General features: G+C 62.3%; 48 protein-coding genes and 1 pseudogene (2 of these 49 running past the window's edge). 27 read left to right on the top strand and 22 right to left on the bottom strand.

Features of this window, described 5'->3' with window-relative positions; translation table 11 throughout:
- From QMK33_RS12455 to QMK33_RS12485, 7 genes are all read left to right on the top strand, one after another.
- Positions 1-482: the 3' portion of a methyl-accepting chemotaxis protein gene (locus QMK33_RS12455; protein ID WP_283564918.1), read on the top strand. The gene continues 3295 nt to the left of window position 1, outside the view; 482 of the gene's 3777 nt are visible here — the last part of the coding sequence; its start codon lies beyond the left edge, outside the window; its stop codon occupies positions 480-482.
- Positions 483-549: 67 nt separating this feature from the next.
- Positions 550-1149 (top strand): chemotaxis protein CheW, encoded by a 600-nt coding sequence (locus QMK33_RS12460; RefSeq protein WP_283564919.1) that lies wholly within the window; start codon positions 550-552, stop codon positions 1147-1149.
- Between the two features lie 82 nt (positions 1150-1231).
- Entirely contained in the window at positions 1232-1612 is a 381-nt protein-coding gene (locus QMK33_RS12465) for a response regulator (protein WP_283564920.1), read from the top strand.
- Between the two features lie 220 nt (positions 1613-1832).
- The gene (locus QMK33_RS12470) at positions 1833-3488 is read left to right on the top strand and encodes a chemotaxis protein CheA (protein ID WP_283564921.1); all 1656 of its coding nucleotides are present in this window, start codon (positions 1833-1835) and stop codon (positions 3486-3488) included.
- Between the two features lie 71 nt (positions 3489-3559).
- The gene (locus QMK33_RS12475) at positions 3560-4198 is read left to right on the top strand and encodes a chemotaxis protein CheC (protein WP_283564922.1); all 639 of its coding nucleotides are present in this window, start codon (positions 3560-3562) and stop codon (positions 4196-4198) included.
- Between the two features lie 107 nt (positions 4199-4305).
- Complete coding sequence (locus QMK33_RS12480) at positions 4306-5418, top strand: agmatinase family protein (RefSeq protein WP_283564923.1); 1113 nt, start codon at positions 4306-4308, stop codon at positions 5416-5418.
- Positions 5419-5475: 57 nt separating this feature from the next.
- Positions 5476-5814: a phage holin family protein gene (locus QMK33_RS12485; protein ID WP_283564924.1), complete on the top strand. Its 339-nt coding sequence runs from the start codon at positions 5476-5478 to the stop codon at positions 5812-5814.
- A 78-nt stretch (positions 5815-5892) separates the two neighbouring features.
- Here QMK33_RS12485 and QMK33_RS12490 read toward each other — a convergent pair whose 3' ends face one another.
- The 5 genes from QMK33_RS12490 to QMK33_RS12510 form a co-directional block, all read right to left on the bottom strand.
- Positions 5893-6846, bottom strand: coding sequence for a DUF4349 domain-containing protein (locus tag QMK33_RS12490; protein ID WP_283564925.1), 954 nt, complete (start codon positions 6844-6846; stop codon positions 5893-5895).
- Between the two features lie 268 nt (positions 6847-7114).
- The gene (locus tag QMK33_RS12495) at positions 7115-7861 is read right to left on the bottom strand and encodes a DUF4349 domain-containing protein (RefSeq protein ID WP_283564926.1); all 747 of its coding nucleotides are present in this window, start codon (positions 7859-7861) and stop codon (positions 7115-7117) included.
- 294 nt (positions 7862-8155) lie between these two features.
- Complete coding sequence (gene murA, locus QMK33_RS12500) at positions 8156-9463, bottom strand: UDP-N-acetylglucosamine 1-carboxyvinyltransferase (RefSeq protein WP_283564927.1); 1308 nt, start codon at positions 9461-9463, stop codon at positions 8156-8158.
- Positions 9464-9574: 111 nt separating this feature from the next.
- Positions 9575-10357, bottom strand: a complete 783-nt coding sequence (locus QMK33_RS12505; protein ID WP_283564928.1) for a DUF4290 domain-containing protein — start codon at positions 10355-10357, stop codon at positions 9575-9577.
- 124 nt (positions 10358-10481) lie between these two features.
- A complete protein-coding gene (locus QMK33_RS12510) occupies positions 10482-12728 on the bottom strand; it encodes an ATP-dependent helicase (RefSeq protein ID WP_283564929.1) in 2247 nt (748 codons plus the stop codon).
- A 219-nt stretch (positions 12729-12947) separates the two neighbouring features.
- On the opposite strand from QMK33_RS12510, the gene QMK33_RS12515 reads away from it, so the two are divergent.
- Entirely contained in the window at positions 12948-13520 is a 573-nt protein-coding gene (locus QMK33_RS12515) for a DUF3109 family protein (RefSeq protein ID WP_283564930.1), read from the top strand.
- A gap of 139 nt (positions 13521-13659) precedes the next feature.
- Here QMK33_RS12515 and aspA read toward each other — a convergent pair whose 3' ends face one another.
- The 3 genes from aspA to QMK33_RS12530 form a co-directional block, all read right to left on the bottom strand.
- Positions 13660-15069 (bottom strand): aspartate ammonia-lyase, encoded by a 1410-nt coding sequence (aspA, locus tag QMK33_RS12520; protein ID WP_283564931.1) that lies wholly within the window; start codon positions 15067-15069, stop codon positions 13660-13662.
- A 151-nt stretch (positions 15070-15220) separates the two neighbouring features.
- The gene (locus QMK33_RS12525) at positions 15221-17044 is read right to left on the bottom strand and encodes an alpha-amylase (protein WP_283564932.1); all 1824 of its coding nucleotides are present in this window, start codon (positions 17042-17044) and stop codon (positions 15221-15223) included.
- A 116-nt stretch (positions 17045-17160) separates the two neighbouring features.
- Positions 17161-18657 carry an alpha-amylase gene (locus QMK33_RS12530; protein ID WP_283564933.1) on the bottom strand — a complete coding sequence of 499 codons (1497 nt, stop codon included), beginning with the start codon at positions 18655-18657 and terminating at the stop codon, positions 17161-17163.
- A 405-nt stretch (positions 18658-19062) separates the two neighbouring features.
- Here QMK33_RS12530 and QMK33_RS12535 point away from each other — a divergent pair, with 405 nt between their 5' ends.
- Together QMK33_RS12535 and QMK33_RS12540 are read left to right on the top strand one after the other, a co-directional pair.
- Positions 19063-19785, top strand: coding sequence for a pirin family protein (locus QMK33_RS12535; protein ID WP_283564934.1), 723 nt, complete (start codon positions 19063-19065; stop codon positions 19783-19785).
- Complete coding sequence (locus tag QMK33_RS12540) at positions 19785-20486, top strand: GAF domain-containing protein (RefSeq protein ID WP_283564935.1); 702 nt, start codon at positions 19785-19787, stop codon at positions 20484-20486. The genes QMK33_RS12535 and QMK33_RS12540 overlap by 1 nt, the downstream gene beginning before the upstream one ends.
- Before the next feature lie 256 nt (positions 20487-20742).
- On the opposite strand, the gene QMK33_RS12545 is transcribed toward QMK33_RS12540, so the two are convergent.
- Positions 20743-21597 (bottom strand): alpha/beta hydrolase, encoded by an 855-nt coding sequence (locus QMK33_RS12545; RefSeq protein ID WP_283564936.1) that lies wholly within the window; start codon positions 21595-21597, stop codon positions 20743-20745.
- A gap of 6 nt (positions 21598-21603) precedes the next feature.
- Positions 21604-23469, bottom strand: coding sequence for a M2 family metallopeptidase (locus tag QMK33_RS12550; protein WP_283564937.1), 1866 nt, complete (start codon positions 23467-23469; stop codon positions 21604-21606).
- Between the two features lie 83 nt (positions 23470-23552).
- Between QMK33_RS12550 and QMK33_RS12555 the strand changes: the two genes are divergently transcribed.
- The 4 genes from QMK33_RS12555 to QMK33_RS12570 all read left to right on the top strand — a co-directional run bounded on the left by QMK33_RS12555 (position 23553) and on the right by QMK33_RS12570 (position 26204).
- Positions 23553-24518, top strand: coding sequence for an alpha/beta hydrolase (locus QMK33_RS12555; protein WP_283564938.1), 966 nt, complete (start codon positions 23553-23555; stop codon positions 24516-24518).
- 149 nt (positions 24519-24667) lie between these two features.
- Entirely contained in the window at positions 24668-25123 is a 456-nt protein-coding gene (locus tag QMK33_RS12560) for a peroxiredoxin (RefSeq protein WP_283564939.1), read from the top strand.
- A 42-nt stretch (positions 25124-25165) separates the two neighbouring features.
- Positions 25166-25474, top strand: a complete 309-nt coding sequence (locus QMK33_RS12565) for a SemiSWEET family sugar transporter (RefSeq protein WP_283564940.1) — start codon at positions 25166-25168, stop codon at positions 25472-25474.
- 115 nt (positions 25475-25589) lie between these two features.
- A complete protein-coding gene (locus tag QMK33_RS12570) occupies positions 25590-26204 on the top strand; it encodes a class I SAM-dependent methyltransferase (RefSeq protein ID WP_283564941.1) in 615 nt (204 codons plus the stop codon).
- 149 nt (positions 26205-26353) lie between these two features.
- Here the strand turns inward: QMK33_RS12570 and QMK33_RS12575 are convergent, their stop codons facing one another.
- The 5 genes from QMK33_RS12575 to QMK33_RS12595 all read right to left on the bottom strand — a co-directional run bounded on the left by QMK33_RS12575 (position 26354) and on the right by QMK33_RS12595 (position 34967).
- Positions 26354-27979, bottom strand: coding sequence for a MutS-related protein (locus tag QMK33_RS12575; RefSeq protein ID WP_283564942.1), 1626 nt, complete (start codon positions 27977-27979; stop codon positions 26354-26356).
- Positions 27980-28281: 302 nt separating this feature from the next.
- A complete protein-coding gene (locus QMK33_RS12580) occupies positions 28282-29865 on the bottom strand; it encodes an efflux transporter outer membrane subunit (protein ID WP_283564943.1) in 1584 nt (527 codons plus the stop codon).
- Between the two features lie 41 nt (positions 29866-29906).
- Positions 29907-33140 carry an efflux RND transporter permease subunit gene (locus QMK33_RS12585; protein WP_283564944.1) on the bottom strand — a complete coding sequence of 1078 codons (3234 nt, stop codon included), beginning with the start codon at positions 33138-33140 and terminating at the stop codon, positions 29907-29909.
- A gap of 184 nt (positions 33141-33324) precedes the next feature.
- The gene (locus QMK33_RS12590; RefSeq protein WP_283564945.1) at positions 33325-34500 is read right to left on the bottom strand and encodes an efflux RND transporter periplasmic adaptor subunit; all 1176 of its coding nucleotides are present in this window, start codon (positions 34498-34500) and stop codon (positions 33325-33327) included.
- 233 nt (positions 34501-34733) lie between these two features.
- Entirely contained in the window at positions 34734-34967 is a 234-nt protein-coding gene (locus tag QMK33_RS12595) for a hypothetical protein (RefSeq protein ID WP_283564946.1), read from the bottom strand.
- A gap of 146 nt (positions 34968-35113) precedes the next feature.
- Between QMK33_RS12595 and QMK33_RS12600 the strand changes: the two genes are divergently transcribed.
- Positions 35114-35560: a hypothetical protein gene (locus QMK33_RS12600; RefSeq protein WP_283564947.1), complete on the top strand. Its 447-nt coding sequence runs from the start codon at positions 35114-35116 to the stop codon at positions 35558-35560.
- A gap of 146 nt (positions 35561-35706) precedes the next feature.
- Positions 35707-36348 (top strand): carboxypeptidase-like regulatory domain-containing protein, encoded by a 642-nt coding sequence (locus QMK33_RS12605; protein WP_283564948.1) that lies wholly within the window; start codon positions 35707-35709, stop codon positions 36346-36348.
- 172 nt (positions 36349-36520) lie between these two features.
- Here QMK33_RS12605 and QMK33_RS12610 read toward each other — a convergent pair whose 3' ends face one another.
- Together QMK33_RS12610 and QMK33_RS12615 are read right to left on the bottom strand one after the other, a co-directional pair.
- Entirely contained in the window at positions 36521-36865 is a 345-nt protein-coding gene (locus QMK33_RS12610; protein WP_283564949.1) for a hypothetical protein, read from the bottom strand.
- 66 nt (positions 36866-36931) lie between these two features.
- Positions 36932-38416 (bottom strand): APC family permease, encoded by a 1485-nt coding sequence (locus QMK33_RS12615; protein WP_283564950.1) that lies wholly within the window; start codon positions 38414-38416, stop codon positions 36932-36934.
- A gap of 90 nt (positions 38417-38506) precedes the next feature.
- On the opposite strand from QMK33_RS12615, the gene QMK33_RS12620 reads away from it, so the two are divergent.
- From QMK33_RS12620 to QMK33_RS12640, 5 genes and pseudogenes are all read left to right on the top strand, one after another.
- Positions 38507-38965, top strand: a complete 459-nt coding sequence (locus QMK33_RS12620) for a hypothetical protein (RefSeq protein ID WP_283564951.1) — start codon at positions 38507-38509, stop codon at positions 38963-38965.
- 49 nt (positions 38966-39014) lie between these two features.
- The gene (locus QMK33_RS12625) at positions 39015-41810 is read left to right on the top strand and encodes a hypothetical protein (RefSeq protein ID WP_283564952.1); all 2796 of its coding nucleotides are present in this window, start codon (positions 39015-39017) and stop codon (positions 41808-41810) included.
- A gap of 99 nt (positions 41811-41909) precedes the next feature.
- Positions 41910-42874, top strand: a pseudogene (locus QMK33_RS12630) (AAA family ATPase); the annotation flags it as partial.
- 126 nt (positions 42875-43000) lie between these two features.
- Positions 43001-43345, top strand: a complete 345-nt coding sequence (locus QMK33_RS12635) for a type II toxin-antitoxin system RelE/ParE family toxin (RefSeq protein ID WP_283564954.1) — start codon at positions 43001-43003, stop codon at positions 43343-43345.
- Positions 43329-43631, top strand: a complete 303-nt coding sequence (locus QMK33_RS12640; RefSeq protein ID WP_283564955.1) for a helix-turn-helix domain-containing protein — start codon at positions 43329-43331, stop codon at positions 43629-43631. The genes QMK33_RS12635 and QMK33_RS12640 overlap by 17 nt, the downstream gene beginning before the upstream one ends.
- Before the next feature lie 210 nt (positions 43632-43841).
- Here QMK33_RS12640 and QMK33_RS12645 read toward each other — a convergent pair whose 3' ends face one another.
- Entirely contained in the window at positions 43842-45206 is a 1365-nt protein-coding gene (locus QMK33_RS12645; RefSeq protein WP_283564956.1) for a sensor histidine kinase, read from the bottom strand.
- Between the two features lie 179 nt (positions 45207-45385).
- Entirely contained in the window at positions 45386-46081 is a 696-nt protein-coding gene (locus QMK33_RS12650) for a response regulator transcription factor (RefSeq protein ID WP_283564957.1), read from the bottom strand.
- 460 nt (positions 46082-46541) lie between these two features.
- Here QMK33_RS12650 and QMK33_RS12655 point away from each other — a divergent pair, with 460 nt between their 5' ends.
- The 3 genes from QMK33_RS12655 to QMK33_RS12665 all read left to right on the top strand — a co-directional run bounded on the left by QMK33_RS12655 (position 46542) and on the right by QMK33_RS12665 (position 50091).
- A complete protein-coding gene (locus QMK33_RS12655; protein ID WP_283564958.1) occupies positions 46542-47969 on the top strand; it encodes a carbohydrate-binding protein in 1428 nt (475 codons plus the stop codon).
- Positions 47970-48076: 107 nt separating this feature from the next.
- Complete coding sequence (locus tag QMK33_RS12660) at positions 48077-48631, top strand: histidine phosphatase family protein (protein ID WP_283564959.1); 555 nt, start codon at positions 48077-48079, stop codon at positions 48629-48631.
- A 59-nt stretch (positions 48632-48690) separates the two neighbouring features.
- The gene (locus QMK33_RS12665; protein WP_283564960.1) at positions 48691-50091 is read left to right on the top strand and encodes a M20/M25/M40 family metallo-hydrolase; all 1401 of its coding nucleotides are present in this window, start codon (positions 48691-48693) and stop codon (positions 50089-50091) included.
- Between the two features lie 153 nt (positions 50092-50244).
- On the opposite strand, the gene QMK33_RS12670 is transcribed toward QMK33_RS12665, so the two are convergent.
- Positions 50245-51060, bottom strand: a complete 816-nt coding sequence (locus tag QMK33_RS12670; RefSeq protein ID WP_283564961.1) for an OmpA family protein — start codon at positions 51058-51060, stop codon at positions 50245-50247.
- A gap of 157 nt (positions 51061-51217) precedes the next feature.
- Between QMK33_RS12670 and QMK33_RS12675 the strand changes: the two genes are divergently transcribed.
- The 3 genes from QMK33_RS12675 (at position 51218) to QMK33_RS12685 (ending at position 54613) form a co-directional block, all read left to right on the top strand.
- Positions 51218-53065, top strand: a complete 1848-nt coding sequence (locus QMK33_RS12675; protein ID WP_283564962.1) for a S8 family serine peptidase — start codon at positions 51218-51220, stop codon at positions 53063-53065.
- Positions 53066-53204: 139 nt separating this feature from the next.
- Positions 53205-53912 (top strand): hypothetical protein, encoded by a 708-nt coding sequence (locus tag QMK33_RS12680; RefSeq protein WP_283564963.1) that lies wholly within the window; start codon positions 53205-53207, stop codon positions 53910-53912.
- Between the two features lie 86 nt (positions 53913-53998).
- Complete coding sequence (locus tag QMK33_RS12685) at positions 53999-54613, top strand: hypothetical protein (protein WP_283564964.1); 615 nt, start codon at positions 53999-54001, stop codon at positions 54611-54613.
- Positions 54614-54719: 106 nt separating this feature from the next.
- On the opposite strand, the gene QMK33_RS12690 is transcribed toward QMK33_RS12685, so the two are convergent.
- Positions 54720-55706, bottom strand: coding sequence for a hypothetical protein (locus tag QMK33_RS12690; RefSeq protein WP_283564965.1), 987 nt, complete (start codon positions 55704-55706; stop codon positions 54720-54722).
- Positions 55707-55987: 281 nt separating this feature from the next.
- On the bottom strand, positions 55988-56889 hold the 3' portion of the coding sequence (locus QMK33_RS12695; RefSeq protein WP_283564966.1) for a M23 family metallopeptidase. The gene runs 424 nt beyond the window's last position; the window shows 902 of its 1326 coding nt (coding positions 425-1326); its start codon lies off the right edge, out of view — the gene reads right to left on this strand; its stop codon occupies positions 55988-55990.

The following is a 56889-nucleotide window of genomic DNA, read 5'->3' on the forward strand; positions in this document are numbered from 1 at the left end:
GCACCCAGCAGGTAGCCGGCACGGCCCGCCAGCTCTCGTCGTCCATGCAGGAGCTGACTACCTCCTCGCAACGCCTCTCCGACATTGCCGACGACCTGCAGGACGGCCTCGAAACCTTCCAGCTCTTCGACTACGCCCCCGAGCCGGAGCCCGAACCCGAGCCCGAGCCCGTGCGCCGCCTGGTGCGCCGCCCGCTACCCAGGGCTGCCGCGCCAGTTGCTGCACCCGCCGCCCCGGCCCCCAAAGCTAGTCCGGCCATCCCAGCGCGCCGCATCACCAGCGTACCCGTTGCCGAAAGCACCGGGGCTGGCCACGCCAGCAATGGCCGCATTCGCCGCCCCGCCCCGGCCGCAACGGCCCCCGCCGCCGAGCCGGCTAAGCCCGCCGCGCGCCGCGCCAAGGCTAGCCTAGCCGCCAGCACGGCTCCGCAGCCGGAGGCGAGCAACGCCGCCAGCCGCCCGCGTCGGGCGAAAGCCAAATAAGGCCGCACTTTTAATTTTTTGCGCTCGTAAGTAGCGCTGCACCCGCTACCGCACTTAGGTAATTTCCATGGCTGATTCCGCCGCAAATCGTCCGGCTACCGCTTCGGGCCGCGCCGCGCCGGCCGCTCCCGAAGCGGTGGTGCAGCTCATTGTATTTCGCCTGGGCGATGAGGATTATGGTATCCGCATCGAGCAGGTGAAGGAGGTAACCATCACGCCCGAAGTGGTACGGATGCCCAAAACGCCGCCTTTTGTAAAGGGTATCACCAACTTACGCGGCGACATCATTGCCGTGGTGGACTTGGAAGAGCGGTTTGAGCTGCGGCCGGCCGGCCGGCCGGTGCCTGATTTTTCCTACACCCTGGCCGTGGAAGCCCCCGACTACACGCTGGGGCTACTGGTGCGTGAGGTGCCGCGCCCGGTCACTATTCCAGTTAGTGCCATCGAGCCGACCCCCGATTTTGTGCAGGACAGCGGCCAGCGTGAAAAATACCTGGAAGGTATTGCCCGGCTACCCGGCGACCAAAGCGTGATTATCGTGCTGGATATGCTTAAGCTGCTAACCCCCAGCGAGATAATGCGCCTGCCGGGGCAAGCCACCACCAAGGCTGCCCGCCCGCCTGCTACTGCCGCCGCTTCGGCCGATGCACCCTCCGGGGTACAATAGCCGTAGACGAGCTAGCCAGCGGCCCAACTAGTAGCCGCTGGCCTCTCCTTCCTACTTCTCACTCTCTCAGATTCAGTTTTACATGAATAAGCGCATTCTCATCGTCGATGACTCGTTCTACATGCGGACGATGCTCAAGAATATGCTCACCGACGCCGGCTACGATGTAGTGGGCGAAGCCGCCAATGGCCAGCAGGCCTTGGAAATGGCGGTAGCAACCACCCCCGACCTCATCACGCTCGACGTGATTTTGCCCGACAACACGGGCCTCGACGTGCTCAAGGGTATCCGCCAACAGCAGCCCGATGCCAAAGTGGTGATGTGCTCGGCCGTGGGCCAGGAAACCATTGTGAATGAGGCCATTGAGAACGGTGCTCTCGCCTACATCGTGAAGCCTTTCTCGGAAGAGCGGGTGCTCGAAATAGTGGGCAGCGCGCTGCAAGGCGATAGCTCAATTGCCTAAAAAAGCAGGCCAACCGGCTGGTTTTTTTCGGAAAGCCAGCCGGTTGGGCGGTTAGTCGTGGTTTCCCATTAGATAGTTTTACGCCTTTGTTTCTCCCTTATCTTCCTGCGCTGCCCGCTTTAACGGAATTATTAGGCAGCTTGGGCCAGCCGGCCCAGGTTGCTGGTGGGGAAACCAGTCTAGCAAAGATTTTGCGCAACGCTATGTTAGCCAATAAGTTATGACGGCGCGGGAGCAAGAGTACCGGGAGCTGTTTATGGCGGAGGCGCTGGAGTATTACGACGCTATGTCGCAGCACCTCAGCGAGTTGGAACGTAACCCGCAGGAGCCGGGGGCGCTCAATGAGCTGTTTCGGCTCATGCACAACCTCAAGGCCAATGCCCGCGCCATGGGTTTCATGGATATGGGTGAGGTGGCCCACAAGATGGAAACCCTCTTCGGACAGATTCGGGGTAATGAGCGCACCTTCAACGGGGCGCTGGTGCCACTCACTTTTCGGGCCGTAGACATGCTGGGCAGCATGATTCGGGCTGTGGGCGCGGGCCAGGAATCGGGCGATGCCACGCAATTACTTGAAAACCTGGAAAGCCTGATTCAGGGTGAGGAGGTTGTCGAAGTCCGCGAGCAGCTCAGCGAAGAAGAAGTTGATGCCGACGCGGCCCGTAAGCTGGAGTTGTCGGACCTCGTATACATTCCCGTCAAAAAGCTCGATAACCTGCTTAATCTAGTGGGCGAGCTGGTAATTGACCGCGACCGTATTTTGACGCTGGCCGCCGAGCTGGGCCACCCGGCCCTGCAAGCCACGGCACAACACCTGTTTCGCATTTCCGACGACTTGCAGTACTCCGTAATGGACGTGCGGCTGGTAGGGGCGGGGGTGCTGCTGAATAAGTTTCCGCGCGTGGTGCGCGACGTGGCCTCGACCGAGAACAAGCAGGTGGAGCTTTCGCTGGCCGGGCAGGACGTGCAAATTGACCGTAACGTGTTGCAGCTCATTACTGATGCGCTGCTGCACATTGTGCGCAATGCCGTGAGCCACGGCCTCGAAACCCCCGAAACCCGGCAGGCCGCCGGCAAGCCCGCGGTGGGCAAGCTGCGCATTTCGGCCCTCACCGAGCGCGACGATGTGCTCATTCAGGTGCAGGACGATGGCGGGGGCATCGACACCGAGGCAGTGCGCAAAAAAGCTATTCGCAACAAGCTGGTTACGGCCGAGGCTGCCGTTGCGCTTGATGAACAAGCCGTGTGGGCGCTGCTGTTTGAGCCCGGTTTTTCGATGGCGGATAAGATAACCGACATTTCGGGCCGGGGCGTGGGCCTCGACGTGGTAAAGCTGGCCATCGACTCGCTCGGCGGCCGCCTGCGCGTCAACTCGGAATTGGGGAAGGGTACCACGTTTACGTTGGTGCTGCCTACCTCGATTGCCGTGAAGGGCGCGTTGCTCATTGAGCTGGATGCCCGCGCCTACGCCGTGCCCCTGCTGCACACCGATACCGTGCTGGCCCTGCCCAACGACGAGATTTTTGCCGTGGGCGGCCTACTGATGACCCGCATTCAGGACGAAAACGTGCCGCTGGTACCGCTGCGCCAGCTGCTCTACTCAGAGGGGGACGAGCTGTTGCCCCGGGCCACGCGCGCCGACCTGCCCGCCGCTGTCGGCTTGCACCAGATACTGATAGTGAGCTACAACAACCGCCGGCTGGGTCTGCTCATCGACCGTTTTCTGCGCCAGCAAAACATTGTGGTGAAGTCACTTAGCAAGCCACTCGATACCATTGACCTCTTTGGGGGCGTTACGCTGCTGGGCAGTGGGCAGCTGTGCCTGGTGCTGGATGTGCCCGCCCTAACGCGCCTGTTTTTGGCTAAACGACCTTGAATCTAGCCACTTTCCGCTCTTTTCCGTATTAATTTGCCGGCCTCGCCGCCGCTGCTACGAACTAAGCTGTTATGAATGTATCAATGAATGAGTTAGAGCGCGATATTATCCGCGAAATTCTCAATATTGGCCTGGCCAGAGCGGCGGATAGCTTTGCCGTGATTGCGCAGGAGCGGGTGATGCTGGAAGTGCCCAACCTGGATTTGCTGCCCAGTAGCAATATTATTGAGCGGGTGCGCGACTACCAGACGCGCTACGTAGCTATTCAGAGCGATATCCGGGGCGATTTCAACGGCTCCACATTCATGTTCTTTTCGGGGCAGCACATTCAACGGCTCTCGCGGGTGTGCCTGCGCATGCAGGTGGGCGACTCCTTACAGCTTAATGAGTTGCAGGAGTCGCTGCTGCTCGAAATCAGCAATATCATTACCGGCGCTTTGGTAACCCAATTAGCCAACATCCTGAAAGCCAATATCTATGGCGCGCCCCCGTTGGCTCCGGCCGGCGACTTAGCCGAGGCTTTGCAAAGCCTCATGCCCGACCCGGAAACGCTGCAACCACTCATTTTCTCGGTTATCACGCAGTTTTCGGACAAGGAAAACTCGGTAGAGCTGCCCCTCATGCTGTTTTTTGACCGGGCTACGTTTGAAAAAATCCTGGAGATAATCCGTACGTACGATTTCTTGGGCAAAACGCAGTCGGCAGCTTAAGTAGCTGATTTTTAATAAAGTATATTGCAGATAGGTTGACTGCTCGCCAGTCATTATTTCTTTTTTTCACTCACCAGGTACTTGCGGCCTGGTGTTGTTTTTTTACCGTGTCCGAATCTACTCTCGCGCAGAAAATTGCCAATTTTGACCCCAACGCGCTCGGCGATACCGCCGGGGGCTTATTCGGGCTGCCCTTCACGCCCGACGAAGCCCAGGTAGTGGTGGTGCCCGTGCCGTGGGAGGTAACCGTGAGCTACCGCGCCGGCACAGCCCAGGGCCCCGCCGCCATCCGCGAGGCCTCGCTGCAAGTGGACCTCTACGACCCCGACCTGCCCGAAGCCTGGAAGCTGGGCTTGGCGATGGAAGAAGAAGACGAGGTTATTGCTCAGGCCAGCCGCGACCTGCGCCCTGTAGCCGCCAATTATATTGGCTGGCTCGAAGCAGGCCAGCCCGCCGAAAGCGCGGCTCAGCACGAAAACACGCCCACCCACATCAAAACAGAAGGCGATAAGCTTATTCAGTGGCTGAAAGCCAAAACCGGCGCGCTCCTCGATGCTGGCAAGGCCGTAGGCGTGCTCGGCGGCGACCACAGCACACCGCTGGGCTACCTGCACGCGCTGGCTGAGCGCCACCCCGACGGCTTCGGCATCCTGCAAATAGACGCCCACTGCGACCTACGCCCCGCTTATGAGGGCTTCCAGTACTCGCACGCCAGCATTATGTACAACGCGCTGGAACTGCCCCAGGTGAAGAAGCTGGTACAGGTGGGCATTCGCGATATGTGCCAGCAGGAGGCCGACCTCATCGAGCATTCGGTGGGCCGGGTGGCGCTGTTTGGCCAGCGGTTTATGAGCGAGGAGAAGTTCGTGAAGAAATCGTGGAAGAAGGTGTGCGGTAAAATCATCGCCCAGTTGCCCCAGAAAGTCTACATCAGCTTCGACATCGACGGCCTCGACCCTAAGCTGTGCCCCGGCACCGGCACGCCCGTGCCCGGCGGCCTGGAGTTTGAGGAAGCTACCTACCTGCTGCGCATGATTGTGCGTTCGGGCCGCACCATCATCGGCTTCGACCTCAACGAGGTAGCGCCCGGCGATACCGAGTGGAACGCCATTGTGGGCGCGCGCCTGCTGTACCAGCTCTGCAACTGGATGGCCGTTTCGCAGGGCCGCCTGGTAGCCAAGGGCCTGGGCTCGGCCGACGAAAAGAACAAGAAGAAATAGCTTGCAAAGCTCACGCAGTGTTACTTGCAAGTATCTAAAAATAAGTTAATTACCGATATGGGTAAGCTTCTCATTAAATTCATTCTGACGGCCGTGCTCACCTACGGCCTCGCCAACGTGCTGCCCAATGTGCGCCTCGACGGCGTAGGGAGTGCCGCCATCCTGGTCATCGTGATGGGCCTGCTCAACGCCACCGTGAAGCCGATACTGAAGATAATCGGCTTTCCTGTTACGGTGCTGACGCTGGGTATTTTCTTGCTGATTATCAACGTGATAATCGTTAAATTGGCTGATTTTCTGATGGCCAGCTTCTCGGTAACCGGCTTCATTAGCGCGCTGATTTTCAGCTTGGCGCTGTCGCTGGTGACCACCGTAGTCGATATGGTAATCGACTAGCGGTGCCTCGCCGCCAGCGGGTTTATCCCAACGCAAACTGCCCCGTTGAACACTTGCTGTTCGACGGGGCAGTTTGCGTTAGGCGGCTGCGGTAGGCGTGGGTGGGGCCGGCTGCCGCTTGGCTTGGCGCCGCCGCCACAGCCACCAGCCGGCCATGCCTACGCCCAGCACCAGCGGCCACAGGTTGAGCACGCCCAGCAGCAGCGAAATCAGCAGCTGCCAGCCATCATAAAATGCCTCCGCCGCGCGGCTGCCCAGCGATAAGATAGGGGCGTCGGGCATGGTCTGGGTTACGGGCTGGTAGAGCGTGAGCGTAATAGTGGCGTAGGCCACCTCGTCATTCAGGGTTTTGAGGCGGCTTTCGGTAGCTTCAATCGTCTCGCGTACTTCGCCCAGTTTCTCTTCAATGTCGAGGATGTCCTTGATTTTCTGCGCTCTGCCGAGCAGGGCCGTATACTGGCGCTCTACGGCCCGCTTGGCTTGCAGGCGGGCGGCCACGTCGGCGTGCTCGGCCGTTACGTCGTCGGTGCTCAACTTCTTTTCCTCCACGGTGCCCAGGCCCGCCAAGCCGCTCAACAGCGTTTGAAACTGCCGGGGCGGCACCCGAATGGTCGTTTCCTGACGCCATTCGCCATCGGCGTGGGTTTCGGAGGAAGCGCTTAGGTAGCCGCTGCTGCGCCGCACCAAGCTATCGAGGCGCGCGGTGGCGCGGGCCAGGCTAGTGGTTCTGAGCCGGATATCGGCGTGGTAGATGAGCAGGCGCGTGGGCGCGGGAGTGGCGCCCGAGGTAGCGGCGGGCGCCGCCAGGGGCGGCGGCGGGGCAGAATTGCCAGCCACTTCGATTGCCTTGGAAGCCCCAACCGCCTCCGATACTTCTTTATCAGCCACTGTCTGCTCACTCTCCTGCCCTTCAGGGAGCACGTCACTGTTGACGAGTTCCGTCGCGCTAGGCTCGCCGGTCTGCCGCTTTTGCCCGCAGCCAGTTTGGCTGAGCAACATCAGGCTGAGGAGTACTCCAAGTAAATAGTTCATAAGCAATTCAGCGAGTTGATGTAAAAAGGATTGCTGGCGTCAGCAGCCAGGTAAGGCAGTATGTGGGCCGCTTCAAGCTACCAGATGCCACGCTGGCAGATTATGCACACGCCGGCCGCAGTAGTCAGCCCACGTTGCGGCCCCGCAAGCGGTGAGGAAGGCTTTTAAGCCAAGATTATGTTGACTATCAATGAGCTGCAAGCAAGGAGGTGCTAATCTCACTTCACCTGTCTGCTTGCGCAAGTCCTGGCCTTGGAAAGCCGATAGCTCAGCCCTGAACCGGGTGGCGCAGCCGCCACCACCTTATTGCCCCGGCGCCCAGGCCGCCCAGCAGCAGCAGGGGCCACAGGTTGGTGAGCACTACCAGCACGCTCAGTAAAAAGGACCAGCCGTGGTAAAATGCCGCCAGAAATTGCGGCGCAAAAACGGGTGCTACCACGGACGGCGTAGTTTCGGGCAGCACCTGAAAGTAGCGGAGCGTGAGGGTAGCCCAGGTGCTGCGGGCGCTAAACTGTTGTAAGCGAGACTGGTCGGCCGCCAGGGTTAGCCGCAGCTGGCGGGCTTGCTCTTCGAGGCGGCGCACCTCGGCCGGGCTGGTGGTTTGGGCCAGGAGCTGCTGGTACTTGGCCTCGTTGGCCTGCTGGGTGGCTACGCTAGCGGCGGCTTGCAGCATATCGGCCGTTACATCGGCCGAGGAAATGTCCTTGTTTTCGATGCGTCCGAGCTTGCCGAGGTCCGCCACTAGGGCCGCAAACTCGGTGGGCAGCACCTTGAGCGTCATTTCCTGGCGGTGCTGGCCATCAACCCGCGTTTCGTGCGCTGTGCTCAGGTACGACTTGTGGCGGAGCAGCAGGCGGTCAATATTATCCGAGGCCTGCTCGAAGTCATCCACGGCCAAGTCCAGTTCGCCCTGATACACCACGTTGGGGGCTGCGGTGGGAGCAGTGGGGGCGGCTGATGTGCGGGCAGTGGCGGTAGCTTCCGCCTGGCGAGGTGCCGATTCGGATATAATCAATTGGTTAGCAGCTGTTTCGGTAGCCGTTGCTTCCGCCATTTCCGTTTTGGCTTGGCTGCACCCAGCCAGCCCCAGTCCGAAGAGGACGGGATAAATCAAGCGTTTCATCAAAAAGTGGAGGGGGAAAGCTGAAGATGGGAAAACTCAGCGGCGCAGCTGCCTCTTTATTCAACTTCATGAAGCGGGTAACCCATCGGGCAAATAAAAAGCCTGGTCTTTGGAAGACCAGGCTTTTCAAATCTGAAAAATTTTATTACGTAACTTACTGTGAATCAAAAAGTTACGTAATAAAAATTATACTCGACGAATATCGGCTCCCAGGGCGTTCAGCCGCTCGTCGATGTTTTGGTAGCCGCGGTCAATCTGCTCCACGTTGAGAATGGTACTCTTGCCCTCGGCGCTGAGCGCGGCGATGAGCAGGGCCACGCCGGCCCGGATATCGGGCGACGACATGGTGATGCCGCGCAGGGCGGCGCGCTTGTCGAGGCCGATAACGGTAGCACGGTGCGGGTCGCAGAGAATGATTTGCGCGCCCATATCGATGAGCTTATCCACGAAAAACAGGCGCGACTCGAACATCTTCTGATGAATGAGCACGGTGCCCTTGGCCTGGGTGGCCACCACGAGGATAATGCTCAGCAAATCGGGTGTGAAGCCCGGCCAGGTGTGGTCGCTCACGGTCAGGATGGAGCCGTCGAGGTAGGTACTCAGCTCGTAGTGGTCCTGGGCCGGTACGTAGATGTCGTCGCCGCGAAACTCCAGCTGAATGCCCAGCTTGCGGAACGTGTCGGGGATGATGCCTAGCTCGGGAATCTGGCAGTCCTTGATAGTGATTTCGGAGCCCGTCATGGCCGCCAGGCCAATAAAGGAGCCGATTTCAATCATGTCGGGCAGCATGCGGTGCTCGGTGCCGCCCAGGCTGGCCACGCCCTCAATGGTGAGCAGGTTGGAGCCAATGCCCTGGATGTTAGCGCCCATGCGCGCTAGCATGCGGCAAAGCTGCTGCAAGTAGGGCTCGCAGGCGGCGTTGTAGATGCTGGTGGTGCCTTCGGCCAGCACGGCGGCCATGAGAATGTTGGCGGTGCCGGTTACGCTGGCTTCGTCGAGTAGCATAGGCGCGCCTTGCAGCTTGCCGGTGGGCACGGTAAGGCGGTAAAAATCAGGGCCTTCCATGGTGAGATGAGCACCCAGCTTTTCGAGGCCCACGAAGTGGGTGTCGAGCGGGCGGCGGCCGATTTTATCACCGCCAGGCTTGGGCAGCTGGGCGCGGCCATAGCGGGCTAGCAGCGGGCCCAGTATCATCACGGAGCCGCGCAGTTCGCGGGCCTGGGCCACAAACTCGGGCGTGTCGAGGTAGTCGAGGCGCACATTCTCGGCCTGGAAAATGTAGGTATCGGGGGCCAGCTGACCTACTTTCACCCCCAGGTCGCGCAGCAGCTCGATGAGCTTGTTGACATCCCGGATATTGGGCACGTTGCTGATGGTGATGGGGTCGGGGCTGAGCAGCACCGCGCACAAAATCTGAAGCGCTTCATTTTTAGCTCCTTGCGGGATTATCTCGCCTTGCAACTTATTTCCCCCACGTACTTCAAAAGCAGCCATTCTTTTTTTAGCTATTAGCTGATAGCCGTTAGCTATTAGCTTCTTGGTTAATAGTATACTACACTTGAAAAGGCCAACAGCTAACGGCTGCCAGCTAACAGCTTACCTGAGCTACTGCGGCGGCTGCTGGGGCTCGGAGCGAAATTTCTTGCCCCGCTTTTTGTCCCGCTTTTTGTTGCTGTTGCCGCTACCGGTACTGCTAGCGCTGCCCTCGGGCCGGTCGGGGCGGCGCTCACGGTTTTCGCGGTTTTCGAAGCGGTTGGCTCCTGCCTGGCCGCTGCTGATAGTGCGCGCCGGCTGGCCAGCGGCGGTAGTGGTAGCCGGCAGCGCCGCGAGCTCAAACAAGCCCTGGTCGGCCACGGCTTGCGCGTCCAGCTTCAGCTGCCCGCCCGAAAGCTCGCCCAGATGCCGGATTATGGTTACATCCTTGGCGTTCTCCTTGTTGTGCTGGCGATAGAGGAACTTCATAGTGCGCCCAATCTGCACGGTAGCCTGCTCGCGCTCGGCGGCATCTTCGATAGTCAGCACCTTGGTAATGAGAGCTTCAATACCGCGGCCGTAGGCCTTGAGCTTGGGGCCCTGGCGTGGGTATTCGAGGCGCTTAGGCTTTTCGAGGTGCAGGCGCGGCGGCGACAGCGTCACGGGCGCATCCAGGGCCACGTCGGGGCCGGCCAGCGCGTGCAGGTGGTTCCAGAGGCGCGTCTGAATGTCGGGCTGGTCGCGCAGGCTGGGGCGCAGGCGCAGCATGAGCTGCACAATGCCCGCGGCGCGGCGCGTGCGCTCGGCCACGTCTTCAATCTGGGCCAGGCCTAGGATGAGCTGGTAGGTGCTTTGCCCGTATTCGCGCACCAGCAGTTGCTGGTGGAAGGGCAGTTGGATGGGTATTTCTTGCATTTAATTTCTAAGAGATTATTTTGCACCGAGTTTAAAGATGAGTTAAAATTGAATTTCAAAGAGTTAAGTAATAAAACTCGGTGAAACTCAATTTCAACTCATCTTTAAACTCGGTGCAAAAGCTTTACAGCACGCGCAGTTTAGCGAAGCTCAGCAGCAGCGTTTTCTCGCCTACTTCCTCAAACTGGATGACGGCTTTCACGGTGCCGTTCTGCTTTTCGAGGCTGGCTACCTGGCCGAAACCAAACTTGGCGTGCTCAACGCGCTGGCCGGTCTGCAAGTTACTCGTGTCGGAGGGTTGGAAATCGGCCGGGGCCACGTACTTGGTTGCTACCGTCTTGCGGGGCGGGGCCGCCACCAGGTTCGAACGGCGCTCAAACACGTGCTGAAACGGCGACTCGCCCACCGCCGGGCCGGCGGCAAACTTCACGTTAAGGTACTGGGGGTCAATTTCATCCAGGAAGCGGCTCTTCTCGCAGCTGCGCAGGTTGCCCCACTGGTAGCGCGAGGTGGCGTAGCTGAGCGTGAGCTTCTTTTCGGCCCGCGTGATGGCCACGTAAAACAGGCGACGCTCCTCTTCCAGGTCGGCGCGCGAGGTTATCATCATCTGGCTGGGGAAGAGGTTTTCCTCCATGCCCACGATGTATACATTCCTGAATTCCAGACCCTTAGCCGAGTGGATAGTCATCATCGTCACGGCCTCGCCTTCCTGGGCGGCGTCTTTCAGGTCGGAGTCCGTGACGAGAGCAATGTCTTGCAGAAACGCGCCCAGCGACTTGTCTTCGCGCTCGTGGTCATCCACGTATTCTTTAATGCCGTTGAGCAGCTCCTGAATGTTCTCGTAGCGTGACAAGCCCTCAATGGTTTTATCGGCGTAGAGCTCCTCAATCATACCCGAGTTTTTGGCAATGAATTTGGCCGCTTCAAAGGCGTCTTCCTTGGCGGCTACGGCGGTATAGCTCTTTATTTTTTCGGAAAAACCCACGACCGGGTTCGATACCCGCGCCGGCAAAAACTGCTCGGCGTTGCTCACCACTTCCCACAGCGTGTGGTTGGCTTCCTCGGCCGAATTAATTAATTTGCTGATGGTGGTATCGCCAATACCGCGCTTCGGGTAATTAATTACCCGGCGCAGTGCCTGCTCGTCGTTGGGGTTCACCGTGAGGCGCAAATAGGCCACTAAGTCCTTGATTTCCTTGCGCTGGTAAAAGCTCAGGCCACCCACTATTTTGTAGCGAATATTTAGTTTGCGCAGCGCTTCTTCCATCGCCCGGCTCTGGGCGTTGGTGCGGTAGAGAATGGCGAAATTATCGTAGGATAGATGCTGGTTCATCTTGTCCTCGTAAATGGATTGGGCCACTAATTTGCCTTCCTCGTTGTCGGAAGCGGCTTTAAGTACCTCAATTAAATTGCCTTCCTCGTTGTCCGAAAAAACGTCTTTGCGCAGCTGCGCCTGGTTGTTTTTAATAACCGAATTGGCCGCCCACACGATATTTTTAGTAGAGCGATAATTCTGCTCTAGTTTAAATACGTTAAGCTCAGGATAGTCTTTTTCGAAATTCAGAATATTGGTAATATCCGCGCCGCGAAAGGCGTAGATACTCTGCGCATCGTCGCCTACTACGCAGATATTCCGCTCCTTGGCCGCCAGCTTGCGGGTAATTAAATACTGCGAATAGTTAGTGTCTTGGTACTCGTCCACCATCACAAACCGGAATTTGTTCTGATATTTATTCAGCACGTCGGCGTGGTCGCGAAACAGGACGTTGGTTTGGAACAGCAGGTCGTCGAAATCCATGGCGCCAGCCTTGAAGCAGCGGGCGGCGTACTGCTGATAAATCACCCCGATTTTAGGGCGCATGGCGGCCTCATCGTCCTGCTTGATAACGGGGTCGTTGAGGTACTGCGCCACCGAAACGAGCTTGTTTTTGGCGGCCGAGATGCGCCCGAGCACCGTGCTGGTTTTGTAGAGCTTATCATCTAATTCCAACTCCTTCACAATCTGGCCGAGGAGGGTTTTGCTATCCTGCGTGTCGTAGATGGTAAACGAGCGCGGGTAGCCGATTTTATCGGCCTCGGAGCGCAGGATTTTGGCAAAAACGGAGTGGAAGGTGCCCATCCACAGGTTTTTGGCGTTGGGGCCGACCACCTTCTCAATGCGCGCGCGCATTTCCTTGGCGGCCTTGTTGGTGAAGGTGAGGGCCAGGATGTTGAAGGGGTCCACGCCCTGCTCCAGCAAGTGGGCGATGCGGTAGGTGAGCACCCGCGTTTTGCCCGAGCCGGCACCGGCGATAATCATGCAGGGGCCTTCGGTTTGGAGAACGGCGGCAGCCTGCGAGGGGTTGAGGAGAGCGTGATAGTCTAAAGCCATCGGAATGAAGCTGTTAGCTAGTAGCTGCTAGCTGTTAGCTTTTAAGGGGAATGGGAGCCGCCCGGCTAAAACGGCGCTGGGCGCCGCAGGCGGCTAGCTGACAAAGATAAGTTGGGCGGGTGGCAGGGCGGTATCTTTGTGCTACCGTTTTTAGGCAAAGCATGCGCCCGCCCGCTCATTACTAACCGTTTTCTATCGCCGATAAATTCGCCCCATGTTATGATTGTTATCCAAAATACCGTTATCTCCGACGATGTGGCCCAAAACTTCTTCGTCTGCAACCTAGATGCCTGCAAGGGCGCCTGCTGCGTGGAGGGCGACCTCGGCGCGCCGCTGGAGTTGGAAGAGCTGGAAATTCTGAAAAACGAATACCCCAAAATTGCCCCTTTCCTTACCGAGGCCGGCCGGCAGGAAATTGCCGCGCAGGGCCTCTACATCAAAGACTGGGAGGACGATTACAGCACCACCACCATCAACGACCGGGAGTGCGCCTACGCGCTTTACGATGAGCTGGGCATCCTGAAGTGCGGCATCGAGCAGGCGTACCTGGCGGGGGCGACTACGTTTAAGAAGCCCATCAGCTGCCACTTGTACCCGATTCGGGTGACGAAGTACGAGGGCTTTGAGGCGCTGAACTACGACCGCTGGGACATTTGCTCGCCGGCCTGCTCGTTTGGGGCCAAGCTGGGCGTGCCGGTGTATCAGTTTTTGAAGGAGCCGCTGGAGCGCAAGTACGGCGCGGAGTGGTATGCGGAGCTGGCGCGGGAAATCGAGTTTCCGACGACGGCGTAATATTAGGAGCTAACTAAGCCCGCCTGTCATGCTGAGCTTGCGAAGCACCTTATCACCGTTCAACGATTTGCGCTGGCGTGACAGGATGCTTCGCAAGCTCAGCATGACAGGCGGGCTTAGTTACTGTTAAGTGGCGTAACTACTTGATAAACACCGGGCGAATCAGATTTTCAAACGTGAAAATCTCGTCCCACTTTTCCTGGGTTAATAAGGCGCGCTCGATTACGGCGATGTCGTGGACGGACTTGCCGGTGGCCAAGGCTTCCTTGGCGATGCTGGCGCTGGTTTCGTAGCCGAGCACGGGGTTGAGCTGGGTTACGATACCGATGCTGTTGTAGACGAGGCTGGCGGCGTGCTCGACGTTGGCGGTAATGCCGAGCACGCATTTCTCGCGCAGCGTGCGGCAGGCGTTGGTCATGTAGGAGATGCTGGTGAAGAGCGCGAACGAAATAACCGGCTCCATTACATTGAGTTGCAGCTGGCCGGCTTCGGCGGCCATGGTCACGGTGAGGTCGGCGCCGATGACGTAAAAGGCCGTTTGGTTGACCACCTCGGGTACCACGGGGTTGACTTTGCCGGGCATGATGCTGCTGCCGGGCTGCAAGGCGGGCAGGTTGATTTCGTTGATGCCGCAGCGCGGGCCGCTGCTCAGCAGGCGCAGGTCGTTGCATATCTTGCTGAGCTTCACGGCGGTGCGCTTGAGCACGCCCGAGAGCTGCACGTAGGCCCCAGTGTCGTAGGTGGCCTCGATGAGGTCGCCGGCTAGGCTCAGGTCGAGGCCAGTAATCTGGCGCAGGTGCTGGGTTACGAGGCCCGCGTAGCCCGACGGCGCGTTGATGCCGGTGCCGATGGCGGTGGCGCCCATGTTGATTTCGGCAATGAGGCGGCGCGAGTCGTCGATGCGCAGCAGCTCTTCGCGCAGGTTGGTGGCGAAGGCGTTGAACTCGTCGCCCATGCTCATGGGCACGGCATCCTGGAGCTGGGTGCGGCCCATTTTGAGCACGTTCTGAAACTCCTGGCCCTTGGTAAAAAACGCGTCGGCGAGCTGCGAAAGCGTATCGCGGTAGCCGGCCAGCTTGTTATTGAGCGCAATGCGGAAGGCGGTGGGGTAGGCGTCGTTGGTGCTCTGCGAGCAGTTTACGTGGTTGTTGGGGTGGCAGTACTGGTACTCGCCCTTCTGGTGGCCCATCATTTCGAGGGCTACGTTGGCGATTACCTCATTGGCATTCATGTTGACGGAGGTGCCGGCCCCGCCCTGAATCATATCGGTGAGAAACTGATTATCAAACTCGCCGCTGGCCACGCGGTCGCAGGCCTGGGCGATGTAGTCGGCAATGGTGGGGTCGAGCGCGCCGAGCTCCTTATTGGCTAGGGCCGCACCTTTTTTAACAAAGGCCAGCGCCTGCACAAACAGCGGCTCCACCTTGATGGGAATGCCCGTGATGTGGAAATTATCGAGCGCCCGCAGGGTTTGAATACCGTAGTAAGCGTCGTTGGGAATGGGCAATTCGCCCAGGAAATCGTGTTCGAGGCGGGTGGCTGGGGTCATGGGGCAGGGAATAGGGTTGGGGCCGCAAAGGTGCAGGATTTACGCTGGCTGAGCGATGAATAAAATGCCAGCCGGTAACCAAAGAACGTCATGCTGAGCTTGCCGAAGCATGACGTTCTTTGGTTACCTGATTTAACCCTCCTTAACCCTCCTAATGCCAGGTGTCGGTCACGCTCTGGCTGGTGCCACTGGGAGTGAGCGAGTTGTTGGGGTCGGTTTCCCAGAGGATGTTGCCGGCGCCATCCTTGCGGAAGTACTTGTATAGCACGTTGGTACCGCTGCTGAGGTTCAGGGTTGCGGTCCAGTTGGGGTAGGCCGCGCCGCTGAGCTGGATGGCGTTGGCCGTGTTCCAGGAGCCGAGCTGGGCGGTGCTGCCCACGATATACAGGTTCTGACCGCTCACGGTGTTGCTGTAGCTAATGGTGAATTTTACGGCCGTGGTGCCAGTGCCGGTGGCGGGCGGGGTGGTGCTGGTGCCGCCGGGAACCCACACGGCGTAGGAGCGGGCATTGACGCGGAACGTGCCGGTGCCGTTGGCGTCGGTGGTAACGGTGCCGGTGGTGTTACCGGTGAGGTCGGTGAGGGTAGCGTTTTTGAAGGGCGTGGTGATGGATTTGCTGGCGGCGTTGCTGCCGTCGTTCAGCAGCTGAAGCAGGCCGGTGTGGCTGGCATCGCCGGCGCGCGAGTAGGCATACACGTCGGCGTCGTCGGCGCTGGTGTATTCGTAACCCGTGCCGAAGGCGTGCGCTTTGCGAATGCCGATGAGCGTTTTGAGCTGGGTGCCGAGGCCGTACTCGTAGTAGTCGCGGTAAAACACGCAGGGGTAGCCCTTCTCACGGGTAAGAATGTAGCTGTAGGCCAGCATTTTGAGGTTGGAAACCGGCGAAAAGAGCGCGCCGCCCGTCTGGTCGGTGTCGTGGTTGTCGACGAACGAAACCGATAGCGCGCCGTTGGCCTCCGTGAAGCCCGCAAATTGCAGCCCGCGCATATCCCACGAACCATTGCCGTTGCTCATGGCGGCAAAGGTGTAGTGCAGCGGCACGTCAAACAGGCTCGTGCGCCCGCCCGTGGCCGAAGCGTAGTTGTTCAGGTCGCTCAGGTTGCGGAACCACGCCTCGCTCACGGCGAAGCGCGTGGTGCCCTTCACGGCATCGAGCCACTGGTTGACGAAGGGCGTGTACATGTGCTTGGTGGCGTCGAGGCGGTAGCCATCGAGGCCCAGCTTGGTCGTAATCCAGTTACCCCAGTTTATAGTCTCGTTCACGTTGGCCGTGTTGCCATTGTACTGCACTTCCGAGCCCAGCAGGTTGTCGTAGGCATCGCCGTTGGCGTAGGGCTGAAAGTCCCAGCTCTTCCACTGGTACCACCCGTTGTTGGGGGCCTGCTGAGTACCGGTAAAGTTGCCGTAGTGCCACTGGTAATTGCTGTAGGTATTGGCCCGTCCGGGGTAGGTGAAGCTGGTGTACACGTTGTAGTTGGTGCCCCCGATGTTAAACTGCTCCTGCGCATCGGCCGAGGTGAAGTGGTTCATTACCATGTCTTCATACACCTGCATGCCCTGGCCGTGTAGCGCCGATACGCAGCTTTGCAGCTGGCCCAGCGTGCCATAGCGCGTAGCCACGGTGCCCTTCTGGTTGAACTCGCCCAGGTCGTAGCGGTCGTACACACCGTAGCCCACATCCTGCGCGCCCGAGCCCTTGTAGGCGGGCGGCAGCCACATGGCCGTGATGCCGGCCGCGCTCAGCTCGGCGGCTTTGCTGCCCAGGTTCTGCCACCACGTGCCGGCGGAGCTGCTGACGGGCGTATTCCAGTAAAAGCCCTGCATCATCACGCCGTTTGCGGCCGTGGCGTTGCTGCTCGTGCTTTGGCTAGCCAGCGCAGGGGTAGTAGGGGCGGTGTTTTCCTTGGCGCAGGAGGCCAGAAAAACGGCCGCTACCAGCGAAGCGCGGCTCGCGCTTCGAAGAAAAGTAGACATGGGATAAAACTGGTTTGGGTGGGAGAAAAGAAAAGCCGGGCGGGCAAGCTGCCCGGTGGCAGGAATTAAGAATTTGAAGGTCAGATTTTTAAATCTTCCCCTTTAACTGAAAAAACCTAGCTGGGCACCCAGGCCGACCAGCTACGGGCCTGCACCGGGAAGCTGCCGTAGCCGTTGGCGTCGGTAGTAATGGTGCCGCCGTAGTTGCCGGTTTTGTCAGTAAGCGTAGCGTTTTTGAAGGGCGAGATGACGCCCTTGGTGCGCGCGCCGCCGCCATCGTTGAGGATGAGCATCAGGCCCTTGTGGGTGCTGTCGCCGGCGCGCGAGTAGGCGTAGTAGTCGGCATCGTCCACGCTGGTGTACTCGTAGGATGCGCCGTAGGCATTGGCCTTGCGAATGAGGCTGAGGGTCTTAATCTGCGCGCCCAGGCCGTACTCGTAGTAGTCGCGGTAAAACACGCAGGGGTAGCCCTTCTCGCGGGTCAGGATGTAGGCGTAGGCCAGCATCTTAAGGTTGACGACCGGCGAGTTGAGCCCGCCCGGCGTGTCGGTGTCGTGGTTGTCCACGAACGATACTGACAAGGTAGGGTTGGCCTCGGTAAAGCCCGCAAATTGCAGCCCCCGCATATCCCAGGCCCCGTTGCCGTCGCTCATCGCCTTGAAAGTGTAGTGCAGCGGTACGTCAAACAGGCTCGTGCGCCCGCCCGTGGCGGTGGCGTAGTCGTTGAGCTGGCTCACGCTATTGAACCACACTTCGCTCACGGCAAAGCGCGAGCCCTTCACGCCATCGAGCCAGTTATTGAAAAAGCCGGTTTGTATGTGCTTGGCCGCGTCGATGCGGTAGCCATCCAGGCCCAGCTTGGTAGTCAGCCAGTTGCCCCACTTAATGGTTTCGGTGGCCTGGTTGGGGTCGGCGTAGCGCACCTCGCAGCCCATGAGGTTGTCGTAGGCGTCGCCGTTGGCGTAGGACTGAAAATCCCAGGGGTTCCATTGCAGCCAGCTGTTGTTGGCTCCCTGCTGCGCCCCGTTGAAGTTGTAGTAGTGCCACTGGTAGCTGCTGTACGTGGTGCCCCGGCCCGGGTAGTTGAAGCCCGTGTACGCGTTGAAATTCTGGCCGTTATACAAAAAGCTTTCCTGGTAGTCGGCTCCCATGAGGTGGTTCATTACCACATCTTCGTACACCTGAATGCCCTTGCCGTGCAGCGCCGCGATGCAGCTTTGCAGCTGCGCCAGCGTGCCGTAGTGCGTAGCTACGGTGCCCTTCTGGTTGAATTCGCCCAGGTCGTAGCGGTCGTACACGCCGTATCCCACGTCGTAGCCGCCGGCGCTGCCCTTGTAAGCCGGTGGCAGCCACATGGCCGTGATGCCGGCCGCGCTCAGCTCGGTGGCCTTGCCGGCCAGGTTTTGCCACCAGGTGCCGGCCGGGGTGCTGCCGGGCACGTCCCAGTAAAAGCCCTGCATCATCACGCCGTTGGCGGTGGTGGCATTGGCGGTAGTGGTGGGGGTGGGGGCCGGGCCGGTGCCCGTGAGGGTGGCGTCTTTGGCGCAGCCGGCCAGCAATAGCAGTGCCGCCGCGCCAGCAAGGCGCGCGGCCCCAGCAAAGGGGTGTAGCATGAAATAGAATATTGGGTGGGAAAAGGTGTTGCAATGTTAGCGCAAATCCCTGGCTTTACCGCTATAAAATGTTGGCTTTTTTGCATTACCAGCGCATATTTATGCAGATTATTGTTAGCAAAATAGCATTTGAAATCAGCTGACTTTTTTAGTAAAATAGGGGGAAACCAGCGTGTTGGCCAAGCCTCTGCCCGTTCGGTTTTCCGCAAACGTTTGGGGCGCGATGGCGGATGCCTATTGCTTGATTTGCTGGTGGGCGGCGGGTGCGTGAGCAGGGCCGAAAGCCCTTGGCTGGCCGCCCGCCGCGCCTGCCAGGCGGGCGCAGAGCAACCCCAGCAGGTAATTTGCAGTTTTAAGGGTACCACCGCGCCGGCTACTCCGGCACCTCTCCCTTTTCCCCGCCTTATGCTCGCTCACATTTCTGCCGCCGCTCGTCACCATGCTGCCCCTACGGCGTGGCTCAGCTCATATTTTCTGTTCTCGTTTGCCGATTATTTTGACCGGCACAACCAACAGTTCGGGCCGTTGCGGGTATTCAACGACGATACCATTGCGCCGCAAAATGGCTTTCCGCAACACCCGCACTCCGAGATGGAAATCGTGACGCTGGTGCTCGAAGGCGAGGTGAGCCACGAGGATACCATGGGCAACCGCACTGCCATTGGGGCCGGCGAGGTGCAGCGCATTACGGCCGGCATGGGCGTGGCCCACAGCGAGATGAACCGCCAGGACAAGCCCCTGCATCTCTACCAGCTTTGGTTTATGCCCAGCCAAAAAGGCCTGGCCCCCAGCTACGAGCGGCAGGAGCTCAACTTCGTGGATAGCCGTAAGAACCAGTTGGTGCCCCTGGTTTCGGGCCAGCGCGTGCTGGAAAACGTGGTGTACATGAACTCGAACAGCACCATTTACTGGAGCAATCTGGATTGCGGTAATGAATTGACGTTTAAAACGTTTCCCCTTCGCCTTACCTTTATCTACGTGAAGCAAGGCAGCATTCGCGTTAATGGTGTGCTGCTGAGCCCCAATGACCAGGCTCGCCTCGACGCCGAGGACGTGGTGGATATTGAAGCCATTACCGATGCCCAATTTATTTTGATTGACCTGCCCGGCAACGAGGCAAACTATTAATGACCACTACCTTCCCCGATGCACTGGTGCCCGCTGATGATGATGCCCGGCTGCGCACGCTGCACCAGTTTCAAATTGTCAATACCACGCCCGAGCAGATTTTTGATAACTACGTGGCCTGGGCTGCGCAGCTTTTTGGGGTGCCCATTGCCCTTATTTCGCTGGTAGATGCCGACTACGTATGGTTTAAGGCCCTCACCGGGGCCACCGGCATTCCGGGCCTGGTGCGCAACGAAAGCATGTGCTCGGCGGCTATTTTAGCTGGCAATGGCGTGGTGATATCCGACTACAAAGCAGAGAGCTGCACCCTCATCAAGCCTGATGTGGCGCAGGCCATTGGCCTCAACTTTTACGCTGGGGCGGCTCTGGTGGCCACCGACGATGCCCGCCTGGGTATGCTGGCCCTCATTGCCAAGGAGGAGCGCGGCTTTTCGGCCGCCGAGGCCGACCTGCTCACCCGCCTGGCGGCCCTCGTGAGCCAGACCATTGAGCTACGCTACCGCTACATCATGAGTGACCAGCCCGGCGAGTGGGAAGACGCCCAGCGCGAGCTCACCAAGGTCTTGGACGATAACTCAGCCCTGGCCCGCTACCTCGCCACTCGCGGCCAGGGTATTGACTTGAGCGATAGGGAGATAGCCCAGCCCATTATTCGCCGCCTCGAAAGCGTGTCGCAGGTGCTGGCCCGGCGGCTGGCCTAGCGCTTGCCACTTTCACAAATACTTATACCGGTTGTCGTTGCGCCAGCCCAGCCATAACAACGACAACCGGTCGGCCGGCTCGCGCCGGCGGACTGGGCCCGACGCCCGCCCAAACTGACCGGTTGTCGTTGCGCCAGCCCAGCCATAACTAACGACAACCGGTCGGCCGGCTTGCGCCGGCGGACCGGGCCCGACGCCAGCCTGGAAACCACACTTGCGTAAAGGGAAGGCAGTTTTTGACAATAGCTCAGCTTACTTAGCAGCCTCTCTCGCCCGCGGCTTCAGCACCAGCCGGAAACCCCGCAGCGCGGCGGTAGATGGTGGCGTGCGTTTCGACTGGCAGGGGCTCGTAGTAGCAAGTGATGCCCGGCCGGGGCGCCAGCCGAGCGAAGGTGGCGAGGCGGGCCGTGGCGGCCGTGTCGCCCTGGCTGCTCGTGGCCAGGTACAGCGTTTTGGCGGGGCCGCGGTAGGCGGGTAGCACGCGGGCGGCCTGCTGGGTGAGCAGGCCGTTGTTCCACCACAGGCTGGGGTCGAAGGCGAGGTAGGTGTCGAATAAATCGGGCTCCAATAGCAGGGTTTCGACCGCGAACAGCCCGGCCAGCGACTCGCCGACCAGCGCGGTTTCGGGCGTAGTGCGGTAGCGCTGGCGCACAGCGGGCATCAGCTCGCGGCGCATAAACTGGCGGAAGGCGGCCGAGCCGCCCACGCGGGGCGCTATCTTTTTATCCTCAGCATTGGCAGTGGGGCCGGTAAGGTCGCGCCGCCGCTGGGTGTTCTCGATGCCCACTAGGATGAAGGGCTGCATGGTGCCGTTGCCCGCCAGCACTTGCACCAAGCCCGCCACGTGCAAAAAATCCTCCGCCCGCCCGCCATCGGGCATGTACAGCACGGGCAGCCGCACGGTGGCCGAATCGTGGTACACGGGCGGCAGGTACACGTTGAGCCGCCGGGTTTCGCCCAGCACTTTCGAGGTCAGCGTGAAGGTTTCGCCGATGCAGAGGGGTGCCGCGGGCAGCACTTGCGCGCTGGCCTGCCCCGCCACTAGTAGCAGTAAGCTCAGCAGCAGAAGCGCTTTTTTAGGCCATACTAATGCAAAGAAACGCTGGCTCATACTCGCTTACATCGTGTATTTCCGGCCCTTGTTCTGCGCCTTCAAATACCCCATCAGCGGCTCAAAATAAGCGACCATGGCGCGGGCCGAGAGGTCTTCGCCGGTTTTTTCCTTGAGCACGGTGCGCCAGTCGCGGCTGCTGCCGGGACGCATGATGCCCTGCAGAAACTGGCCGACTTCCTGGCTGCCGTAGTAGTTGGTGGCGTGGGGGTCCTGGTGCAGGATGTTGCGGGCGATGTGGTCGTGCAGCTGAAACAGGATGATGTAGCTCAGCGCGTAGTCGTAGTACTGCGCGGGGTCGTCGTTGATGTGGGTTTTGGTGGCGGGGTCGAGGTAGTTTTCGCCGCGCGCGGTGGGCGGCACCATGCCCTGGTACTGCTTGCAGAGGGCCCACCACTTGGCGTTGAGCTGGTCGGCGGGCAGGTTTTCGGCATAAAAGGCGTTTTCCCACTCGCTCATCACGCCCGAGGCGAAGGGGATAAATGGCACGTATTGCAGCGCTTCCTTCAGCAATTGCTGGGTCTGGTCGGTTTTGGTTTGGGCATCAATCAGCCCCAGGCCCACCAGAAAGGGCTTTTGCTGGGCGGCCAGGCCCATCATGCTGCCCAGCGCCTCGTGGTAGGCGCGGTTGGCCCCCTGGCGCAGCAGCGGCGGCACGTCGGGGTTGGTGTAGGTGAGGTAGTAGTAGATGTGGCCCAGCTCGTGGTGGGTGGTTTCGTACCACTCGGTGTTGGGCTCCACGCTCATCAGGCTGCGCACATCCTGGCCCAAGTCCATGTGCCAGGCCGAGGCGTGGTTATTTTTCTTGTAGCTGGCCCCGGCGGGCAGCGGGTAGAGGCTGCTTTTCTCGTAAAAGCTGGCCGGCAGCGCCGGAAAGCCCAGGCTTTGGTAAAAGCGCTCGGCCTGCTTCACGGGCCACGCGGGGCCTTTTTTGGCCAAGGCCGCGTCGAGGTTAATGCCTTTTACGGTTACCAGGCTGCCCCAGTCCTGGCCCCAGCGGTTGGGCAGCCAGGAGGCGGGCAGGTAATCGGGCACCTGCTGGGCGTGGTATTTTTTGGCCAGCTCGTAGCGGGCGTAGGTGTGCAGCTCGCGGTAGAGGGGGCGCAGCTCGGTGTTGAGCTGGCGCACCAGCGTCATCATTTCCTCGCGCGTAAGGCCGTAGTCACTAGCCTGATACGAGAAGAAATCGGGGTAGCCCAGGGCCTGCACGGTCTGGTTGCGCAGGTCGCGCAGATTCAGCAGGCCGGGCTTGAGGGTGGGGCCGATTTCCTTGCTGGCCTCCCACAGCTGCTGGCGCTTGCGCGGGTTGGTTTCGGTGCGCAGTAGCCCGTCTATATCGTTGGTGGTCACGCGCTTGCCCGCGTATTTATAGTCGAAGCCATAGAGCTTTTCGGTTTGGGCGGCCTCGGCCTTGATGCGGCGCTTCACCAGGTCGGCCACGGTTTGGGGCGAGTTGGCGGCGTTGTAGAGGGCCGTTTCGAGCTGCTTGGTTTGCAGCGGGGTAAGCTGGTCCTTCTGGGCTAATAATTCTCTTATTTTCTGAATGTTGGCCGAGCTGCCGGCGAAGGCCGCCATGCGCTCGTTGGCGCGGGCGGTGCGGCCGGCATTGGTGGTATCGCCGGGCACGATGTGGGTATTGCTGGTCCACTCGGCCTCGCTCGACTGCGTGTAAAGACGCACATAGTCAGCGGTATAGCTCGCCAGGAAGGCATCGGCCTGGGCGCGGTAGTCGGGTGGGGCGGGGGCGGCCGCGGCGGCGGCGGGCGGGCTGGTGGCCACCGGTACGTTGGCGGTGGGGGCGCAGCCGGCCAGCAGCGCGGCCAGCAGCGGCCAGGGCCGGGCAAAACGAAATTTGGAATAGTGCGTTTTCATACACGAAAGTAGGTGAGCTGTGCCGCGAGCACTCGCCTGCCTGGGTACTATTGCCCCGCACCTTGTTCGCGGAACTGACTCTTATGCAAAAAAACACCCTTTTACTCGCCCTTGGTTTGTTGAGCTTAACTGCCACTACCCACCTGCGCGCCCAGACGGCGCCGGGTGCTACGACGGCCGCCGGCACCGCCGCGCCCGTGCTGCCGCTCTACACCGGCTCCATCCCCGATTCCAAGCCCAGCCAGGTGCGGGAAACCAGCGAGGCCAGCAACGGCCACCCGAGTATTGCCAACGTGGTGCAGCCCACCCTCACGGTTTTCGTGCCCGACCGCGCCAAGGCCAATGGCACGTCGGTGGTTATTTGCCCCGGTGGGGGCTATTCGCGGCTGGCCATTGGCCACGAGGGCTACGACGTGGCCAAGCGCCTCAACGAGCTGGGCGTGACGGCCTTCGTGCTGAAATATCGCCTGCCCAACGGCCAGAGCCAGCCCGATAAAACCATTGCCCCGCTGCTCGATGCGCAGCAGGCCCTGCGCATGGTGCGCCAACTGGCCCCCAAGTACAACCTCAACCCCGAGCGCATTGGGATGATGGGCTTCTCGGCGGGTGGCCACCTGGCTGCCACGGCGGGCACGCACTTTGCCCAGCCCGTGGGCGACAACCCCGGCCCGGCTTCGGTGCGGCCGGCCTTTCTGGTGCTGCTCTACCCCGTTATTAGCTTCAGCGACAGCCTCATGCACAAGGGCTCGCGCGATAACCTGCTGAGCGCCACGCCCACGCCCGACCAGGTGCGCCAGTACTCGGCCGAGATGCAGGTGACGGCCCAAACGCCGCCCACCTTCCTGGTGCACGCCGAGGACGACCCCGCCGTGCCCGTGCAAAACAGCCTCGTGTTCTACCAGGCGCTGAGCCACCACAAGGTGCCCGCCGAAATGCACCTCTACCCCAAAGGCGGCCACGGCTTTGGCCTGAATAATACCACCACAAAAGACCAGTGGATAGACCGCCTCCAAAACTGGCTGGATGCCAACGGCTGGCTCACGAAGTAAGGAATAGTGAAGTAAGGAGCCAGGAACAGTTGACTCCTTAGCTGTTACAGTACTTACGCAGAAAAAGGCTGTCATTGCTTCGCGTTGCTTGCAATGACAGCCTTTTTCTGCGTAAGTACTATATTCATTACCAACTTCTTCTTGAGATTATGCTTCAGCTCGGCGATACTGCCCCCGATTTTACCCTGCCCACCGATAAGGGCGACAGCTTTCACCTGGCCGACCAGCGCGGCCAGCCGGTGGTGCTCTACTTCTACCCCAAGGACGACACGCCCGGCTGCACGGCCGAGGCCTGCGCCTTCCGCGACCAGTACGCCGATTTCCTCGACCTGGGCGCGGTCGTGGTGGGCGTGAGCTCCGATAGCGAGGCCTCGCACCAGAAGTTCAGCCAGAAGCACCGGCTGCCGTTTCCGCTGCTGGCCGATGGCGGCGGGCAACTGCGCAAAGCCTACGAGGTGCCCCGCGCCTTGCTGGGTTTGCTGCCCGGCCGCGTCACGTTTGTGATTGACAAGGACGGTAAAATCGCCTATATCTTCAACTCGCTGAGCGGCGCTACCGACCACGTGCGCAAGACCAAAGAGGTGCTGCGCGGGTTGGCTAACTAGCCAGCGTAGTACCCGCTGGCCCGTTTGGCGTATCAGGCAGGTATGAATCCTTCTGCTAGTATCCTCAGCACTATTGGGCTGGTAGCCGCTGTGCTATCAGCCCTTACGTTTTTACCGCAGGTGGTGCACACCTGGCAAACGCGCTCGGCCAATGGCCTGAGCGGGCCGATGCTGGCCATTGGGGCGAGCAGTATGATACTGTGGCTGGTTTACGGACTGTATGAGCACAACCTGCCCATTTTGCTAGGCAACGCGGTAAACCTGCTTTTTACGCTGCTGCTCGTGTTTTTCAAGCACCACTTTCGGCGGCTGGGCGAGCCTGCCAAGCCGCTGCCCGCCCCGCGGGCCTAACTTTGAAGCCGTTTCAGCCGCCCGTGCCCGCGTGGAAGCCAAGCCGGCCCCGGCCGATTTTGGTGCCCGATGCGAGTTGCTTAGGGCCGCCAAAACCGTTTAAACTTCCTTCCGCATGCGTAACCGCATTAGCCAGATGCTCGATTCTGCCGCCGTTTTTCGTTTTCACCGGCAGCGCATCCGCGAGTACGGGGCCGGCAGCCCCGGCGCGCTGGGTTGGAACCCAGTGGGCCAGCAAATCCGGTTCAAGACCCTGGCACAGATTGGCGATTTATCGCACTGCTCGGTGCTCGATGTGGGCTGCGGCTACGCCGACCTGTATCCGTTTCTAAAACAGCGCTTTACCGAAGTGCAGTACCAGGGCATCGAGCACATGCCGGAGCTGCTGGAAGTGGCCAAGGCCCGCTACGCGGACGCCGCGGGCATCACCTTGCAGCTGGGCGATTTCTTGAAAGTGCCGCTGCCCCTCAGCGACTACGTGCTGGCCAGCGGCGCGCTCAGCTACCGCAACCGCGACCCGCACTTTGTGCCCCAAGCCATTGAGCGCCTGTATGGTAGCTGCCGGCGGGCGCTGGGCTTCAACCTGCTCGACTGGGCCCCCGCGGGCGGCGGCCCCCTGGCCGCCTTCGACCCGGCCGAAATCGTGGCCTTCTGCGAAACGCTCTCCCCCAACGTGGTGCTGCTGAACGACTACTGGAAAGGCGATTTCACGGTGCTTATGTACCGCTAACGGGCCGCGTGGGCCGGCGCGGCTGGCTGGGGTGTGGTACGTGGGCTTGGTTTACGTGTTGTAAACCACCGTTTCTAGTACGTAAAAAGCAGCTTCTAATGCAAGCTACTGTCGCAGTAATGAGTTCTTTAGCCTACTAAGTTCTCTTTTCATCTGGGCGAATCAGCCAAAAAACTGAGTTCTTCTTGCGTGGTCAGTTGCGCGCTGCCTGGTTGCGTTCGGGTAGCCAGCGAGGCACTGAGTGCCTGCGCGTCGGCGACCACTTGCGCTGGGTAGTGCAGGCGCGCCAATAACCGAATAGCATTGCGCGTAGTCAGCGGCCCGGCTTTGAGGCGGAAGTCGAAATACCAGTCTTCCGCTGTGACCGTCTCGCAAAAGTGGTATTCGACATAGCAGGACTGTAAGAGTGCCCCCAACTCCCCGTCGTGGGTGGCCGCCACGACCCAACCGCGCGCCTGCAAGTAGGCCAGCACGGCCTTATTAGCGGCGATGCGCTCCTGCGTATTCGTGCCCTTGAACAGTTCATCTAGCAGCAGCAGGTAGCTGCCGGGGGCCGCATCGCAGGCCAGCAGCAGCTGCCGCATGGTTTCGGCTTCGACCAGGTAATAGCTCTTGCCCGTGGGCAGGCTGTCGGCCAGGGTGAGGCTGGTGAGCACCCGGCAAAAAGGGGCGCGGTAGGCGGTGGCCGGGCACGTAGCTATCGTTTGGGCCAGCAGGGCATTCACGCCCAGCGTGCGCATAAAGGTGGTTTTGCCCGCCATATTCGAGCCGGTGAGCAGTACGCCCTGCCCGGCCAGGATCAGGTCGTTGGGCACGCACCCCGGCACCAGCGGGTGGTAGGCGGCTTGCAGCCGGATGCCCTCAGCCGCCGGCCCAAAGTGGGGCACGCAGGTGGCATGGCGCTGGCGGAAGCTGGCCACGGCTAGGGCGCAATCGACGTAGCCCACGGCCTCAAAAACCGCCCGAATCGCGGGGGCGTGCTGCTGCACGGCCGCTCGGCAGCGGTTATACATTAGCACGTCGAGCAGCAGTAGCATCTTGAGTATGTTGAACACCAGTAAGGGGTCTTCTACCTGAAAGAAAGCTGCTTGCCACATAATGGACCTCAGCCGGGCCAGGGGCGCGGCCAACTGCTGAAGTGGCCGCAGGGGCAGGGCAGCCCGCTGCAACGCCTGGCCCGCCCGCCGCAAGCGGCCCAGTTGCAGCAGCGGGCGCATACAGTTCGTAATCCGCTTGAGCTGCCAGAAGTAAAACACGCCATTGGTAAGGGCAAATGCCCCCGTCACCAACCAAAGCACGGGGAGCCAGAAACCCCCGAGCAACGTGGCCAGCAGCCCCAGCGCGAGCAGCGGCGCGAAGCGGGCACCGGGCAGCGCGGGGAGGGGCTGCCCACTAAGCAAATCGGTCAGGTAGTACGCCTCGGGGGCCGTCAGCTGGTCGAGGGCGAGCAAGGCTTGCCCGCGGGCCACGGGTTGCTGCGCCAGCAGGGCCGCGGCCGCATCAAACTCCTGTAGGGGGGCCTCGTCGGCGAGCGGGCTGCGTAACCGATGGTAGAGGCACTGCTGGCCGACCGGACTCACCGTCGCATCGAGCAGGCCAAAGAGCAAGTCGCCGTTCAGGTCCTCCCAGGTTTGGTCTGGCAGGCGGTGGTATGCGGGCTCGTGCTGCACGTGGGTGTAGTAGCGGGCCACCAAGGAGAAGTAGGGGGAGCGCACAACTGGCTGGTGCCAGGCCGCCTCCAAGCGGCGTAAGCGCGTGCGGGAAAAAGTCCACATGAGAAACAAGGGTAACTACCAGGGCGTGGGCGGTGAGGTGGTGCCACTGGTAATTACAGGCAGCGGGAAAGGTGGCTAAAATAATGCTCGTTAGGAAAGTACCATGCTTGCTACTTCGCACGGAGCAGCAAAATATTACACCGATTCCAAGATAGTGGTTATAACTAATCTTATGTTAAGAAATTTTTTCAGGAACGAGGAAGGAAAATAGCCTCTTCCCAAACTAATAACTGAAGGTTAATAGTCCCAAATCTCTCTCAATCCATCAGCCACTTATTCCGCACGGATACAGCGCAACGCCGCTACCGCCAGCCGCCGCCCAGCGCGTGGTAGAGGTCCGTAACGGCTTGGCGCTGTTGCAATTGGTCGTTCACGCCGTTGAGCTGGGCTTGCAGCAGGCTTTGGCGGGCGGTGAGCACCTCGGTGTAGTTGGCGAAGCCGGCGCGCAGTAGCTCGCTGGTGTAATCGACCGATTTGTTGAGCGCTTCGAGCTGGTGGGCGCGGATGGCCATTTTTTCGCCCGCGCTCTGGTACGAAAATAGCGCGTTGGACACCTCCTGGCCGGCCACGAACATGGTTTGCTGGTAGGTGTAGAGGTACTCTTGCTGCAAGGCCTGCGAGCGGGCCAGGCGCAGGCGGTTAATCCCCTGGCTGAAAATGGGTTGCGTGAGGCCACCCACCAGGCTGGCAAAAATGGCGGTGGGCGAAAACAGCTTTTCGAGGGTGGTGCTGATGAGGCCACCATTGGCCGTGACCGTGAAACTGGGGTAGAAGTAGGTGCGCGCCGCGTTGGTCTGCTCAAACGTGGATTCGAAGGCGAATTCGGCCTGCTGCACGTCGGGGCGGTTGCGCAGCAGCTGGCCGGGCACGCCCGTGAGCAGGAGCGGGGCGGGGGCCTGGTCGGCCAGGGTGTTGCGCGCAATGGGGCCGGGCGGGCGGCCCAGCAGGGTGGCCAGCAGGTTTTCGGCCTCGCGGGTGCTGCGTTGCAGGTCGGGGATGGTGACTTCGGCGGCGTAGCGCTGGGCCTCGCTCTGCACCACGGCGGCCCCGGTTACCACGTCGCCTTCGAGCAGCAGCTTCATCACCTCCACGTCTTTGATGCGGTTTTGCACCGTTTCGCGGGTTATTTCGAGCTGCGCATCGAGGGCCAGCAGGGCGTAGTAGTTGTCGGCAATGTCGGCGATGAGCTGGGTTTGCACCACGCGCCGGTAGGCTTCGCTCTGGCGCACGGCCGCCGCGTAGGCGCGCCGGTTGCTGCGCAGCTTGCCCCACACGTCGGCCTCCCAGCTGCTGCTCAGGCCCAGCAGGTACTGGTGGGCGGCCCCGCCCGTGATGATGTTCGACTGGTCGGTGGTGCTCGTGGTGCCTCCCGTAGTAGGGCCGCCTGGGGTGGTGCCGCCGCCTGGGGTGGTGGTGCCGCCGGTAGTTCCTCCACCCGTGGTGCCGCCGCCGCCAGTCGTGCCGCCGCCGGTGGTAGTGCCGCCCGTGGTGCCCCCCGTGGTAGTGGTGCTGCCCCCCGTGCTAGTGCCCACAAATGCCCCGCCCACCCGCGAGAGCGTGGTGGTAGCCCGCCCGTTGAGGCTGGGTAAAAATGCCGCCCGGCTCTGGGTTAGCAGGGCCTGCGCCTGCGCCATGCGGGCATCGGCCACTTGCAGGTTGCGGTTGTTGGCCAGGCCCTCGGCGATGAGCTTTTGCAGCAGCGGGTCGGTGAAGAGCTGCTGCCAGGGGCGCAGGGCCAGCGTGGTCGTATCGGTGGTAGCGGCATCGCGGTAGAGGCCGGTGGTGGCCGTGTCGGGCCGGCCGTAGGGATGCATGATACCGCAGCCGCTGGCGGCGGCCAGCAGGAGCACGGGAGCAGCGAGCCGAATTAATCTAGTGGTAATCATTGCTGATAGATAGCATGTTGCGTACAGTTTGCGCGGCCGGGCTACGCCAGCGCCGGCTGGGGCACCTGCTCGGGCTGCGGCGCGCCGGGCGCTTGCTCGCCCTGCTTGTCGGGTGGGCCACCGCCTGCTTCCTCGGCTTCCAGCTGCGCCCGCGTTTTGGGCGGGCCGCTGATGCGCTCCTGCAGGCTCTCAAAAATGAGGAACAGCACCGGTACAAAAAACACCCCCACCAGCGTGCCAAACAGCATGCCGCCGATGGCCCCGGCCCCGATGCTGCGGTTGCCGTTGGCCCCCGCGCCGCTGGCAAACAGCAGCGGCAGCAGCCCAAATATGAAGGCAAACGAGGTCATCAGAATCGGCCGCAGGCGGGCCTTGGCCCCTTCGAGGGCGGCGTCGGCGATGCTCAGGCCGTGGTCGCGGCGCCGGCCCAGCGAGAATTCGATAATCAGAATCGCGTTCTTGGCCAGCAGGCCAATGAGCATGATGATAGAAATCTGGAGGTAGATGTTGTTGTCGATGCCAAAAATCTTGGCGAATAAGTAGGTGCCACTCAGACCGATAGGAATGGAGAGCAGCACCGCAAACGGCAGAATGTAGCTCTCGTACTGCGCGCTCAGCAGCAGGTACACAAACACCAGCGAGAGGGCAAAAATGTAGAGCGACTGCTTGCCGCTGCCCTGCTCTTCGCGGCTGATGCCCGAAAACTCGAACCCGTAGCCGGCCGGCAGCTGCTGCGCCACTTCCTGAATGGCCACCAGCGCCTGCCCCGAGCTGGTGCCCTCCTTGGGCGAGCCGTTGACCGAGATGGCCGTGAACAGGTTGAAGCGCGACAAGCTCTCGGGCCCGTAGATGCGGGTGAGGGTCACGAACTCCGTAATAGGGGCCATGGCCCCGCTGGCGTTGCGCACAAATATCTTGCTAAGGCCCTCGGGGCTAGCCCGATACGAAGTGTCGGCCTGCACCATTACCCGGTACTGCTTACCAAACTGGTTGAAGTTGGAGGCGTAGGAGCCGCCGTAAAACACCTGCATGGCGTTCAGAATATCCTTTTCCGTGAGGCCAGCCTGCTTCACCTTAGGCACGTTCACGGTGAGCTGGTACTGCGGAAAGCCGGGGTTGAAGGCCGTGGTAGCAAACTGAATCTCCGGGCGTTTGCCCAGCTTGGCCAGGAAATCCTGGGCTACTTTGTAGAACTCGGCCGTGGTGTGGCCGCCCTTGTCCTGAAGCTGGAATGTGAAGCCGCCCGTGGCCCCGAAACCCGTGATGGTGGGCTGCGAGATGCTGCGGATATCACCGGCCCGAATGTGGGCCGTGAGCTCAGTTATCTGCTTGATAACGGCCTGGTTATCCATCTTGGGGCGCTCGTCCCAGGGCTTGAGGCGCACAATCACCATGCCGTAGGCGCTGCCCGCGCCGGCCAGGAAATTCTGGCCCGTGATGCGCAGCGTACTCCGCACCGCCGGAATGGTCCGAATCAGGCTATCTACCTCCTTGTTGACGGCCGTGGTGCGCTCCAGCGTGGAGGCGGGCGGCAGGCTCACGTTCACAAACACGGTGCCCATGTCCTCATTGGGCACGAAGCTGCTGGGCGTGCTCGTCATCAAAAAATACAGGAAACCGGCAAAGCCAGCCACGGCGGCCAGCGACAGCCACCGACGGTCCATCAGAAACTGCACGGCGCGGGTGTACTTGGCCACCAGCGCATCGTAGGCAGCGTTGAAAGCCACGCTGAAACGCTGCATGAGCGTTTTTTTCTCGGCCTGCTTATCCGCCTCGTGGTTGGGTGGCAGCAGGAACAGCGCGGCCAGCGCGGGGCACAGCGTGAGGGCGTTAACGGCCGAAATGAGGATGGCCACCGCTAGCGTTATCCCGAATTGTTTATAAAACACGCCCACTGAGCCAGTGATAAACGTAACCGGTAAAAACACCGCCGCCATCACCAGCGTGATGCTCACGATGGCCCCGGTTATCTCGCTCATGGCGTCGATGGCGGCCTTGCGCGGCGAGGTGTAGCCACTTTCGAGCTTGGCGTGCACGGCCTCCACCACCACAATGGCATCATCGACCACAATGCCGATGGCGAGCACCAACGCAAAGAGCGTCAGTAGGTTAATGCTGTAGCCGAAAATCTTGAGGAAGAAAAACGTGCCGATAATCGACACCGGCACCGACACGCCGTGAATGATGGTGGAGCGAAAGTCTTGCAGGAAGATGAAGATTACCAAAAACACCAGCGCGAAGCACTCAATAAGCGTGTGAATTACCTTGTCAATCGAAGCATCCAGGAAGTCGTTGATATTCACCAGGTTGGTGTAGTGAATGCCGGCCGGAAACGACTTCTCGGCGTCTTGCAGCACCGCAATCGACTTCTCGATGACGTCGCGGGCGTTGGAGCCCGGCGTCTGGTTCACCGAGATGCCCACCGAGGGCTTGCCGAAGGTGGCGCTGTTGCTGGTGTAGGCCTGCGCGCCCAGCTCGATGCGGGCCACGTCCTTGAGGCGCAGCAGCTGGCCCTGGGCCGTGCCCTTGAGTACGATATCACCAAACTGGCTGGCCGAGAGTAGCTTACCGGTGTACTTAATCACGTACTGGAAGCTCTGGTCGGAGTTTTCGCCAAACTTGCCAGGGGCGGCCTCCACGTTTTGGTCGGCCAGGGCGGCCGTAATATCGGCCGGGGTGAGGCCATAAATGGCCATCACATCGGGCTTTAGCCAGACGCGCATGGCGTAGTCGCGCGAGCCAAAGGCGTTGGAGTCGCCCACGCCGTTGACCCGCTTGATTTGGGGCACGATGTTAATCTGGGCGTAGTTCTGTAAAAACGTCTGGTCGTAGGCCGGGTTGTCGCTGTAGAGCGCAAATATCAACAGGTTGCTGCTCTGGCGCTTGCGGGTGGTTACGCCGGCCAGCGTCACTTCCTGCGGCAGCAGGCTGGTGGCGCTCGACACCCGGTTTTGCACGTCCACGGCCGCCTGGTCAGGGTCGGTGCCCACGTTGAAATACACCTGAATGGAGCCCGCCCCGTCGTTGGTGGCCGTGGACGTCATGTAGGTCATGCCCTCCACGCCGTTTATCTGCTCCTCCAGCGGCACAATCACGCTTTTGAGCACCACATCGGCATTGGCCCCCGCGTAGCTGGCCGACACCTGCACCGTGGGCGGCGAAATGTCGGGGTACTGCGCAATGGGCAGCGACAACAGCCCCAAAATGCCCAGCAGCACCAGAATAACCGAGATAACGGTGGAAAGCACGGGGCGCTCAATGAATATTTTTAGCATAAGTTCTGACGTTGCGCCTCACCCCCCGGCCCCCTCTCCTTCAGAGAGGGGGAGCCGAACGAAGTGGTGAATGCTGCCTATTTTCTAACAAATACTTTTTGACGTTTGGCTCCCCCTTTCTGAAGGAGAGGGGGCCGTGCCCCACAGGGGTCCCGTGAGGTGCTCACGGAGGGCAATTAAGTAATCATCCGGCCACCACCGTACTCGCCTTCTTCACCACCTTGGGCCTGATTTTCGTGCCCTCCTTCAAGCCGCTGAGGCCTTCGAGCACCACTTCCTGGCCGGCTTTCAGCCCTTTTTGTACCACGAAGGATTCGCCGTCGGGCGTGGGCACCACCGTGATGGCGGCGGCGTGGGCGGCCGTGTCGCGGCCCAGCACGTAGGTAAAGCGCTTGCCTTGCAGCTCATACGTAGCACTTTGCGGAATAATGAGCGCATCCTTCACGGGCTGGAACGTGCGCACCGAGCCGCTGCTGCCGCTGCGCAGCAGGCCCTGCGGGTTAGGAAACGTAGCCCGAAAGCTGCTGGCCCCGGTTTCGGTATTTATCTGACCAATAGCGGTTTCGACGCGGCCGGTATGGCCGTATAGGCTACCGTCGGCCAGCACCAGGCGCACGTCGGGCACGTGCGTGAGCTTGTCTTGCAGGGTGTTGCCGGGACGGCGGCGCGCGAAGCTGAGCAGCGCCTTCTCGCTGAGCGAGAAGTAGGCGTACACGTTGCCGATGCTCGACACCGTGGTGAGCGGGTCGGCGGAGGTGCTGCTCACCAGCGCGCCGATTTTGTTGGGGATGGTGCCCATCACGCCGTTCACGGGGCTCGTGATGGTGGTGTAGCCCAGGTTGGTTTGCGCATTTACCAGCGTGGCCCGGGCCTGGGCCAAGGCGGCCAGCCGGCTTTCGAGGGTATACTGCGCGCCCTCCAGCTGGTACTTGCTGATGATGCCGCGCTCAACCAGCGGCTGCACTTTGCGCACGCCCATGCGGGCGGCGTCCACGTCGGCCTGGGCGGTTTTGATGCCCGCGCTGGCCGTGCGCACCGCCTGCTCGTACTGCGGGGCCGAGATGTGGAAAAGCTTCTGGCCCTTGCGCACGCTGGCGCCCTCATCCACATAAATGGCTTCGACAAAGCCATCTACCTTGGGCCGAATCTCCACGTTTTGCTGGCCCTGAATGGTGGCCGGGTAGTCTTGGTAGAGCGTCACGGTATCGGGCCGCACCACCAGCACGGGGTATTCCTTGATGGGCTGGGGCCCGCCATCCTTGCCGTCTTTGCCAGCGGCGGTATCTTTTTTGGAGCCGCAGGCTGCCACGCTCAGCAGGGCCAGCAGCCCCGCCGCGAGGCCCGGTACACGAGTAGTCATGGGCCTGAAACGCGAAAGCCAGGCCCCGCGGCTGGGTGGATTCACCAAAAAAAGACGAAGCCCCCAACCATCCCGGCAAACGCCTTGATAAGGCCGGTAATCGGGGAGAAATTATGAAGTGCGAAGGAGGAGGTGGGAATGGAATTTGGCCATTAAGAAGAAATTCATGCTGAGCTTCTGCATGACTTGCGCTCGCAAGGACAGACGTTCCTCCTGACTTCTAATACAACCAACTAATGATGGTGATGATGGCCCGGCTCGGCCGGCTTGCCAAACAGGTTGACCAGCGCGCCGCCTACGAAGAGCACGGCCCAGCACACGTAGAGCCAGCCGTAGCCGGCGGGCAGCGGCCGGCGCACCAGGTAGCGAATAAGTAGCTCGGCCCCGCCGCTCATGAGCAGGCCGGTGAAGGCAATAAACTGCCACGAATTGAAGTGGCGGGGGCGGTATAGCTTGGCTAAATCCACGGGGCGGGAAGATTACGAATGAAAATACAAATAAAACGGGTGGCCGGCCGCCGGGGGCCAAACCTCGGCCCGGCCGGCGCGTACACCAATGGGCCGGCGCCAGCCAGCCCATCCAGTGCATTTACGTAAAATTTCCCCACCCCGACATGATACTCAACGACGAGATATTCGAAGAAGACGGCACCCAAACCGATAAGGAAGGCCGCAAAGTTGAAGCCCCCGGCCAAAACCCCACCAATACTATTGAGGCGGGCAAAAACGAAGAGCTGGAAAAGGAGCGCGAGTACCAGCGCACCCAAAGCAACGGCAAGGAGAGCGACGACGCCAGCGCCCACCGCAACGTAGGCGCCAACGGCTACACCCAGCGCAACAACCAGAAGGACCAGCTCGAAAACCTGCACATCGGCGGCTCCGAAACCGAGCCTCAGGGTGGTAACAACCACACCACCGCCGGCGAGCAGGCCCAGGGCCCCGGCTTCACCGAGGAAGGTAGCTACGAGCTTGGTGCCGGCATCCGGATGCACGACCAGGAATTTGGCGAAAAAGAGCCCAGCGGCCCCGCCGTGAAGCCCCAGGACGAAACCAGCAACTAGCTGATTATTTGTAATATAGATTTAATTTCCCGGTTGCAGGCTGCTGAGCCCGCGGCCGGGAAATTTGCTTTTGGCGCAAAAAGAAAGCGGGGCGCTTGGCGTTGGAAAGGGGCCCCTTATCTTGCTGCCCCTTTTGTTCCCACGTTATGAATTCTTCGCTTGCCGTTTGCTCGCTTTTGGCCCCGGCTACCGCCCGCACCGTAGCCGTGCCGGTTCGCCGGCCCCGGGCCTGGGGCCTGGCTGCGCTGGTCGTGGCGACTGGCCTGGCCGGGTGCGGCCACACCCCGGAAACCACCAGTGCCACCGCGCCGGCCACCGCCCCTGCCCTGGCGGCCGCGCCCACTACGGCCCCGCCCGCGCCTGCGCCGGCTCCTACGGTAGCCCCCACCAAGGTTATAGCTAAAATAAAGCCTGCCCGGGCCTCGCGTATTGCCCCGGTAGTGGCCGCCGCTGCCGCGCCAGTTGCCGAGGAGGTCGCCGTGCCGGCCCCCGAGCCCGCGGCCGCCCCGGCCGCGCCCACCACCCGGACCCAGGCCGGCCGCATCCTCGACGAAAACGGCCGCCCCCTGGTTGGCGCTACCGTGCTGCTGCGTGGCAGCGGCAAAGGCACCAGCACCGACGCCAGCGGCAGCTACTCGCTCGAAGTACCCACCGGCTCCAACACTTTTTCGGTGGGCTACGGCGGCTACGAGGACGAAACGGCTACCAGTAGCGACGGCCAGCCCCTCAACGTGACGTTGCTGCCCAAGCCCAGCGGCAAGGCCACCGGTCGCCGGCCGCGCCGCTAGGGCCCTGGTTGAATTTTGAGCATATTGAAAAGGGCTCCGCTGCAAAGCAGAGCCCTTTTTCTGTGGGTGTAGGGTGGCTTTGCGGGGGGGGGGGGGGCAGGGGGTGAGGCGCACGCGGAGGGCGAAACGGCCCCGCCCAACCCAGAACCGCTACACGCTGCAACGCAAGCCTCTAAGCGTTTAACAGGACAAACTGCGGCCCTCCCGCTGCCGCATTCAGCTCCCTCACGCGCTGCGTAAGGCGCGCAAGGGGCTTAGTATCACCGGATAGCACGTAGCGTTGGTGCTGATACGTGAGCAGTAGCTGAGGCAGCACTGCTTCGAGGTAAACCAGCCCGGCGAAGTCGTAGGGATGCGCAAGCAGGTGGCCGACCCGCGTGACGTTGCCCACCAGGGCCTCGTCGACGTAGCCGCTGCCGGGGTGCGCGGTATCGCCTAACTCGATTACTTGCAGGGGAGTTTCGGCCTCAAACAAGCGCAGGAAGGACTTGAGAGGCAGGTCAGCTAAAATCAGCATAATGCCTTTGCTGTCAATAATATACCAAGATGATGAATGACCCGGCTCAGCGCTGCGATTACTGCCCTACGCCATGCGGCGGCCAAACAGAAAGTACACCGGCAGGCCCAGCGCCACCAGGCCCAGGCCGTAGCGCGAGTACTCGGCCGTGTCGGGCGCGATGAGCAGGATGATGCAGAAGGCTGAGGCCAGCGCCACGTAGAGGCCCGGCAGCACCGGGTAGCCCCAGGCGCGGTAGGGCCGGGGCGCATCGGGCCGGGTGCGGCGCAGCACGAAAATGCCGATTATCGTGATGACGTAGAACAGGATAACCGAAAACATGACGTAGTTGAGCAGCTGCCCGTAGCTGCCACTGAGGCAGAGCAGGCAGGCCCACAGGCACTGCACCCACAGGGCCCGGCCCGGCACGCCGGCCCGGTTGAGAACGGCCAGCGACGGAAAAAACAGCCCGTCCTTGGCCATGGCGAAGTAGGCGCGCGCCCCGCTCAGGATAATGCCGTTATTAGCCCCGAACGTGCTGAGCATGATGAGGATAGCCAGCACGTAGGCGCCGGCCTGGCCCATCACCGACTCGGCCACGGCGGTGGCCACGCGGTCGTCGGTGGCGTACTGGATGCCGCGGCCGGCCAGGGTAGTAGCCTCGGGCGAGCCGTGCAGCGGCAACACCAAGAGGTACACGATGTTAATCAGAATGTAGAGCACCGTGACGATGGCCGTGCCGATGGCCATGCTGCGCACCAGGGTGCGCTCGGGGTTCTGGATTTCCTCGCCCGCGAAGCCAATGTTGTTCCACGAATCGGACGAAAACAGCGAGCCCGTCATGGCCATGCCGATGCCGATAACCAGGTTGCCCAGGCCCAGCGGCACGATGCTGCCCGCCACGCCCGGCGCGGGCGAGCGCGTGGCCGTCCAGAGGTCGTGGAAGTTGGCCTGCACCGCGCCGGCGTTCAGGCCCAGCAGCAGGCCAAAAATAATGAGCAGCGCCAGCGCCACCAACTTAGTGGAGCTGAGCACGTTCTGAATCAACTTGCCCGCCTGCACGCCCCGCGCGTTGATGGCCGTGATGCCCACGATGAGCAAAATGGCCAGCAGCTGCACCGAGCTGAACGGAAACGGCCCGAGGTTGAACAGCACGTTCTTCACCGAAAACCAGGGCTGCAACACGCCCGTGAACTTGGCAAACGCCACGGCTACGGCCGCGATTACGCCGGTCTGAATGACGAGAAACAGCGTCCAGCCGTACAAAAACGCGGTGAGCTTGCCAAACGCCTCGCGCAGGTACACGTACTGCCCGCCTACCTTGGGGAACATGGCCGCCAGTTCGCCGTAGCTGATGGCGCCGGCCATGGTGATGAGGCCCGTGAGCAGCCACACCACCAGCAGCCAGCCCGCCGAGCCCACCTGCCGGGCAATATCGGCCGACACCAGGAAGATGCCCGAGCCAATCATGGAGCCCGTGACGAGCATGATGGAGTCGAACAGGGTGAGGGCGCGCTTGAAGTGGCCGGGCGCGTCGGCGGCGGTGGTGGCGGAGGGTAGGGGAGAGGCCATTAAAGGGGGATGATTTTCATCAAAGAAAAGGCCTGTCGTATCATGCAGCCTCATGGGGGCCGCTGGGGCGCTTATCTGTTCACGCCTACTGTGCCCGCCATGCTTCCGCCCTACGTGTGCCGCTGCGGCCTGCTGGCTGCCGCTAAACTACTCTATATCAGTATTTTAATGGCCTGCGAAATATTAAGCCCTGCCACTCCCGAGCAGCTTATGGCGGTGGCCGGTACCGTAACCAGTGCCACTAATGGCCGGCCGCTACCCGGCGTGCTGCTGGCCGTGGAGTCATTTGCGCGCGGGTTTTCCCGGCCCATAACGTTCACCGGCTACCAGCGCCTGGGGTGGAACTACGGCTACCTCCACGGCAACACCCTCGATACTACGGCCTGCCTGCGCAACAGCTACCTGCCGCCTGCCGGCCTGCAAGGCCGCTACCTCAGCTACCCCCCAGCCGGAGCCTATGTGAAGGACACGGCCGTGGCGATGGTAATCCAGAACCCGGGCTCTTTCCTTCCTGATACCGTGCGGGCCACCCTCACCTTCCTGCGCTAGCGCTGGCGGGGGCGCGGCCAGAAGCTGGCGGCCGGCCTACTTTTGCCCCATGTCCCGCAAGCTTCTGGCCCTGCTGGTGGCCGCGTTTCTGCTGCTTTCGCTGGCCACCTACGTTTATTACCGCCGCACGCTGGCCGCCCGGCCCGTCGACCCCTACGCCCTGGTGCCCGACGATGCCGTGCTGGTGCTGGCCACCCACGACCACGCCGCCCTGGTGCAGCACTTGCAGGAAGCCGGCGTGTGGGACAACCTCACCGGCGTGCGCTACTACCAGCAAGTGGCCGGCCAGCTGGCCCTGGCCGACAGCCTCGACAACGGCGGCCGGCCGGTGAACCCCGTCACGGGCCGGCAGCGGGGGCTGCTGACGTTTTTGGGTAAAAAACTGGTAATCACGTCGTTGCATATAACCGGGCCGGGCCAGGTCGATGTGCTCTACCAGGTGCCGCTCATCAGCGTGCGCGAGTACCGGCAGGCGCGGGGCCTGCTCGAAACCCTGGGCCGCGACCCGCGCCACACCTTCAGCATTCGCAAGTACGAGGGCTACGAATTGCAGGAGCTGACCGACCGCACCGGGGGCAAGCTCACGGTGCTCAACTACCGCAACCACCTGCTGCTGAGCACCCACGCGCCGCTGCTCGAAGCCGTGGTGCACCGCCTCGACCACCCCGGCGCGCCCACCGTGCGGGTAGGCTTCGGAGGTACCGACCTGCTGCGCCTGCCCGATGTGGATGCCACGCTGCTCGTCAATTTCCGGCGGGTGCCCGCGCTGCTCGACGTACTGTTTCAGCCCGGCACCCACGGCCTGCTCGACCAGGCGCTGGGCCTAGCCCACGAGGGCCTGCTGGGCCTGCGCTTCGGCCCCGGCCAGGTAGCCCTCACCGGCTTCGCCAACCCCGAAACCGCCGCCAACTCGTGGCAGCAGCAGCTGCGCGGCCAGCCCGCCCAGTCGCTACGCCCCTTGGCCGAGGTGCTCAGCCAGCGCACGGCCCTGGTGCTGGCGGTGGCCGGCCCGCTGGCCCCGGCGCGCCCGCTGGCCGCCGACACGGCCCGCGCCACCCGCCAGGCCCTTGATAGCCTGCGCGCCTCGCTGGCCCCCGGCGCGGTGCTGGCCTACCTGGGCACGGCCGCGCCAGGCGTGCCCGCCGCCCGCCTCACGCTGCTGTGCTGCCTGGCTCCGCAGCGCACGGCGCGCTGGCTGGCCCGGCTGCGGCGGCTGGGCGGGGCCTCGCCGGCCTTTGCGCGGGTGGGTAGCTACGCCATCTACGAGGCCGGCTTTGCCGCCGGCCCGCTGCTGGGGCCCTTGGCCGATAAGCTGCCGGCTCCCGGCCAGCCTGATGCGGGCGGCGCGCTGAGTACGGCATTAGTAAATAACTATCTGGTGCTGAGTGATAACGCCAGCTTACGCAGCTACTTGGCCGACGTGGCCGCCGGGCAGGTGTGGAGCAGTTCGGCTACCCAGGTGGCGTTGTTGCAGCACACGCTGCCCACGGCCCGCCTCACGCTGCTGGCCGATGTGCGCCAGGGCTGGAACGCCCTGCTCGGTAGCCTGGCCGAAGACCGCCGGGCCGGCCTGCTGCGCAACGAAAGCCTGCTCCGGCACTTCTCGCAAGTGGCCTGGCAGCTCATGCCCCCCGAGCTGCCATCGGAAGAGCAAGGGCCTGGTAGCCAGTATTTTGCCCAGCTATTGCTGCGCCGCCCCAGCCAGGTGCTGGCCGCCGACTCGGCCGCTACGGGCGGCGGCGTGGGCACGCGCTTCCGCACGGCGCTGGCTGGCCGGCCGGTGCTGCTGCCCGCTGCCCCCGTCGCCGATGGCACCCTGGCCGCCCCCGCCCTGGTGGCCGATTCGCTGGGGGTGCTGCGCCTGCTGCCCACCGGCACCGCCAGCCTGGCCTGGGCCGATAGCCTGCCCGGCCCCGTAGTAGGCATCGGCCCGCGCCTGGTGCGCGGCCGCCTGCTGGTGGCCACACCGCACCAGGTGCACTGGCTCAGCCCCGCCGATGGCCGCGAGGCCCCCGGCTTTCCCCTCAACCTGCCCGATACCGTAACGGTGGCCAGCGTGGCGGCCGGCACCTCGCCGCGCCTGGTGGTAGCCACCGCCGGCCACGACTTGCTGCTGTTTGATACCAACGGCCGCCGCTACCCCGGCTGGCCCCACCACCTGGAGGCCCCGCTGGCCGGCCCGCCCCTGCTGCTCACCGTGGGCGGGCGCGATGTGGTGGTGGCCGCCCTGCGCAACGGCTACATCTACGCCTTTGACCAGGCCGGTGGGCGTTACCCCGGCTTTCCCGTGAGTGCCGGAGCCCGGCTAGATGGCCCGCTGCTGGCCGCCGTGGGCCCCACGCTGGCCCGCAGCCAGCTGCGCACCGTGAACCAACATGGTGAGCTACTGACTATTACGCTAAGTGGCGACGTGGTAGCCCGCCGCCGGGTGGCCACCTGGAGCCGCACCGCCAGCTTCCGGCTGGTGCCGGAAGCGAGCGGGCGGGCCGGCTCGTTTGTGGTGGTGCGCCAGGACGGCGGCCAGCTTGACGTATACAGCCCCGCCGGCGTGGCCCCGCTGCTGAGCCGCCAGCTGCTCACCTCGGGCGAGAAGCCGGTGCAGTGGTTCGACTTTGGGCCCACCCGCCAGGTGCTGGCCCTCACCGAGCCCCAGCCCGGCCAGGTATCGCTCTTTGATGGCCAGGGCCGCCCCCTGGGGGCCGGCGCTGGCAGCCCCAGCCCGGCCGGGGCCTGGCCCAGCACCGGCACCGGCGTGGCCCTGCGCTACGATGCCGCCCGCCAGCGCTACCAGATGCTGCGCCTCGTGCGCCGCGAGCTGCGGCGGGATGACGTGCGGGTGGAATAAATCGTTGTTTAGTAATGCGTTAGCTAATAATGCTGTTAAGCGGCCTGCGGCTACGCTTTCCCGAAACGGCAAGCTAAAGCTTACCCTATATTTTTACTTATGAAGCATTCCCTTGGCCTCGTGGTGGGTAAGTTTTGGCCGCCGCACCGGGGCCATCAGCTGCTACTTGAAACCGCCGCCGCCCAGGTGGCCGAGCTGCTGGTGCTCGTGTACGCCAACCCCGACGATACTACTCACACGGCCCCCACGCGCGCCGGCTGGCTGCGCGAGCTCTATCGGGGCGACGACCACGCGCAGGGCCCGCGCATTGGGGCCACGCGGCTGCGCATCATCGCCCTCACTGCCGCCGACGGCATCCCGCCCGACGCGGCCGACGACCATACCCAGCGCGAGTTTGTGCGCCAGTGGCTGGCCCGCCACGCAGAAGCTATCGACGTGGTGTTCAGTAGTGAGCACTACGGCCCCGGCTTTGCCCAGCACCTGGGCGTGGCGCACGTGATGGTAGATGAGCCGCGCCAGCAAGTACCCGTGAGCGGCACTGGGCTGCGCGCCGCGCTGGCCGCCGATGCCGCCTCGTACCACCTGCTCGATTCGCGGTACCTGCACCCGTTCATCGCCGCCCAGTACGGGGCGGTGCCGCCCACCACCGTGCCCCGCCTGGTGCTGCTGGGGGCCGAAAGCAGCGGCAAAACCACGCTGGCCACCGCCCTGGCCGAGGCCCTGGGTACCGCCTGGGTGCCCGAATACGGCCGCACCCTGCACGAGCAAAAAACGGTGAGCTGGCCTACGAGGACCTCCTCTACATTGGCCGCCGCCAGCTGGAGCTGGAGGATGCGGCCACGCCCCAGGCCCGCGGCTGGCTCATCTGTGATACCAATGCGGCTACTACGGCGTTGTATTCCTACTACTATTTTCACCGCTGCGAGCCGGCCCTGCAGGCGCTGGCGCGGGTGTGCGGGGCGCGTTACGCCCGTACGTTTGTGTGCCTGCCTACGGTGCCTTTTGCCCAAGACGGCTGGCGCGGGCCCGAGGCGCTACGCCAGTTTCAGCACGGCGCTATCCTGATGCAATTGGAGTTGCTGGGCATTCCTTACACCTTGCTCGATGGCAGCGTGGCCGAGCGCGTGGCGCAGGTGCAAGCGGCGCTGGGGTAAGGTTGTCCCATAGGGCAACTTGCGTATCTTTACGCTATGCCTGAAAAGAAGCGTAGCGTTGTCGTTTACAAAAAGTATTTCGACGAGTTTTTCATAAGGCAGCGTCCAAAAGTGCGTGATAAGATAATCTGGACTTTTGGTTTAATTGAGCAGCTAGCCGTAGTGCCCGAAACCTACCTTAAACACTTGGAAGGAACTAGCGGATTATATGAAATCAGAGTACATCAGGGCAGCGATATCTTTCGAATCTTCTGCTTTTTTGATGAAGGAAAAATCGTTGTTCTTATGAATGGGTTTCAAAAAAAGACTCCCAAGACGCCTAAAGTCGAATTGCAATTAGCCGAAAAACTAAAAGCTGCTTATTATGAAGAGAAATCCTGAAGTCCGCACGCTAGAGCAATTCAAAGCTGCGCATTACGGCCAACCAGGCACCCCCAAGCGCGATAAGCTGGAGGCTGGTTTTGAGGCTTTTAAGCTAGGCGCGCTATTGCACGAAGCCCGCCTGAAAAAAGGCCTCACCCAAGAGCAACTGGCTGAACGCTGCGGCACCAGCAAAACATACATATCCAAAATCGAAAATAATGTTAAGGAAGTGCGGCTTTCGACTCTGCAAAGAATAGTGGAAGTTGGCTTGGGGGGGCAGCTCAACCTGTCGGTTAGCCTGTAAGTTTGGGTGTCTTCGGTACCATGCTGAGGCAATCGAAAATAATGTGGAGCTGTTGGCGCGAGCTCAGCCTATCCAAGATGAATGAAGTAAAAATAATGACCCAAACTCCTGGGTATGTGGTATTTGACCCGGTAGTACTGGTGGGCTTTATCGATAGCCACCAAGTGCCAGTGCCCAACGTGCTAGAGAGCCGTCAGCTAGTCGACGCCGCTAAGCCGCTCCAAACTCCAAAATAAACGCCGTTCCCTTGCCCACCTCCGACTCGGCGCGCAGGGTGGCCTTGTGAAACGTGGCGATGGTTTGGGCGATGGGCAGGCCCAGGCCGTAGCCCTCGGGCGCCTGCGGCCCGGTGGCGTGAAAGCGCCGGAAGCGGTCGAAGAGCATTGGTAGGTTTTCGGCCGCGATGCCGGGGCCGTCGTCTTCCACGCGCAGCGTGTAGCCGCCGGTGGGGGTGGAGCGGCCCAGCACCCGAATTTGCCCGCCCTCGTGGTTGTACTTGATGGCGTTGCTGAGCAGGTTGCGCAGCAGCGTGTGCAGCAGCGAGGCGTTGGCGCGGGGCACCACGTAGTCGGGGCTGAGGTCGAGGAGCAGGTCGATTTCGCGCTGCTGGCGGCGGTCGTCGAGCTCCTCGGCCACGTCGTGCACGGTTTGGGTGAGGGGCACGTTGGCGTCGCGCAAGTACTGCTCGTTTTCGATGTTGGCGATGAGCAGCAGCGTGCGCACGGTGTTGCGCAGGCGGTAGAGGGTGCGCTGGCTTTCCACTATCTGCTGGCCGTGCTGCTCGGGCAGGGTGGGGTCTTGCAGCATGTTTTCGAAGCGCGATTGCAGGATGCTGGTGGGCGTGAGCAGCTCGTGGCTCACGTTGCTCATAAATTCGCGCTCCTTCTCAAACGAGGTCTGGAGCTGCCGCATAAGGGCCGAGAGCGAGTCGTCGAGCTGCCGGAAATCGGTGGTATCCGTGTCGAGCCGGGCAAACGAAAACTCGCCCGGCTGCCGAATGCTGCGCAGCTTGCGCGTGAGCAGTTCACGCAGCGGCCGCAGCGAATAATGCGCAAACGCGGCGTCGGTAAACACGGTGATGAGCGCGCCCGCCACCAGCACCCACAGCGCCAGCCGCCGCAACGTGTCGGTGAGCAGCTCCACGGTGGCCAGCGACGAGCCGATTTCAAGGCGGTAGCGGCGCGGGGCGGCGGCGGTGGGCTCCAGGGCAGCCACGTAGCTCAGGATGCGAAAGTCCTCCACCTCTTTATCCACCATGCGGCGCTCCTCAAAAATGCGCTCGGTGGGCGGGGCCAGCACCTTGCCCAGTGCGATGGGCAGGGGCGTAATAGTGATGTACTCTTGCTTGAGAATATTGTAGTCGGCGTAGCTCTCGCTCTGCTCGGCCCGCAGAAAGGCGGCCAGGCCGTCGCGGTCGATGAGGTGCAGCAGCTCCAGCTTTTTGTCGAGCAGGCGCTGGTCGGTGTGGTTGACTGCCACGCGCTGCACAATGGGCGGAATGAAGAGTGCCCCCAGCAATACCAGCAGCAGCTTGGAGAGGCCATTGAACAGGCCGAGCTTGGTTTCTAATCGCATGTATTCTATCGGTAAGATGCTGATAGATAAATGTTTGTCTTGGCAAGTGCAACGCAGTGGAGCGCGGCAATCCTTCCTTTGCCGCGAGGGTTACTAGCCCAACGAGTAAGGAAAGATTGCCGCGCTCCACTGCGTTGCGCTCGCCAAGACAAACGGTAAATTCAAGCCACTAAACTACCTTATACCGCCCGGTAGCCAATGCCGCGCACCGTCTCGATAAAGTCGGGTGAGCCGAACTGGGCCAGCTTCTTGCGCACGTTTTTGATGTGCACGTCGATGTAGTTGGAGTCCGAATCGTCTTCCAGCACGTTGCCCCACAGGTGCTCGCCCAGCTGCAGGCGCGTGAGCACGCGGCCGCGGTGCAGCAGCAAATAATGCAGCAGGTCAAACTCTTTTTTGGTGAGCGGCACCTCGGGGCCGGGCACTTCGGGCGTGCTGCCGTAGCGCACGGTGCGGGCCGTCACGTCCATCACGAAGGCGTCGCCGAAGGTTATTTCGGGCCGCTTCAGGCCAAACTTGCGGCGCGTGATGGCCTGCATCCGGCTCGTCAACTCCAAGAGGGAGAAGGGCTTGGGCAGGTAGTCGTCGGCCCCCAGGTCGAGGCCCTTAATGCGGTCGTCGAGGGCGCCGCGCGCGGTGAGGATGATAAACGAGGCCTCCTGCTTTTCGCTCTGGCGGGCATCGCGCAGCAAGTCGAGGCCATCACCGCCGGGCAGGCCCAGGTCGAGCAGCACAAAGTCGTAAGAATTCACAAACAGCTTCTCCGACGCCTCGGCGTAGGTGTAGGCCGAATCGACCAGGTACTGGGCCTGCGTCAGAAACTGGCGCACCTCCTGGTGGAGGCTTTTTTCGTCTTCAACGAGCAGAACGTGCATGCGCGGGGAGGGGTGAAGGGGGAATGATGGTGCAACATTCGGCACCATTAGGTTAAATGAAGATGAAGAAACGGTGTGTGTTTGATGAAGATGAAGAAATAATTATTTGGTCGCCTTGCCGGCGTAATAGGACGATGGCCCCGGCTTGCCTCACCCGCGGCCCCGCCCAGAAATATTTTTTAGAAATTTACCGTGGTTGGTACGTTGTTTTTTAGCCCGCAGTGCGTGAGGTAATTACTATAGCCTGGCCGCTATACGTGCACCGCGCGGGCCCTTTCGGAATGTGTCGTAAGTGTAAAGCCGACGCTTTAGGGCACCGGGCTGTCCCGAAAAACGCCTTTGCGGGCTTGGTGAATGGGCGGCGGCGGCTGCACATTTGGGAACGCGGCCAGTCAGGCACCACCCCAAAGTGGCGTTCTGGTAGTCAAGTACTTCCATCCATTTCCTTTTCCCACCACCCATGAAAATTACGTTTACCTCCGTGCTGGGCGCGGCGGCGCTGCTCCTGCTGGGCGCGCCCCTCGCTTCCCAGGCCCAAACCTACCAGCAGGTGTGGGCCGATGAGTTTACCAATGGCATCAGCGCCAGCTGGCAGTTTGAGAACGGCGGCGGCGGCTGGGGCAACAACGAAAAGCAGTACTACCAGCCCAGCAACGCCACCGTGGTCAACGGCCAGCTCCAGATTACGGCCCGCAAGCAGAGCGTGGGCGGCTACGCCTACACTTCGTCGCGCCTGAAAACGCAGGGGCTCAAGGAGATAACCTTCGGGCGTATTGAGGCGCGCATCAAGCGGCCCATCGGGCAGGGCCTGTGGCCGGCGTTCTGGATGCTGGGGGCCAACATCAACTCGGTGGGCTGGCCCAAGTGTGGCGAAATCGACGTGATGGAGTACATCAATACCGACCCCAAAACCTACGGCACCGCGCACTGGGACAGCAACGGCCATGCCCAGTACGGCCAAAGCACGGCCACTACCAACGACTACCACGTGTACAGCGTGGAGTGGACGCCCAGCTACATCCGCTGGTTTGTGGACGGCACCAAGTACAACGAGCTGAACATCGCGGGCGGCACCGGCAGCACTGAGGAGTTTCAGCGGCCATTCTTCCTGCTGCTCAACCTGGCCGTGGCCGGCGACTGGCCCGGCCAAACCGTGGACGAGAGCAAGCTGCCCGCCACCATGTACGTCGATTACGTGCGGGTGTACCAGCTCACCAACGCCCCGGCCGCCAGCTCCGTCACGCTGCAAGCCGAAGCCGCCAACGTGAACAACGGCATGGTGGTAGAAGCCTGCTCGGAAGGCGGCCAGGACATGGGCTACATCGACGCCGGCGATTACCTGGTGTGGAACAACGTCAACTTCCCCACTTCCGGGGCCTATACCATTGAGTACCGGGTGGCCAGCGGGGCCAGCGGCGGCACCATCTCGGCCGATTTGAACGCCGGTAGCGTGCAGCTGGGCAGCAGCACCCTGCCCGGCACCGGCGGCTGGCAAACCTGGACCACCGTGTCGAAAACGGTGAACGTGAGCGCGGGCACCTACAACTTCGGTATCTATGCCCAGACCGGCGGCTACAACCTCAACTGGGTGCGCATCAGCAAGGCAAGCGGGGCCCGCGAAGCCACCGCCCTGGCCACCACCAGCGCCGGCAGCCCCGCCAGCGCCACCCTCTACCCCAACCCCGTAGCCGCCAACGAGCGCCTGCAAACCGAGCCCGAGCTGGTGGGTAGCACCTACCAGGTGCTCGACGCCCTGGGCCGCGTGGCCGGCCAGGGTACGCTGAGCGCCAGCGGCTTAGAGGTGTCGGCGCTGCGGCCGGGCCGCTACGTGCTGCTGCTCACCACGCCCACGCAGCAGCGGGTAAGCCGGACTTTCAGCAAGCAATAGGCCCGGCTAGCGCGCCGCTGAAAAGCGGGCTGCCCCCTGGGGTAGCCCGCTTTTTTTGCGTTTATCTTTGGCGGGCCCTGCCCAAGGGGTTTTCCTAGCGTAATAGTATGAAAGCTAATTTGTTGCATATAGTACTGATAATGAGTATGTTGCTGGCGGCCGTTGGCCCGGTCGCCGCCAAGCCGCCCGTTACCACCATTTACCTCGTGCGCCACGCCGAAAAAGACCCTACGCCCGGCCTCGCCGACCCGCCCCTCACGCCCGCCGGTGAGGCCCGCGCCCAGCTGCTGGCTAGGCGCCTGGTTCGCCGCCACCCGGCCGCGCTATTCACCACCGACACGCGCCGCACCCGCGCCACGCTAACCCCGCTGGCCCAGGCCACCAACCTCACGCCGCTGGTGTATAACGCGCAAGACCCCAATGGCTTAGCCATCCGGCTGTATAAGGAGTACGCGGGCCGCACGGTGGTCGTGGCGGGCCATTCCAACACCATGCTACCCCTGCTCACGGCCCTTGGTGTAACCGCTCCCATGCAGGAAATTAAGGATGAGGAGTATGATTATCTCTTTAAAGTAGAGTTGCGCCCCGGCCAGCCGGCCCGGCTGGTGGTGAGCCGCTACGGGGCGGCGGCCAGGGTGGCAGCTGGGGGCAGTATGCGGTAAATCGCGTCAGGCTGGTACTTTTGGCCGGTTACGCGGCCCGCCGCTTTATTTCCTTTTCTATGCGCTCCTTCTCTTCGCTGCTACTGGCTGGCCTGCTGGCCGCCAGCGTGGCCCCCGCCACCGCCCAAACCGCCCCCAAGGCCGACTCGCTCAACATCCGCAAAATATATGACGAGGCGCTGCTGCGCGGCCAGAGCTACGACAACCTGCGCTACCTGTGCCAGCGCATTGGGGGGCGGCTGTCGGGCTCGCCGCAGGCGGCCATGGCCGTGCAGTGGGGCAAGCTGACGATGGAAAAAGCCAACTGCTTTGATAAAGTCTACTTGCAGGAGTGCATGGTGCCGCACTGGGTGCGCGGGGCCAAGGAAAAGGGCCAGATAGTGGGCAACAAGGGCAAGCGCATTCCGGCGGCCGTGTGCGCGTTGGGCGGCTCGGTAGCCACGCCGGGTAACAAGGCCCTGCGTGCCGGGGTGGTGGAAGTCAAGAGCTTAGCCGAGCTCAAGGCCCTGCCCGACGCGGCCGTGAAAGGCAAGTTCATCTTCTTCAACCGGCCCTTCAACGATGCGCTCGTGGAGCCGGGCGCGGCCTACGGGGCGGCCGGCGACCAGCGCCGCAGCGGGCCCGCCGAGGCCGGCCGGCGCGGGGCCGTGGGCGCACTCGTGCGCTCGCTCACCGCCGCCCAGGACAACAACCCCCACACCGGCACCACCAACTACGGCGACACGCCCACCAGGGTGCCCGCCGCGGCCCTCAGCACCCTGGCCGCCGACCAGCTCAGCCAGCTGCTGGCCGGCGACCCCAAGCTGGAATTTGAGCTGCAAATGAGCTGCGAAACCTTGCCCGACGAGAAAAGCTACAGCGTGATAGGGGAGGTGCGCGGCACCAAATACCCCGACCAGATTATTACCGTGGGCGGCCACCTCGACTCGTGGGACCTCGCCGAGGGTGCCCACGACGACGGCACCGGCGTGGTGCAGAGCATTGAGGCCCTGCGCCTGCTCAAGGCCGCCGGCCTCAGGCCCGAGCGCACCGTGCGGGCCGTGCTCTTTATGAATGAGGAAAACGGCACCCACGGCGGCATGAAATACGCCGAGCAGGCCCAGCAAAACCGCGAAAACCACCTCGCCGCCATTGAGAGCGACGGTGGGGGCTTCACCCCGCGCGGCTTCAACGTAGAATCTACGCCCGCCGTGTTCCAAAAAGTGGCCGCCTGGAAGCCCCTGCTGGCCCCGTACCTGGCCGGCCAGCTCACGCCCGGCCACGCCGGCACCGACATCGAGCCGCTGACCGCCGCCGTGCACCCCACCGCCCTCTTTGGCTACGATTGCGATTCGCAGCGCTACTTCGACATCCACCACACCACCGCCGACACCTTCGACAAGGTGAACAAGCGCGAGCTGGAGCTGGGCGGCGCGGCCATGGCGTCGCTGATTTACCTGCTGGGTAAATACGGATTATAAGGGCGTAAAAGCCAGTGTATAGCTAAAAAGAACGTCATGCTGAACGCAGGGAAGCACCTCGCATGGGTTGGTAATCATAACCGTTAAACGATTGATTTACTACCCCACGCGAGATGTTTCCCTGCGTTCAGCATGACGTTCTCTTAGGTTTGCCTAATTCGTGTTTAGAATCGAAAACAGCTCATCGAGCTTCGGCGTCAAAATAATGTCGGTGCGGCGGTTGATGGCCTTGTTCTGGGGCGTGTCATTAGCGGCTACGGGCAAGTACTGGCCTCTCCCCGAAGGCGTTATCTGGGTAGGGTCGATACCGGCGGCGGTGAGCAAGCGCGTGATTTCGGTGGCGCGCAGCACGCTCAAATCCCAGTTATCCTTGGCCCCGTTTACCACACCCTTGATGGGCACATTGTCGGTGTGGCCCTCCACCAGGATGTTAATGTCCTTGTTGCCCGTCAGCGCGTTGGCCAGCTTAATGAGGGCGTCCTGGCCGGCCGGGTCCACCTTGGTAGCGCCCGATTTGAACAGCAGCTGCTCGGAAAGCGACACGTAGACCTTGCCGTTTTTCACGTTCACCTGCAAGTCCTGCGAATTAAAGCCCAGCAGGGCATCGCTTACCTTTTGGCGCAGGGCCTTGGTAGCCGCATCCTTCTCATCCAGAATGCGTTGCATTTCGGCCACGCGGGCATTTTTGCCGGCCAGGTCCTGCTCGGTGGTACCGAGGGTCTGGTTGAGTTGGTTCATTTGGCTGCTCTTGTTGAGCAGGTCGGCGCTGAGCTCCGCCTGGGTGCGGTTGCTGGTTTGCAGCAAGGCGGCTTTTTCCAGCTGAAGCTGGTCGCGCGACTTGGTGAGGTCAGAGTTTTGCTGCTGCAGGGCGGCGATTTCCTTCCGGTTGCAGCCGGGCAGGGCCAGCAGCGCGGCGGCCAGCAGCAGGGCCGGGGCCGTGCCCAGCCGGGGCTTCGATAAGAAATTCATGGCAAAAAGCGTAAGGCACTAAAAAGCCCCGCCTTCCGGCCGGGGAGCCTGGGCTAAACGGCTGAGCTTAGCCGCAGGTTGTCGGCCCCCGGTGGTGGGCCGCCGGGCCGCGCCGGGCTACTTTTACGCGCCGGCCCAGCCAGCACTACGTTTTATTATGCGCATCATTGCATTAGTGAGTATTGGCCTGGCGCTGCTGGCCGGGCGCAGCCAGGCGCAGGCCGTTGGTGCGGGGGCTGCACCTGGCCGGTACTGGGTTCGCTTTCAGGACAAGCGCGGGGTACCATTTGAGGCGGCGCGCTACTTCAGCCCGGCCGCGCAGGCGCGCCGCCAGCGCCAGGGCCTGCCCGCCGCCGATGCCACCGACCACCCCGTGCGGGCCGACTACGTGGCCGCCGTGCAGGCCCGCGTCGATACCCTCACGCTGGTCAGCCGCTGGTTCAACGCCGTGGCCTGCCGCGCCACGCCCGCCCAGGCGGCGGCCCTGCGCCAGCTGCCCGGCGTGGCGGCCGTGGTGGCCTGGCCGGTGGTGAGCCGGCTGCGGCCCGCTAGCTATATCATTGATAAAAAAGAAGTTGTGGCGCAGGCTAGCGCCGCAGCCATTTCGCCGGCTGACTACCTGCTGGCCCGCCAGCAAACGGCTGCCCTGGGCCGCACCGATTTCAGCCAGGCCGGGCTGCTGGGCCAGGGCGTGCGCATTGCGGTGTTCGACGTAGGCTTTCGGGGCACCGACCGCCACCCGGCGTTTCGGGCACTGCGGCGCGAGGGGCGCATTGCGGCCACCTACGACTTTCTCAAAAACCGGCCCGGCGTATTTGGCGGTGGCTCGCACGGCACCGAGGTGCTGGGCTGCCTGGCCGGCCGCCTGCCCGGCCCCGCGGGCGACACCTTGCGGCTGGGGCCCGCGCTGGGCCTGGCCCCGGCCGCCACCTACCTGCTGGCCCGCACCGAGGGCCTGGCCAGCGAGCGCTACGCCGAGGAAGAAGCCTGGCTGCGCGCCGCCGAGTGGGCCGACCAGCAGGGTGCCGACATAATTAGCTCATCCTTAGCCTATACCGAGCAGCGCTACTTCCCCGAGGAGATGGACGGCAAGCACTCGCTCATTGGGCGGGCGGCCACGCTGGCGGCCCGCAAAGGGATGCTGGTGGTGAGCGCCGCCGGCAACGACGGCGACGACGACTGGGTGCGCATCGGCACGCCCGCCGATGCCGACTCGGTGCTGGCCGTGGGCGGCCTCGACCCGGCTACCGGGCTGCACCTGGCCTTCAGCTCGGTGGGCCCCAGCGCCGACCGCCGCATCAAGCCCGACGTGTCGGCCTTTGGTATCGTGCTCACTACCAATGCCCGCGGGGGCTACGAGCGGGTGGAGGGCACCTCCTTTGCCGCGCCGCTGGTGGCCGGCCTGGCGGCCTGTGCCCAGCAGGCCAGCGGCGGCAAGGCCACGGCCATGACGCTGTTTCGGCAAGTGCGCGAGGCCGGTGAGCTATATCCGTATTATGACTATGCCCACGGCTTCGGCCGGCCCGAGGCCAGCCGCCTGCTGGCGCGCCTCAAAGGCCCGCTGCCGCCCCCGGAGCCCACCTTCGATTTTGTGGTGCACGACTCCTTGGTGGCCGTGGTGCTGCGGCCCGCCGCCACCGTGCCCGCCGCCCGCCCGCTGCCCTTAGTGGCTGAAAGCGACGAGCTTACCCCCGGTGCTACCGACTGGCTGACGCTGCCCACACCCGCCCGCCCACCTGGTTCACCCACGCCCATTACCGCCAACGTGGCCCCCGTGGGCAAGGAGCAGGCAACTCCCGCTGAGGCCACGCCCGCCCTGCCGCCGTACCCCGCCTACCCACCGCACCTCTACTGGCACCTGGCCAATGCGCGCGGCGTGCTGCATCGCTACGAGGTGCGCGCCACCACCCAGCGCCTGGTGGTGCAGGTACCGCGCCGCCTGGCGCGGGGCGGCAACGTGCTGCGCGTTCATTACCAGGGTTATACGGGACAGTATACAGAATAACAGCTGGATGGTCAGCGCGAAGGTTATGATATTGCCTCTGGTGAGCATTAAAAATTTGAACGTCAGGTTTTTAATTCAGCATCTTTAATGCTTTACTGGAGTCTGAGATTTAACTTAGGCTAAGTTTTGGATTTTATATATGCCTGTTAATCAAGCAAAAGCGTTTGTATTTTGTCTGGCGCTGCTGGCGGCGGCTCCGGCGGCCCGCGCCCAGCAGGTGCTGCTGCAAACCGACGTGGCCAACGACACCCTGCCCGCCCGCACGGGCCCCAACCGGCGCTATTTCGGCCACCTCTACGCGGGCTACGGGCTGGCGGTGGGCCCGAGCGCGCTGGGCGTTAAGTACGGCTTTTCGTCGTCCGAATTTCAGGTGGGCGGCCGGCTCAAGCGGCGGCTGGGCGGTTTGCTGGCCCTCAACGCCGACCTGCGCTACGCCTACCTGCGCTATGACCTGAACAATGAGCTGGCCCGGCCCGCGCCGCTCGGTGCGGGCTATGATAGCCAGCTTCTTAGCTACCACCAGCTGCAGGGCGAAGCCAGCCTGCGCCTCACGCCTGGCCGCCGCCGCGGCAACACCGTGGGCCGCTACCTCGACCTGCTGGCCTACGGCGGCCGGGCGCTGGCCACTAATTACGCCACCCAAGGGCCCGCGCCCGGCGGCGGCCGGCTCGAAGTAGTGGCCCACGAGCCGCCCTACCTGGCACGCTGGCTGGGCGGGGTGGGGGCCCGCGTGGGCAGCAACTCAGTGGCCCTGGTGGGCCGCTACCGCCTCAGCAACGCCCTGAAAAATAGCGGGTTGCCCGAGCCGCCGCGCCTGGTGCTGGGCCTGGAGATAGGCTGGTTCTAAACCCGCGGCGGTGGGCGTTGCGTACACAGGCCACGGCCGTCCGCTGGCCCCACTGCCTTTCTCTGCTCTTCCGCCGCCATTTTCATATGTCGATTTCCCTTCGCTCGCTCGGCCCGGTGGCCGCTCTGCTACTGGCAGCTACCTCCTGCGTCAACACCGAGCGCGACATCGCCAACTCGTCGGCCACCCGCGCCATGCGCACCGAGTTTACGCCGCCACGGGGCCGGGGCGAGCGCGTGGGCAGCACTACGGTGCTCAATACTGTGCGGGCCACTCACCCGTTTTCCGACCCCAAATCGGATGATAAGTTTATCTTGCAGCTGCGCGGCCCGCGTATTCTCAGCGGCAGCTTGCACCTGGTAGTGCTTAGCAGCCAGGGCGATACCCTGCGCCACGAGGTGATGCCCGCCACCGCGCTCATCGACGACCCCACGCTGCGCGATAACCAGTCGGCCTCGGTGCGCGACAAGGAAATCAGTATCATGCGCGGCATGAACAACTTCTTCAGCGACAAGCACTTCGCGCAGCCGGCCCTGCCGGCTACGGCCACGCCGCCCGCCGGCGTAAACGCCCAGGCCTGGGCCAGCCTGCGCAACGACCCCACCGCCGTGGGCTTCGACTACGCCAGCCCAACCGGCGAGCGGCGGCTGGTTTATTCGCGCCAGCTCGCTAAAGTATTGGTAGTGAATGACTATCAATAACTGAAAAGGCCGGACGCGCTTTCGCGGCCGCCCGCTGCGCGCAGCGTTCCGGTGAAATCCCGACCCTTATTCCTGGCTGCGTAAAGCGCTGGTTCTCAGGTCTAAATTACTCCTGGTAAGTGGTGTAGCGTTCCAGGATGCCGTTTTTGAATAGCAGCGTCCACTCCTTGCCTTGAAAGCGGCTGTAGTACCACACGGTCATGCGCTCCTCCTCCATGCTTTCGGCCTGCCGCTTGGGCTTGCCCATTACCTGCTCTACCTCCTTCATACTCATGCCTTTCACGAGGTTGCCCTGCTGAATGGCCTTCCACTTGGTGGCCGAGGTGCCGGTAGCGGCGGCGGTGCTGCGGGGGTCGCTGAAGCTGAAGCTTTTCAGAAAAGCATTGGCCGGCAGCTCGCCATCGGGCGAGGCCCGGTAGCCGTTGGTGCCGCTAAAAACGTAGTTCTGCTCCTGCACCTGCCGGGGTTGCTGGCCCACGTACTCGAAGGTGAGCCGCACCGGGGCCGGCCCCTCGCCCGGCCCTACCTTGGTAATCTTAACCGGCACGTACTTAGGTAGATACTCCACGTTATCGCGGGTCGAGCTACTGCTGATGTAGGCTTGCAGCACGTAAAGCGTCTGGCCCACCAGCAGGCGGCGCGCCTTTTCTACTTCTTCGAGGTTTATCAGGCAGGGGCCACCGGCGCGGTTGGGGTCGCCCTTCAGCTCGGGCATCGTGGCGCGAATGATGTGGGCGTACTGCTTGCCCGCGGGGTTCTTAAACACGACGGCTACCTGGTCGGTATTGCTGCCCGTGTCTTTGTTGTTGTAGCCCCGGTCGCGGAACCCGTCGAGGCGCGCGAAGGTAAAGGTGGTGCCCTTCAGCGCCTTATCGTCAGGAGAGGTGCCGTAGAGGTCGGTGCCCACGAAGGTGGGCCCCTTGAGCACCATGAGCGGGCAGTCGAAGCCGGTCGACAAGTCGGGCATCAGGAAGCGCATGCCGGGCGTCCAGGCCGTGAGGGGTTTGTAGGGAAACTCTTTTTTGAAATCAAAGGTCTGGGCCTGCGCCGAAAGGGCTGTTCCCAACAGGGCAAACAGTAGTTGAGTACGCATATGGAGTTGGTTGAAATCCTGAAAAGCTCACCAGTAGCCCGGTCTATACACATCACGTAGTGCGCAGTACTCCCGAGGCCGTGAGACTTAACGTTCAGGCGGGCCGCGGGTTTGGGCCCAAACTCAGAAAACCCAGTATAGAGCCGTTTTTAAGTCCGCGTACTCTTTTGGATTTGGAATGAATTAAGAAATAGACCTTACGCGCACCGTTCGTCCTTGCGAGCGCAACGTAGTGGAGCGCGGCAAGGACGAACGGTGCGCGTAAGGTCTATTAAAAACGATTAAATCTTCGCCCAGCCCTGCTGGCCGGCGGGGCCGCGCAGCAGCGCGTAGCCCGCGCTTTCGCCCAGTACAGCTACCGGCGTGCGCACGGGCCAGGCGGCCAGCAGCGGCGCGGCCGCCGTGGGCTGCGCCTGAATTTCGCGGGCTGCCGGCAGCTGAAACCGCCGCAGCGGCTGGGCCGTGGCTACCGCGCCGGTAGCCACGTAGCGGCGCTGGCCATCGGGTAGTTCTACCCGCAGCCAGCCGGCGCGCTGGCCCAGCACCAGCAGCGGCAGGGTGGTGGGCAGTTGCCGGGTGGCCGTGCGCGGGCGCACCCACTCGCCCCGGCGGTCGGGGCCGGCCTGGGTGGTGGGCACGGCATCGGCGCGGTGCAAGAAGGGCCAGGGGTCCACGGCCCCGCGCCCGCCCTGGTAAATGCCGAAGTGCAGGTGCGGCGCGGTGGTGCGGGCGTTGCCAGTGTTGCCTACCAGGCCCAGCGTGTCGCCGGCCCGCACGCGCTGGCCGGGCTGCACCAGCTGCTTGTCGAGGTGCGCGTAGTAGAGGTGCTGGCCCTGGGCGTCGGCCAGCCACACCACGCGGCCGCCCAGCTGGCTTTCGCCGGTGCGGGTGACGGTGCCATCGGTGGCGGCCACGGCGGGCGTGCCGCGCGGCGCGAAAATATCGACGCCCTCGTGGCGGCGCGCCCCGCCGTCGCGCTCATTGCCCCAAAAGCTGCCGATGGCTTGGTCGGTGCGGCCCTTCACCGGAAACAAGCCTAGGCCCGGCCCGCGCCACAGGCGCAGGGTGTAGCGGCCGGCGGCCAGCAGCTCGGGCTGCACGCGCAGCAGGTGCCGGGCATCGTCGGTGGCCTGGTAGCTGAAATCGTAGCTGCCGGCGGCGGTGGTATCGGTGGCTGTCCACT

It is taken from the genome of Hymenobacter sp. H14-R3, from assembly GCF_030063445.1.
Classification (GTDB): domain Bacteria; phylum Bacteroidota; class Bacteroidia; order Cytophagales; family Hymenobacteraceae; genus Hymenobacter.

Coding starts and splice junctions, on each gene's coding strand:
- QMK33_RS12460 (WP_283564919.1), top strand. CDS start 550: ATGGCTGATTCCGCCGCAAATCGTCCGGCTACCGCTTCGGGCCGCGCC.
- QMK33_RS12465 (WP_283564920.1), top strand. CDS start 1,232: ATGAATAAGCGCATTCTCATCGTCGATGACTCGTTCTACATGCGGACG.
- QMK33_RS12470 (WP_283564921.1), top strand. CDS start 1,833: ATGACGGCGCGGGAGCAAGAGTACCGGGAGCTGTTTATGGCGGAGGCG.
- QMK33_RS12475 (WP_283564922.1), top strand. CDS start 3,560: ATGAATGTATCAATGAATGAGTTAGAGCGCGATATTATCCGCGAAATT.
- QMK33_RS12485 (WP_283564924.1), top strand. CDS start 5,476: ATGGGTAAGCTTCTCATTAAATTCATTCTGACGGCCGTGCTCACCTAC.
- QMK33_RS12490 (WP_283564925.1), bottom strand. CDS start 6,846: ATGAACTATTTACTTGGAGTACTCCTCAGCCTGATGTTGCTCAGCCAA.
- murA (WP_283564927.1), bottom strand. CDS start 9,463: ATGGCTGCTTTTGAAGTACGTGGGGGAAATAAGTTGCAAGGCGAGATA.
- QMK33_RS12505 (WP_283564928.1), bottom strand. CDS start 10,357: ATGCAAGAAATACCCATCCAACTGCCCTTCCACCAGCAACTGCTGGTG.
- QMK33_RS12510 (WP_283564929.1), bottom strand. CDS start 12,728: ATGGCTTTAGACTATCACGCTCTCCTCAACCCCTCGCAGGCTGCCGCC.
- QMK33_RS12515 (WP_283564930.1), top strand. CDS start 12,948: ATGATTGTTATCCAAAATACCGTTATCTCCGACGATGTGGCCCAAAAC.
- aspA (WP_283564931.1), bottom strand. CDS start 15,069: ATGACCCCAGCCACCCGCCTCGAACACGATTTCCTGGGCGAATTGCCC.
- QMK33_RS12525 (WP_283564932.1), bottom strand. CDS start 17,044: ATGTCTACTTTTCTTCGAAGCGCGAGCCGCGCTTCGCTGGTAGCGGCC.
- QMK33_RS12530 (WP_283564933.1), bottom strand. CDS start 18,657: ATGCTACACCCCTTTGCTGGGGCCGCGCGCCTTGCTGGCGCGGCGGCA.
- QMK33_RS12535 (WP_283564934.1), top strand. CDS start 19,063: ATGCTCGCTCACATTTCTGCCGCCGCTCGTCACCATGCTGCCCCTACG.
- QMK33_RS12540 (WP_283564935.1), top strand. CDS start 19,785: ATGACCACTACCTTCCCCGATGCACTGGTGCCCGCTGATGATGATGCC.
- QMK33_RS12545 (WP_283564936.1), bottom strand. CDS start 21,597: ATGAGCCAGCGTTTCTTTGCATTAGTATGGCCTAAAAAAGCGCTTCTG.
- QMK33_RS12550 (WP_283564937.1), bottom strand. CDS start 23,469: ATGAAAACGCACTATTCCAAATTTCGTTTTGCCCGGCCCTGGCCGCTG.
- QMK33_RS12555 (WP_283564938.1), top strand. CDS start 23,553: ATGCAAAAAAACACCCTTTTACTCGCCCTTGGTTTGTTGAGCTTAACT.
- QMK33_RS12560 (WP_283564939.1), top strand. CDS start 24,668: ATGCTTCAGCTCGGCGATACTGCCCCCGATTTTACCCTGCCCACCGAT.
- QMK33_RS12565 (WP_283564940.1), top strand. CDS start 25,166: ATGAATCCTTCTGCTAGTATCCTCAGCACTATTGGGCTGGTAGCCGCT.
- QMK33_RS12570 (WP_283564941.1), top strand. CDS start 25,590: ATGCGTAACCGCATTAGCCAGATGCTCGATTCTGCCGCCGTTTTTCGT.
- QMK33_RS12575 (WP_283564942.1), bottom strand. CDS start 27,979: ATGTGGACTTTTTCCCGCACGCGCTTACGCCGCTTGGAGGCGGCCTGG.
- QMK33_RS12580 (WP_283564943.1), bottom strand. CDS start 29,865: ATGATTACCACTAGATTAATTCGGCTCGCTGCTCCCGTGCTCCTGCTG.
- QMK33_RS12585 (WP_283564944.1), bottom strand. CDS start 33,140: ATGCTAAAAATATTCATTGAGCGCCCCGTGCTTTCCACCGTTATCTCG.
- QMK33_RS12590 (WP_283564945.1), bottom strand. CDS start 34,500: ATGACTACTCGTGTACCGGGCCTCGCGGCGGGGCTGCTGGCCCTGCTG.
- QMK33_RS12600 (WP_283564947.1), top strand. CDS start 35,114: ATGATACTCAACGACGAGATATTCGAAGAAGACGGCACCCAAACCGAT.
- QMK33_RS12605 (WP_283564948.1), top strand. CDS start 35,707: ATGAATTCTTCGCTTGCCGTTTGCTCGCTTTTGGCCCCGGCTACCGCC.
- QMK33_RS12610 (WP_283564949.1), bottom strand. CDS start 36,865: ATGCTGATTTTAGCTGACCTGCCTCTCAAGTCCTTCCTGCGCTTGTTT.
- QMK33_RS12615 (WP_283564950.1), bottom strand. CDS start 38,416: ATGGCCTCTCCCCTACCCTCCGCCACCACCGCCGCCGACGCGCCCGGC.
- QMK33_RS12625 (WP_283564952.1), top strand. CDS start 39,015: ATGTCCCGCAAGCTTCTGGCCCTGCTGGTGGCCGCGTTTCTGCTGCTT.
- QMK33_RS12635 (WP_283564954.1), top strand. CDS start 43,001: ATGCCTGAAAAGAAGCGTAGCGTTGTCGTTTACAAAAAGTATTTCGAC.
- QMK33_RS12640 (WP_283564955.1), top strand. CDS start 43,329: ATGAAGAGAAATCCTGAAGTCCGCACGCTAGAGCAATTCAAAGCTGCG.
- QMK33_RS12645 (WP_283564956.1), bottom strand. CDS start 45,206: ATGCGATTAGAAACCAAGCTCGGCCTGTTCAATGGCCTCTCCAAGCTG.
- QMK33_RS12650 (WP_283564957.1), bottom strand. CDS start 46,081: ATGCACGTTCTGCTCGTTGAAGACGAAAAAAGCCTCCACCAGGAGGTG.
- QMK33_RS12655 (WP_283564958.1), top strand. CDS start 46,542: ATGAAAATTACGTTTACCTCCGTGCTGGGCGCGGCGGCGCTGCTCCTG.
- QMK33_RS12660 (WP_283564959.1), top strand. CDS start 48,077: ATGAAAGCTAATTTGTTGCATATAGTACTGATAATGAGTATGTTGCTG.
- QMK33_RS12665 (WP_283564960.1), top strand. CDS start 48,691: ATGCGCTCCTTCTCTTCGCTGCTACTGGCTGGCCTGCTGGCCGCCAGC.
- QMK33_RS12670 (WP_283564961.1), bottom strand. CDS start 51,060: ATGAATTTCTTATCGAAGCCCCGGCTGGGCACGGCCCCGGCCCTGCTG.
- QMK33_RS12675 (WP_283564962.1), top strand. CDS start 51,218: ATGCGCATCATTGCATTAGTGAGTATTGGCCTGGCGCTGCTGGCCGGG.
- QMK33_RS12680 (WP_283564963.1), top strand. CDS start 53,205: ATGCCTGTTAATCAAGCAAAAGCGTTTGTATTTTGTCTGGCGCTGCTG.
- QMK33_RS12685 (WP_283564964.1), top strand. CDS start 53,999: ATGTCGATTTCCCTTCGCTCGCTCGGCCCGGTGGCCGCTCTGCTACTG.
- QMK33_RS12690 (WP_283564965.1), bottom strand. CDS start 55,706: ATGCGTACTCAACTACTGTTTGCCCTGTTGGGAACAGCCCTTTCGGCG.